Source organism: SAR202 cluster bacterium (assembly GCA_016872355.1).
GTDB lineage: Bacteria > Chloroflexota > Dehalococcoidia > Lucifugimonadales > VGZY01 > VGZY01.
This window is the reverse complement of sequence record VGZY01000017.1, coordinates 1-44,731: the sequence shown is the minus strand read 5'-3', so window position 1 is coordinate 44,731 and position 44,731 is coordinate 1. Positions and strand designations below refer to the sequence as shown.

46 protein-coding genes, 1 tRNA gene and 1 riboswitch are annotated in these 44,731 nt (G+C 62.1%); of the genes, 14 read left to right on the top strand and 33 right to left on the bottom strand.

The window, feature by feature from the left end; genetic code table 11:
* Positions 1-289 precede the first annotated feature (289 nt).
* Positions 290-1,900, top strand: a complete 1,611-nt coding sequence (locus FJ319_05790; GenBank protein MBM3933801.1) for a DUF2723 domain-containing protein — start codon at positions 290-292, stop codon at positions 1,898-1,900.
* A gap of 16 nt (positions 1,901-1,916) precedes the next feature.
* Here the strand turns inward: FJ319_05790 and FJ319_05785 are convergent, their stop codons facing one another.
* The 3 genes from FJ319_05785 to FJ319_05775 all read right to left on the bottom strand — a co-directional run bounded on the left by FJ319_05785 (position 1,917) and on the right by FJ319_05775 (position 4,681).
* On the bottom strand, positions 1,917-3,323 hold the full coding sequence (locus tag FJ319_05785) for a magnesium chelatase (GenBank protein ID MBM3933800.1): 1,407 nt from the start codon (positions 3,321-3,323) through the stop codon (positions 1,917-1,919).
* Between the two features lie 78 nt (positions 3,324-3,401).
* Positions 3,402-3,767 carry a dihydroneopterin aldolase gene (gene folB, locus FJ319_05780; protein MBM3933799.1) on the bottom strand — a complete coding sequence of 122 codons (366 nt, stop codon included), beginning with the start codon at positions 3,765-3,767 and terminating at the stop codon, positions 3,402-3,404.
* A gap of 2 nt (positions 3,768-3,769) precedes the next feature.
* Entirely contained in the window at positions 3,770-4,681 is a 912-nt protein-coding gene (locus FJ319_05775) for a CoA ester lyase (GenBank protein ID MBM3933798.1), read from the bottom strand.
* A gap of 91 nt (positions 4,682-4,772) precedes the next feature.
* On the opposite strand from FJ319_05775, the gene cofE reads away from it, so the two are divergent.
* Positions 4,773-5,543, top strand: a complete 771-nt coding sequence (cofE, locus tag FJ319_05770) for a coenzyme F420-0:L-glutamate ligase (protein ID MBM3933797.1) — start codon at positions 4,773-4,775, stop codon at positions 5,541-5,543.
* A 96-nt stretch (positions 5,544-5,639) separates the two neighbouring features.
* Here cofE and FJ319_05765 read toward each other — a convergent pair whose 3' ends face one another.
* A complete protein-coding gene (locus tag FJ319_05765; GenBank protein ID MBM3933796.1) occupies positions 5,640-5,918 on the bottom strand; it encodes a hypothetical protein in 279 nt (92 codons plus the stop codon).
* Positions 5,919-6,902: 984 nt separating this feature from the next.
* Here FJ319_05765 and FJ319_05760 point away from each other — a divergent pair.
* Positions 6,903-7,571, top strand: coding sequence for an ArsR family transcriptional regulator (locus FJ319_05760; GenBank protein MBM3933795.1), 669 nt, complete (start codon positions 6,903-6,905; stop codon positions 7,569-7,571).
* A gap of 58 nt (positions 7,572-7,629) precedes the next feature.
* Here the strand turns inward: FJ319_05760 and tenA are convergent, their stop codons facing one another.
* Genes tenA through FJ319_05745 form a run of 3 tightly spaced genes read right to left on the bottom strand, consistent with a single transcriptional unit; the run spans position 7,630 to position 9,206 of the window.
* Complete coding sequence (tenA, locus tag FJ319_05755) at positions 7,630-8,313, bottom strand: thiaminase II (GenBank protein MBM3933794.1); 684 nt, start codon at positions 8,311-8,313, stop codon at positions 7,630-7,632.
* Positions 8,313-8,693, bottom strand: a complete 381-nt coding sequence (locus FJ319_05750; GenBank protein MBM3933793.1) for a hypothetical protein — start codon at positions 8,691-8,693, stop codon at positions 8,313-8,315. The genes tenA and FJ319_05750 overlap by 1 nt, the downstream gene beginning before the upstream one ends.
* Positions 8,694-9,206: a DinB family protein gene (locus tag FJ319_05745; GenBank protein MBM3933792.1), complete on the bottom strand. Its 513-nt coding sequence runs from the start codon at positions 9,204-9,206 to the stop codon at positions 8,694-8,696.
* A 113-nt stretch (positions 9,207-9,319) separates the two neighbouring features.
* On the opposite strand from FJ319_05745, the gene FJ319_05740 reads away from it, so the two are divergent.
* Positions 9,320-9,526, top strand: coding sequence for a hypothetical protein (locus FJ319_05740; protein ID MBM3933791.1), 207 nt, complete (start codon positions 9,320-9,322; stop codon positions 9,524-9,526).
* A gap of 195 nt (positions 9,527-9,721) precedes the next feature.
* On the opposite strand, the gene FJ319_05735 is transcribed toward FJ319_05740, so the two are convergent.
* The 8 genes from FJ319_05735 to FJ319_05700 all read right to left on the bottom strand — a co-directional run bounded on the left by FJ319_05735 (position 9,722) and on the right by FJ319_05700 (position 19,514).
* Positions 9,722-10,369, bottom strand: coding sequence for an FkbM family methyltransferase (locus FJ319_05735; protein ID MBM3933790.1), 648 nt, complete (start codon positions 10,367-10,369; stop codon positions 9,722-9,724).
* 221 nt (positions 10,370-10,590) lie between these two features.
* The gene (locus FJ319_05730) at positions 10,591-13,194 is read right to left on the bottom strand and encodes an FAD-dependent oxidoreductase (GenBank protein ID MBM3933789.1); all 2,604 of its coding nucleotides are present in this window, start codon (positions 13,192-13,194) and stop codon (positions 10,591-10,593) included.
* A gap of 862 nt (positions 13,195-14,056) precedes the next feature.
* The gene (locus tag FJ319_05725) at positions 14,057-14,662 is read right to left on the bottom strand and encodes a TMEM165/GDT1 family protein (protein ID MBM3933788.1); all 606 of its coding nucleotides are present in this window, start codon (positions 14,660-14,662) and stop codon (positions 14,057-14,059) included.
* Positions 14,663-14,674: 12 nt separating this feature from the next.
* Positions 14,675-14,860 (bottom strand): DUF2283 domain-containing protein, encoded by a 186-nt coding sequence (locus tag FJ319_05720; GenBank protein MBM3933787.1) that lies wholly within the window; start codon positions 14,858-14,860, stop codon positions 14,675-14,677.
* Complete coding sequence (locus FJ319_05715) at positions 14,835-17,192, bottom strand: response regulator (GenBank protein ID MBM3933786.1); 2,358 nt, start codon at positions 17,190-17,192, stop codon at positions 14,835-14,837. Before FJ319_05715 ends, FJ319_05720 begins: the two co-directional genes overlap by 26 nt.
* A gap of 682 nt (positions 17,193-17,874) precedes the next feature.
* A complete protein-coding gene (locus FJ319_05710; GenBank protein MBM3933785.1) occupies positions 17,875-18,141 on the bottom strand; it encodes a hypothetical protein in 267 nt (88 codons plus the stop codon).
* On the bottom strand, positions 18,087-18,323 hold the full coding sequence (locus tag FJ319_05705) for a DUF433 domain-containing protein (protein ID MBM3933784.1): 237 nt from the start codon (positions 18,321-18,323) through the stop codon (positions 18,087-18,089). Before FJ319_05705 ends, FJ319_05710 begins: the two co-directional genes overlap by 55 nt.
* A gap of 21 nt (positions 18,324-18,344) precedes the next feature.
* Positions 18,345-19,514 (bottom strand): FAD-binding oxidoreductase, encoded by a 1,170-nt coding sequence (locus FJ319_05700; protein ID MBM3933783.1) that lies wholly within the window; start codon positions 19,512-19,514, stop codon positions 18,345-18,347.
* A 158-nt stretch (positions 19,515-19,672) separates the two neighbouring features.
* On the opposite strand from FJ319_05700, the gene leuB reads away from it, so the two are divergent.
* The 3 genes from leuB (at position 19,673) to FJ319_05685 (ending at position 22,738) form a co-directional block, all read left to right on the top strand.
* Entirely contained in the window at positions 19,673-20,770 is a 1,098-nt protein-coding gene (gene leuB / locus FJ319_05695; protein ID MBM3933782.1) for a 3-isopropylmalate dehydrogenase, read from the top strand.
* A 198-nt stretch (positions 20,771-20,968) separates the two neighbouring features.
* On the top strand, positions 20,969-21,748 hold the full coding sequence (locus tag FJ319_05690; GenBank protein ID MBM3933781.1) for a DUF885 domain-containing protein: 780 nt from the start codon (positions 20,969-20,971) through the stop codon (positions 21,746-21,748).
* A gap of 21 nt (positions 21,749-21,769) precedes the next feature.
* Positions 21,770-22,738, top strand: coding sequence for a DUF885 domain-containing protein (locus FJ319_05685; protein ID MBM3933780.1), 969 nt, complete (start codon positions 21,770-21,772; stop codon positions 22,736-22,738).
* A 282-nt stretch (positions 22,739-23,020) separates the two neighbouring features.
* Here the strand turns inward: FJ319_05685 and FJ319_05680 are convergent, their stop codons facing one another.
* The 6 genes from FJ319_05680 to FJ319_05655 all read right to left on the bottom strand — a co-directional run bounded on the left by FJ319_05680 (position 23,021) and on the right by FJ319_05655 (position 25,852).
* Complete coding sequence (locus FJ319_05680) at positions 23,021-23,491, bottom strand: PIN domain-containing protein (protein ID MBM3933779.1); 471 nt, start codon at positions 23,489-23,491, stop codon at positions 23,021-23,023.
* A complete protein-coding gene (locus tag FJ319_05675; protein ID MBM3933778.1) occupies positions 23,492-23,767 on the bottom strand; it encodes an AbrB/MazE/SpoVT family DNA-binding domain-containing protein in 276 nt (91 codons plus the stop codon).
* Between the two features lie 71 nt (positions 23,768-23,838).
* Positions 23,839-24,177: a nucleotide pyrophosphohydrolase gene (locus tag FJ319_05670; protein MBM3933777.1), complete on the bottom strand. Its 339-nt coding sequence runs from the start codon at positions 24,175-24,177 to the stop codon at positions 23,839-23,841.
* A gap of 497 nt (positions 24,178-24,674) precedes the next feature.
* Positions 24,675-25,151 carry an EVE domain-containing protein gene (locus FJ319_05665; GenBank protein MBM3933776.1) on the bottom strand — a complete coding sequence of 159 codons (477 nt, stop codon included), beginning with the start codon at positions 25,149-25,151 and terminating at the stop codon, positions 24,675-24,677.
* 105 nt (positions 25,152-25,256) lie between these two features.
* Positions 25,257-25,445 carry a hypothetical protein gene (locus FJ319_05660; GenBank protein ID MBM3933775.1) on the bottom strand — a complete coding sequence of 63 codons (189 nt, stop codon included), beginning with the start codon at positions 25,443-25,445 and terminating at the stop codon, positions 25,257-25,259.
* 146 nt (positions 25,446-25,591) lie between these two features.
* Positions 25,592-25,852, bottom strand: a complete 261-nt coding sequence (locus FJ319_05655) for a hypothetical protein (GenBank protein ID MBM3933774.1) — start codon at positions 25,850-25,852, stop codon at positions 25,592-25,594.
* A gap of 144 nt (positions 25,853-25,996) precedes the next feature.
* On the opposite strand from FJ319_05655, the gene FJ319_05650 reads away from it, so the two are divergent.
* Complete coding sequence (locus FJ319_05650) at positions 25,997-27,274, top strand: MFS transporter (protein ID MBM3933773.1); 1,278 nt, start codon at positions 25,997-25,999, stop codon at positions 27,272-27,274.
* Positions 27,275-27,281: 7 nt separating this feature from the next.
* On the opposite strand, the gene FJ319_05645 is transcribed toward FJ319_05650, so the two are convergent.
* The 6 genes from FJ319_05645 to FJ319_05620 all read right to left on the bottom strand — a co-directional run bounded on the left by FJ319_05645 (position 27,282) and on the right by FJ319_05620 (position 33,689).
* On the bottom strand, positions 27,282-28,154 hold the full coding sequence (locus tag FJ319_05645; protein MBM3933772.1) for a copper oxidase: 873 nt from the start codon (positions 28,152-28,154) through the stop codon (positions 27,282-27,284).
* Positions 28,155-28,465: 311 nt separating this feature from the next.
* Positions 28,466-30,247 carry a tandem-95 repeat protein gene (locus tag FJ319_05640; protein ID MBM3933771.1) on the bottom strand — a complete coding sequence of 594 codons (1,782 nt, stop codon included), beginning with the start codon at positions 30,245-30,247 and terminating at the stop codon, positions 28,466-28,468.
* A 220-nt stretch (positions 30,248-30,467) separates the two neighbouring features.
* The gene (locus FJ319_05635; GenBank protein ID MBM3933770.1) at positions 30,468-30,821 is read right to left on the bottom strand and encodes a type II toxin-antitoxin system PemK/MazF family toxin; all 354 of its coding nucleotides are present in this window, start codon (positions 30,819-30,821) and stop codon (positions 30,468-30,470) included.
* The gene (locus FJ319_05630; GenBank protein ID MBM3933769.1) at positions 30,818-31,012 is read right to left on the bottom strand and encodes a hypothetical protein; all 195 of its coding nucleotides are present in this window, start codon (positions 31,010-31,012) and stop codon (positions 30,818-30,820) included. The genes FJ319_05635 and FJ319_05630 overlap by 4 nt, the downstream gene beginning before the upstream one ends.
* An 80-nt stretch (positions 31,013-31,092) precedes the next feature.
* The gene (locus tag FJ319_05625) at positions 31,093-32,079 is read right to left on the bottom strand and encodes a Gfo/Idh/MocA family oxidoreductase (protein MBM3933768.1); all 987 of its coding nucleotides are present in this window, start codon (positions 32,077-32,079) and stop codon (positions 31,093-31,095) included.
* 98 nt (positions 32,080-32,177) lie between these two features.
* Entirely contained in the window at positions 32,178-33,689 is a 1,512-nt protein-coding gene (locus tag FJ319_05620; protein ID MBM3933767.1) for a hypothetical protein, read from the bottom strand.
* A gap of 388 nt (positions 33,690-34,077) precedes the next feature.
* Between FJ319_05620 and FJ319_05615 the strand changes: the two genes are divergently transcribed.
* Genes FJ319_05615 through FJ319_05605 form a run of 3 tightly spaced genes read left to right on the top strand, consistent with a single transcriptional unit; the run spans position 34,078 to position 34,934 of the window.
* Complete coding sequence (locus FJ319_05615; GenBank protein MBM3933766.1) at positions 34,078-34,332, top strand: hypothetical protein; 255 nt, start codon at positions 34,078-34,080, stop codon at positions 34,330-34,332.
* Positions 34,322-34,675 carry a type II toxin-antitoxin system PemK/MazF family toxin gene (locus FJ319_05610; protein MBM3933765.1) on the top strand — a complete coding sequence of 118 codons (354 nt, stop codon included), beginning with the start codon at positions 34,322-34,324 and terminating at the stop codon, positions 34,673-34,675. Before FJ319_05615 ends, FJ319_05610 begins: the two co-directional genes overlap by 11 nt.
* A gap of 46 nt (positions 34,676-34,721) precedes the next feature.
* Positions 34,722-34,934: a type II toxin-antitoxin system HicB family antitoxin gene (locus FJ319_05605; protein MBM3933764.1), complete on the top strand. Its 213-nt coding sequence runs from the start codon at positions 34,722-34,724 to the stop codon at positions 34,932-34,934.
* Between the two features lie 260 nt (positions 34,935-35,194).
* Here FJ319_05605 and FJ319_05600 read toward each other — a convergent pair whose 3' ends face one another.
* The 6 genes from FJ319_05600 to FJ319_05575 all read right to left on the bottom strand — a co-directional run bounded on the left by FJ319_05600 (position 35,195) and on the right by FJ319_05575 (position 42,418).
* Positions 35,195-37,858 carry a leucine--tRNA ligase gene (locus tag FJ319_05600; protein ID MBM3933763.1) on the bottom strand — a complete coding sequence of 888 codons (2,664 nt, stop codon included), beginning with the start codon at positions 37,856-37,858 and terminating at the stop codon, positions 35,195-35,197.
* Between the two features lie 155 nt (positions 37,859-38,013).
* Positions 38,014-38,445, bottom strand: a complete 432-nt coding sequence (locus FJ319_05595; protein ID MBM3933762.1) for an endonuclease domain-containing protein — start codon at positions 38,443-38,445, stop codon at positions 38,014-38,016.
* Positions 38,446-39,143: 698 nt separating this feature from the next.
* Positions 39,144-39,214 (bottom strand) — tRNA-Val (locus FJ319_05590).
* Between the two features lie 29 nt (positions 39,215-39,243).
* Positions 39,244-39,771, bottom strand: coding sequence for an NUDIX domain-containing protein (locus tag FJ319_05585; protein ID MBM3933761.1), 528 nt, complete (start codon positions 39,769-39,771; stop codon positions 39,244-39,246).
* A gap of 156 nt (positions 39,772-39,927) precedes the next feature.
* On the bottom strand, positions 39,928-41,556 hold the full coding sequence (locus FJ319_05580) for a DUF4349 domain-containing protein (GenBank protein MBM3933760.1): 1,629 nt from the start codon (positions 41,554-41,556) through the stop codon (positions 39,928-39,930).
* A 298-nt stretch (positions 41,557-41,854) separates the two neighbouring features.
* A complete protein-coding gene (locus FJ319_05575; protein ID MBM3933759.1) occupies positions 41,855-42,418 on the bottom strand; it encodes a hypothetical protein in 564 nt (187 codons plus the stop codon).
* Between the two features lie 109 nt (positions 42,419-42,527).
* Positions 42,528-42,642, top strand: a riboswitch (TPP riboswitch).
* Positions 42,643-42,732: 90 nt separating this feature from the next.
* On the opposite strand from FJ319_05575, the gene FJ319_05570 reads away from it, so the two are divergent.
* The 3 genes from FJ319_05570 to thiS are packed head-to-tail and all read left to right on the top strand — an operon-like array spanning position 42,733 to position 44,393.
* Positions 42,733-43,524 (top strand): thiazole synthase, encoded by a 792-nt coding sequence (locus FJ319_05570; GenBank protein MBM3933758.1) that lies wholly within the window; start codon positions 42,733-42,735, stop codon positions 43,522-43,524.
* A 3-nt stretch (positions 43,525-43,527) separates the two neighbouring features.
* Positions 43,528-44,196 carry a thiamine phosphate synthase gene (gene thiE, locus FJ319_05565; protein MBM3933757.1) on the top strand — a complete coding sequence of 223 codons (669 nt, stop codon included), beginning with the start codon at positions 43,528-43,530 and terminating at the stop codon, positions 44,194-44,196.
* A complete protein-coding gene (thiS, locus tag FJ319_05560) occupies positions 44,103-44,393 on the top strand; it encodes a sulfur carrier protein ThiS (protein MBM3933756.1) in 291 nt (96 codons plus the stop codon). Before thiE ends, thiS begins: the two co-directional genes overlap by 94 nt.
* Positions 44,394-44,731: the final 338 nt, after the last annotated feature.

Here is a 44,731-nt window from a genome sequence, read left to right as displayed (position 1 = left end):
ACGCCCCTCCAGAACAAGGTTCAGTATCTGTGCTCTCTTCGCTTCTCGCTCGGTCAAATGTAGTCCTCTCATGGACTGACATATTCACTGAGCAGTTACCTACTGACAATATCACTGAGCAAAGACACGTTTGGCTCTGAAAGTGGCGTAATTGTACCAATCGCGCTATGCTGTTTCAATTGCGGCCGGACGCGCCGCCGAATAACGTAAACAGGACCCCTCCGCGCCCGTGCGAACCCGCTTTCACCTTCCATCGATCATTACAGGCGCCGGTCTTTTCGCCGGGGCCATGGCGCTGTACCTGCTCGCAATGGCGCTCACCCTCACATGGGGGTGGGACGGTAAAGCCGTGGACGGCGGCGACCTCCTGGCGGCGGCCCAGACACTGGGCATACCGCACCCTCCCGGTTACCCCACGTACATGCTGGCGCTCAAGGGCTTCATAACCGCCGTGCCGGTGGGTGACATTGCCTATAGGGGCAACCTGTTTTCCGCTCTGTGCGCCGCACTGGCGGTCGTGCTTGTCTACGCCTCCGCGCTCAGGCTCTGCCGTTATGCGCTACCAAAATCACCGGTGAGCCTGGCAGTGGTCAGCGCGGCACTAGGGGCGTCGATGCTGGCGGCTGCGCCGCTCTTCTGGTCCCAGGCAGTCGTGACGGAAGTCTACACCCTCAACGCGCTGTTCGCCGCCGCGCTCCTGTTCATCGCGCTCCACGTAACTTTGCCGGCCCACTCCTTTTCTCAGCCTCACCCGGGAGAACCAGCTCGGGCCGACGTCGTGCCGAACGAGAGACTGCTGCTCGCCGCCTTCTGGCTTCTTTTCGGCCTCGGCCTGGGCAACCACCTCACGCTCCTCGCGGTCGGCGCGCCTCTGGCAGTGCTGCTCCTAAGAACACGCGGGATCCGCGCAATTCTTTCGCCGCGGACCGTCGCCCCATTCGTCGCCGGACTATCCGTGTACGCTTACCTGCCCATCAGGGCGGCAGCGGACCCGCCTGTGAACTGGGGGGACGCGGACTCTCCCGCCGGCTTCCTCTGGCTTGTGACCGCGCGAGCGTACGGGAACTACGCCTTCGGCGTGCCCGCGAGCCAGGTCGGCAGTCGCGTCCTGGAAACGATTGAGCTCATCTTTGTCCAGCTCAATCCGCTCGGCCTCTTTTTCGCGATTGTGGGCGGGCGTTTGGCCATTGGTATGCTCCCCAGGGTGTTCTGGGCGATGATCTTCACGATCATTGCTGTGACCGTATATTCAATCGGATACCGCAGTGTGGATCCTGAAGTGCTGATGGTGCCGGCGATTATGGCGGGGGCTGTACTGGGGGGCGTGGGCTTCGCGTGGCTGGTGGGCACGCTGGTGCTTGGCGAGTCCGGTGACGCAATGAAGGCTAACGGCGCGCACGCCGTGCTGCCGGGGCCGGCGGGGGCTGTGGCCACTGGTTGGCGGATCGCGATTCTCGGAGGACTGGCCTTCCTGTTCCTCCCCGCGGTCTCGATAGGCCTCAACTACACCGACCAGGACCTTAGCGACGACCGCTCTGCGCGCGAGCGGGCCACGGAGATCATGGCAGCACTGCCGCCTGACGCGATCGTGTTCAGCCGCACGGAGAAGGATTTCTTCTCGCTGTGGTACGTCCAGCATGCGGAGGGCGGTCGCCCTGACGTGGCGGTGGTGGCGCCGCTCCTTCTGCCGTTCGATTGGTACCGCGGCCAACTGGAGCGGCGCTACCCGGACAGGGTCCCATCCCTGCCCAACAGCGAGTCCCAGTTTCCTTCGATGGACGCTATCGTGGAGCATAACCGGGGTAATGGGACCGTGTATTTCACCTTCGGAGACGCGAACGTAGCTGACCGCTACGGCCTGGAGAGGTCCGGCAGCGTTTACGTGGCGACCGGGCGATAGCTTCTCGCAAACCTGGCTAACGGCGGTACTGGTAGCGACCGGAGACCATCTCCCGGTTGAGCTTGCGGTTCAGGTGCATCCCTTCCAGGATAAGCTCAACGGCCGAGGCGAATGTCGCAGGCTCCTCGCTCGGAACCAGCTTCTGGACGACCTTCGAGATGTCGTCCACGCCGCGGAGCTTTTCGACGTACCTGGCGGACGGAATGTCCGCGCCGGTCTCCACGATCAGCCCGCTGTCAAAGCGGGTAACGAGCCCGGAGAGATCGGCAGTGCCGACGTGCCGGTTGAAAACGTTCACTACGGCCTTCTTGATCAGGTCCTCTACAACGCGGCCTTCCTTGCCCTCCTCGGTCGTCTCCAGCTCAATCTTGCCTGTGGTGGACGCGAGAATTCCAGGAAGGTCGCTCACTCGTGGCGATGCCACCTCCCGGCGGCGAAGGCTGCGCTTGAAGGCGCTGCCGAGCAACGTCTCGTAATTGGCGATGGAGACCCGCAGGCTGACGCCGGAGCGCTGGTTAATCTCAGGGCTCTTGCGGGCCAGCCGGGTAATCTCGGCGATCACTTCCTTCATGTACTGCGGCACGATGACGCGGTCTCGCGTGTCCGCGAAGCGCGAGTGCTCCTGCTCGATGATCGCGATCTCGTGCTCGGGCAACTTTGGATAGTGCGTCCTGATCTGCGCGCCGTACCGGTCCTTGAGCGGCGTGATGATGCGGCCGCGGTTGGTGTAGTCCTCGGGGTTGGCGCTCGCGACGAGCATGACGTCCAGCGGCAGCACTATGCGATATCCCTTGATCTGGATATCGCGCTCTTCCATCAGGTTGAAGAGCGACACCTGTATGCGCTCTGCCAGGTCCGGCAGCTCGTTGATGCAGAAGATGCCGCGGTTGGTGCGCGGGACGAGGCCAAAGTGGATGGTAAGTTCGTCCGCGAGGTACCGCCCCTCCGCCACCCTGATGGGGTCTATCTCACCGATGAGGTCTGCGACGGATATGTCCGGCGTCGCCAGTTTCTCGCCGTAACGCCTGTCGCGCGGGAGCCAGGAGACCGGCGCGCCGTCGCCTTTATCCGACACAAGGTCCTTGCAACGCCTGCAAATGGGCGAAAACGGGTTGTCGTTGACCTCGCAGCCGGCGATGACCGGGATCTCGGCGTCGAGGAGGGTTACTAACTGCCGGAGGATGCGCGACTTCGCCTGGCCGCGCTCTCCCAGGAGGACGATGTCCTGCCCTGCGAGGATGGCGTTCTCAAGCTGGGGAATGACGGTGTCTTCAAAGCCGACGATGCCTGGGAAGAGCCTGTCGCCCTTCTCGATGATCGAGATCAGGTTGCGCCGTATCTCTTCCTTGATGTGGGCGGGGTGGTATCCACTCGACTTCAGATCTCCGACTGTCGACGGTCGGTTTGCTGGGGACTTTGCCAGTGACAATGCGTCCACCTCCGTGCTTCGCCCTTTGATTCCAGTCTTACACGGTGTGCAAGCCCATGCAACGGCCCAAGGTTACCGCGTGCGGTAGATTTCGACTGCTGCGAAAGAGAGGATGCTGCCCTTCATCGGCACTTCCGGCTTCCTGACGCGCACTTTGACGGCGTCAACCGGAAAGCCTGCGAGTATGCGGGCGGCGATGGTCTCGGCGACGTTTTCCAGGAGTTTCCGGCTGGGACCTTCCACGATCTCCTTCACAAGCTTGTAAAGGTGGGAGTAGCTCACGGTGTCCTCCAGCTCGTCGGACAGCCCGGCGGCACGGAGGTCTCGGTGCGCTTCAAGGTCGACAACGAACCGCTGCCCCACCTCTTGCTCGGCCGGGCTTGCGCCGTGAAATCCGTAAAAGACCATCCCTTCAAGCTGGATCTTGTCTGGTACCAACCCTATGCTCCTGCTCTTGCCCTGCTCGAAATCGCTTCCGCCGTCTCAATCAACTTCCGCGCACGCTTTACGACCGGGACATCGATGACTAGCCCGTCTAGCGACGTCGACCCGCGACCCGCGCGCTCGGCCTCTTCGAAGGCGGCTACGATCCTCCTGGCGCGCTCTAGCTCCGTCGCGGAAGGCGACATCTCCTCGTTGATGATGTCCACCTGGGCCGGATGAATAGCGAACTTCGCCTTGTATCCCAACTTCCTGACCGAGCGGATATTCGAGCGCAGGCCGTCGACGTCCCTGAATGCGAAGTACGGTGTGTCTACAGCGAGCACGCCTGCCGCTCGCGCCGCGATAGCGACCACGCTCCGGGCGTGTACCACCTCGGAATCGTCCGGCTGCCGCTGAATCTCCATATCGTTCGTGAAGTCTTCCGCCCCGAACGCCACCCCAAGAATCCTTGGGGACGCGGCGCAAATAGCATACGCGTTTACAATAGCCAGCGCCGATTCGAGCCAGAGCACCAGGCGGGTGGCGCCGGGCTCTATGCCAGATTTCCGTTCCAGCGACACCATAGCGGCCGAGATGTTCTGAACATCCTGTACAGTGCCGACCTTGCCAACGGAAACACCGACGGTATGCGGTCCGACAACGGCTTCAAGGTCAGCCTCGAAATGGCCGGAACGGAGTGCGTTCACCCTGGGAATGACAAGGGGGCCGCGCCCGGCTAGCCGGGGAAGGTATTCGGATACCGTGCGCCTCGCCCCGTCCTTCTCACCGTCCGGCACAGAGTCCTCCAAGTCGGGCACAACGGCGTCAGGGTACAGGCCGAGCGCCTTGTCCAGCATTCTCGGCTGGTTGCCCGGCACGAACAGTAGAGAGCGGACCACTTGCATCAATGGCGTCCCCGGGAAGTGCATGCGACATTGGGCCTAAAGCGGGCCCGGCCGCCGCCAAGAGTATACTATAGACACCGCAGCCACGCGCCCACTTTTCTCATCACAGGTATCCATGGCAACTCCTCGCCGCGTTGAGTTCATTGGCATAGGCGGCCTGCCCGAAATCGTCGCCGGCGACCCGATCACCGAGATGGTGGTCCGCCGCGCCGCTGCACAGGGCACTCCGCTCGCCGAGAACGACATCCTGGTGGTTACCCAGAAGGTGGTCTCCAAGTCTGAAGGGCGCATGTTTGCGCTCAGCAGCGTCACGCCGTCGCCGCAGGCCGCGGACCTCGCCGGGCGTACGCGCCGGGACCCCCGCCTGGTGGAGCTTATCCTGCGGGAAAGCGCCGCTATTGTGAGGGTGGACGAGACGCGCGGGATTATCATCACGGAAACGCGGCACGGCTTCGTGTGCGCAAACTCGGGCATCGACTCGTCGAATGTACCCGGTGAAGAGACTGTGTGCCTTTTACCCGTGGACCCGGACGCATCGGCGCGAGCGATAAGGGAAGACGTTTGCCGGCTGTCTGGGCTGGAAAGCGTGGCGGTAGTGATCACGGACACGTTCGGTCGCGCGTGGCGAGAGGGCCACGTGAACTTCGCCATTGGGGTCGCCGGCATGGACCCGTTCAACGACTACCGCGGCGCAGCGGATGCGTTGGGGAAATCCCTCAAGGTGACGCGAATTGCCGTTGCCGACGAGGTAGCGGCCGCTTCAGAGCTGGTGATGGCCAAGTCGGACGGCGTGCCGGCGGCGATAGCGCGGGGTGTCCCGTTTCGACACGCGGACGGGAGCGCCAGAGGGCTCCTTCGGGACCGCACGCACGACCTGTTCCGGTAGTAGTTAAGAAAACAAACGGGCCACTGCTCAGAAGCAGTGGCCCTGTTGTCAGGTGACTGAATGCGCCAGCACGCCGGCGCACTTGCCACACGCGGACTACTCTTCCTCAGCCAGGCTCTTCTTGGGCTTCGCTTCCCGGGAGACCGGAAGGCGCGAGCCGCCGGCGAGCTGCTCGATAGAGATATCGTAGCCCCAGGCCGAGCCCTCGATGTAGTTCATGAACTGCTTGATCTCACCGCAGCGGCGGCACCTCCCCGAGCTGGATGGGCCGGACGGCGCCTCAATCATCCACTGGTGTCGGCAAGACGGCGCCTCAACTGAAATAGGCTCTGCGACTGCGACAGCCGACCCCGAACCGAACCTCGACGATCCCACTTAATGTTCCTCCATCAGGTCTTGCGCATTTTCTGGCCGCGCTTTGTGGCCACAGTTAATCAGATGCATGATTACGAAAAACGGATCCTTTGGCTGCTTCACACAAACAGTGCATTATAACGCAAGGCTAACGCCCTTGCAATAGGCTTGAACGTCAATTTGTTGTGGACTTATCCTATCGGTGGAACGAGAGTCACAGAAGAGATGTTAGTTTTCAGATACAAAACGTTCGCTGCTGACGGACATAAGGAGGAAGTAGGACGGCCCAGGGAAATAGTTTGAGCGACGCGACGGAATTCGACTATCGAGGAAGGGATGTGGACAAAACAAGAGGGCCTGGTCCGAAGCTCGCATGCTTTTCCGGTTGCTGTAGGGAGAGCAGACTTACCGAAGTTGGGGCACCTTCACCGCCCGATCAAGAAGCTCTCACTGCAGACGCGGACTAATGGGCTTTGGGGACCAGACCCTATAGGACCTAGACGAGGACGTCCTGGCGGATGGCGTTCTTCTTGGGCCTGCCAGGCTTCAACTTACCGATGACACCGGTGAAATGCAGCTTGGGAGTAGGCGCGTCCACCACATATCCGCACTGAAGGCACTCCGTGTACTCCCCGTACATGTCACGCTTTGAGCTCACATCGCCTTGACACCTAGGACACGACTTGAATGCCACCCGCACTTCATCACCTCCGGCGACAGGCCTCAATGGCGCAACCTCGACCTGCCGCTACCCTAGATTGATTAGTGTCCCTGATTACGATGACTCAAACGAGTAGAACGATTTTGATGTCTGCCGGTAAGCTTCGGACTGTGAAACTATTTGTTTGGACTACATGTTTATCATAACTTAATTAGGCGTCTTTGTCAATTTAACATGCAATTATGCATTTTGATGCAATATGTGCCTAATTTGTTGACAACTTCGACGGGACCTACCTATACTCCGTTTGGACTACTTCTCCCGCATCCCCCAGGACCGTCTCCATGGAAGGCAGCCGACTCCAGATACTCCAGATCCTGCAACGGAACCGCACCGACACCGTGGACGGCCTTGCAAGGGCCATCGGCCTTGCGCCCGCCACGGTCCAGCGCCATCTCGACATACTCCAGCGCGACCGCCTCGTGGCCTTTACGGAAGTAAGAAAGAAGACGGGACGGCCCGAGTACGCATTTTACCTTACAGAGGGCGGCCAAGAGTCGCTTCCAAAGGACTATGATGGGATGCTTGGGGCGATCGTACAGGAACTGTCGGCCCTAACCGCTGACGAGACCAGTTCCAGGGATGGAGAAGACCTGCTCGAGCTCGTCTTTGCCCGGATGGGTGACGCCGCGGCGCGAAAGCACGAGGAAATTCTTGACGGCAAGGGCATGGGCGATCGACTTACGGCGCTCACTGCCCAGTTGAGCCAGGACAATTTCTTCCCGGAGACCGATATCGGTCCTGACGGCAGTCTGAAGATTTCGCTTTTGAACTGCCCGTTCAGAGCTGTGGCGATGCGAAATAAGGCGGTCTGCGACTTCGACCGCAACCTCATCGCCTCCCTCCTCAAAGTCCCTGTCACCCGCGAGCAGTGCATCAGCGACGGCCACAGCGGTTGTGTCTACTCGGCGAACATCGCCGCGCGGACAAAGCAAGAGGTCGCGCCTGCATAGGACGCGGAATTCCCCGCCGCTCTCCCTTGTCCCCGTTCCGCAATTCCCTATTCACTATTCACAATTCACTATTCTCCCAGACCGACCATCCTTCCAGCCTGTAAGCCGCATCCCAGAACATGTACTCGTACCGGCTGCTGGTGAGGAAGATGCCCTCCAGTCGGGCGCGGTAGTGATCGCCGCCGGCGTCCGCGCGCCTGTCCACGAACTCCCGCAGCCAATCGGCGAGAGCGGCAAACTCCGGCGAGGCATACATCTCGATCCAGCGGCGGTACAGCGGGTGCCTGGGCAGGCCGCGGGCGGCCAGAGTCTGCCCGATGACTGAGTAGCCCCATGAGCACGGGAGGATAGCCGTGGCGGTCTCGCCGGCGTCGCCGGAGTATGCGCACGCCAGCATGTGGCGCGTGTAAGCGAGGTTGGTCGGAAAAGGCTTCGTGGCGCGGAGATCGGCCTCCGTAATGCCGAAGTCCGCGCAGAAACCGACGTGGAGGGCCATCTCCGTGTTGAGGGTCTCATGGAGGAGGCGGGCGAGCCACGCCATGTCCTCCAGAACCTCGGCCTTCGCAACGGCCAATGCGATGACGCGTGAGAAGTCGATCAGGAATACGTAGTCCTGCATCATGTAGTGCCTGAACTTCTCGACGTGCAGCGTTCCGTCGCCGATGCCGGTCACGAACGGGTGGCGGTGCTCCGCCGCCCATATGGGCGCGGCCGCGTTGCGGAGGTGGTCCGTGAAGCGCATCAGGACCCCTTCTTCACGACTACCGGCTCGCCTGCGCGCACCTTCTTGAGCGCCTTCGCATCGCCGTCTATCTTGCCCATGACGTTTACCCCGCTGGCGGGGCGGATCTCGTCGCCGGCGCTCATGGGGGTGGGGCCGAAGAAGAAGCAGAGGGCATTGCCGGGGGGCCAGTAGGCGATGGCGCCCATGTCCACGGTCTCCTGGGAGTCCTTCGCCTCGCGGGTGTTGACCGCCGTCTTGAAGTAGATCTCGTCGCCCCAGACACTCGCGGACGCCTTGATGGGAAGGACGTCCCACAGCATGTTCGAGGTCTCGGAGCCGTTCAGCGTGCCGGTGAGCGTCACGCTCCCGGCGGTGATTTTGATCTTTCTGTCTGCCATCTAGATGCTCTCCTCAAGAGTTCCGGGGTAATCGCCGACCTTGTGGCCGAGGGCGTCGCGCTTGGACGCGACCTCGCCGATGTGGAAGTAGTGGTGCGATACGGCGCGGTAGAGGGCGTACCGCAGGCTCAGCGCGCCGAGCTCCCGCAGGCGGACGTGCGAGCCGGTGTACGGGACCGTCGCCTCAAGGTCCTCGTCCGACTTGTCCGCAAGGTACGCCAGAGCCCGCTCGCGCACCTCTTTGACGCCCTGCTGGATGGCCTCCCACTCGGAGGCGTCGCCGGTGCCGCCGAAGCGGAAGCGGTCCTGCGCGACGACCGGGTGCGGCGGGTGCTTGGCGAAGCGCACGTTGACCCAGACGTCCACCTGGTGGGTGACGTGCGCGAGCGTCCACGCGAAGGAGCTGCCGCCCGCGTGACGCTTTACTGCGTCCTCCGCGCTCAGCCCCGCGACGGCCCTGTCCAGGTCTTTCCACGCCTCCACGACCAGCCCTACGAGCGTGCTCCGGTGCATGCGTCCCTCCGCGCGAACAGGTGATGTATTATTGCCCAAGGAGTGAGTTGAGGCAACCGGCGCCCCTCGCAGCCTGGTATTATGCCCGCCCTATGTACGCACGGAGGCGATGAATGGACCGCAACAGGTCGCGACGACGAGACGCAACACCAGGCCGCACGCCCATCTCGCGGGAGTCGCGCAGGGCCGTGAAGCAGGCGATGGACGACATTGAGCCGGAGTGGATGAAGCGCATCGCCACGCTGATGGCGGTGAACTGCGTCACGAACCCGGTGAAGGGGCGTATCTCCGAGGGGGAGTTGGCGGCGCTCAACAAGTAGGTGGTGGACAAGCTCTACACCTTCCTCCACTACTGGCTCAAGCACCCCCTCAACGACGGATCGGCGTTCCTGGCGGCGATGAACAAGGCGTACCCGGCGGACTGGCCCGCGCCGGAGTTCGACGCGGAGTTCCTGGCGGCGGTTGGGGAGGAGAGGGAGAAGGAGCCGGAAAAGTGATTAAAGACTAATACGCGTTCAATGTCTTCTCGTTAGGATGTAGTTGATTCCATGCCTTGAGTGAACCACATATCCACTTTCCAGCAACAACCTGAGACTTTCGCCACCTGCTTTAGCTGTCCTGGAAGGCACGTACTCTAATATGACCGCCTCAGGCCATAATCCTGTGTTGGCTTCGCTGAAGAATTTATTCAGTACCCTGAATTCAAAACCCTCGATATCGATCTTCAAGGCCTTAATGTTTTTGATTCCTTCAGCTTCCACAAAGGCAAGCAGCGGCCTGCACTTTACCTCGACCTTGTTTTGCCCATCCTTTAGAAAGGAGTTTCCGCCTCTGTGGCCATGCATTGAAACGGTCAGGTTGAGGCTCTCCTCCCTGTCTGAGACGCCCAGATTCAAAGCGCGGACGTTATTAATACCATTTATGGATAGGTTCGTTTCGAGGCTTCGATGTACTACGGGGTCCGCTTCGATGGCCAGCACCTTCCCCTTAGCGCCTACGGCCTTTGCCATGATAAGGGTATAGAAGCCAATGTTGGCTCCTACATCCAGGCAAACATCTCCATCGTCCAGGATCTTCCGGAGGTAGCGTACTTCAGCGCGGTCTCGGAGATGTGGGTGAAAGAGGACATTGGCATCGACCGTCTCATGTGGATCCAATATCATATTGAAGTTGAAAACATCGACTTTAACAGGCTCTCTTTTTCTCCGCAGATAGAGCTTCTTCAGAAATCTATTGTTGATCCCAGAGGCGTGGGGAAATGGAGGGAGGCGTCTGGATACTAGGAGTAGAGCCTTAAGTTCTTTGTCTGGGTTATTCCTCTAACGACTGCAGCCCTTTCAAGGATATACCTAGAATAGTACCTAGGGAGGAAATCCTAAAGGCCCTACCCCCTCACCCTCTCGCCCTTCGGGTCGTATGGCGCTTGCAGGCTGGCCTTGGCCTTGTGGCGCTCGGACGCCGCCTCTATTTCGTATGCGCCTGTTTTGATGAACTCCGATGTTACGCCGTCGTGGTTGGTGATGTAGCCCATGGCTACGGAGCGGCCGACGGTGTGGCAGAACCAGCCGGAGGTGGTGCGGCCTACGAGGGCGCCGTCGCGGTAGATGGGCTCGTCGCCCCACAACACCGGCTCGGCGGAGTCCAGGACTAGCATGGCGAGGCGGTTGCGCAGCGGGCGCTCGCGCTGGTGGAGGAGGGCGCGCTTGCCGATGAACTCTACCGGCTTGTCCCACGCGACGGCGAAGCCGAGGCCGGCCTCAAGGGGCGTCTCCTGGTCGGTGATGTCCAGCCCCCAGGCGCGGTAGCCCTTCTCGATGCGGAGGGAGTTCATCGCGTGGTAGCCGGCGTGCTTGAGGGCGAAGTCGTCGCCGCTGGTGACGATCGCCTCGTAGACGGTCGGGAGGAACTCGGTGGGAACGTAGAGCTCCCAGCCGAGCTCGCCCACGTAGGTGACGCGGGAGGCGCGGACGGTGGCGTAGCCGAGGGGCAGCTCCTTCGAGGTCATGTACGGGAAGGCGGCGTTGGACATGTCGGCGTCCGTGAGGGTCTGGAGGAGGGCGCGGGAGTTGGGGCCCATGACGCCCAGGACGCCGTACGCGGAGGTGACATCCGTCAGGTAGGTGTGCGCGCCGTGTGGGATGTGCGACTTTATCCAGTGGAAGTCGCGGGTGGCGGTCGCGCCGCCGGTGACGATGAGGTAGCTGTCCTCTGAGAGGCGCGTGACGGTGAGGTCGGCCTCGATGCCGCCGCGCGGGTTGAGCATGGCGGTGTAGACGACGCGGCCGGGAGGGACGTCGACGTCGTTGGCGCAGAGGGTCTGCAGGAGGCGCTCTGCCTGGGTGCCCTGCAGAAGGAACTTCGCGAAGGACGACTGGTCGAAGAGGGCGACGTCCTCGCGCGCGGAGCGGTGCTCGGCGGCGGAGTACTGGAACCAGTTCTGGCGCTGGTAGGAGTACCTGTACTTGGGCTCGACGCCGTGGGGCGCGTACCAGTTGGGCCGTTCCCAGCCCGCGCCGCCGACGCCGAAGCACGCGCCGCGCGCGGCCAGCCGCTGGTGGATGGCGGAGCGTCGGACGCCCCTGGCGGTGGTCATCTGCTTGTTGGGCCAGTGCATCCCGTACATCGTCCCGACCGACTCCACCGTGCGGTCCAGGAGGAACTTCGGCGAGTTCTCGAAGCCGTGGAAGCGGCGGATATCGACGTCCGTAAGGTCCATCGGCGGGTGGCCGTCGACGATCCACTGGGCAACGAGGCTGCCGACACCCGCGCCGGCGGAGATGCCCGTGGAGTTGAGGCCGGTCGCGACGTAGAAGTTCTTGAGCTCAGGGGCCTCGCCGAGGATGTACTTGTTGTCCGGGGTAAAGCTCTCCGCGCTCACGTAGAAGCGGTTGATCCCCGCCTCCTCAATCGCCGGCACGCGGAAGATGGCGTTCTCCCAGAACACCTTGAAGTGGTCCCAGTCCGGCTCCAGCAGCCCAAAGTGGTAGTCCCCGGGGATGTCTCGGCTCTGTTCCCCTTCCCCTCCCTGCCTTTGTTCCTCTCCCTCAGGGAGAGGTGTCCCGATGCCCCATCGGGACGGAGAGGGTGTGGCTGTTCGGCTGTTTGCCTGGCCGACTGCCGACTGCTCACTGCCAATCCCCGTCCTCACCCCCCACGGCTTCGCGTCCGTCTCGAAGCCGCCCATCAGGATCGCGCCCTGCTCCTCCATGTCGCGGCGAAAGTAGATCTGCTCGTCCGGGTCGCGCAGCGAGGGAATCTCGTACGGGACGCCGCTGGGGAGCGGGTTGGTGACGAGGTACATGTGCTCTGCAGCCATCTGCGGCACATTCACCCCCGCGAGCAGGCCAAGCTCCCTCGACCACATGCCCGCCGCGAGGACGACGTACTCGCAGCCGATCTCTCCCCTACCCGTTACGACGCCCGCCACCGAGCCGTGCCTCTTGCGGAAGCCGGTCACCTGCACGTTCTCGATGATCTTCACACCCTGCAGCTCCGCGCCGCGCGCCATCGCGAGGGCCGTCAGAGCGGGGTTTGTCTGACCGTCGCGCGGGATGTGGAGCGCGCCAACCAGGTCGTCCGTGCGCATAAGCGGCCACATCTCGCCCGCGCGCTTCGGGGTAATCGGCTCGATCTCGATGCCGAAGGAGCGGCCGAGCGAGGCGATTTTGCGGATCTCGTCCATCCTCCCGGGCGTGCGGGCGACGGTGATGCTGCCTGGACGCCGGAAGCCGGTGGGCAGGCCGGTCTCAGCCTCCAGCCGCGAGTACAGGTCCACACTGATGCGTGCAATCTCGATGAGGGAGCGCGACGCCCGGAACTGCGTCACCAGCCCCGCCGCGTGCCACGTCGTCCCGCCGGACACGGTCTTGCGCTCCAGCACGGTGACATCGCGCCACCCCAGCTTCGCAAGGTAGTACGCGACTCCGCACCCCGCAATGCCGCCGCCCACGACGACGACGCGGGCGTGCCTGGGGAGATCTTTGGGCATGGGTGGACGCTCCGGGAGATGATGGCGGACATGATACTACAAGGGAGGTAGTCGGTAGTAAGTAGTCAGTCAAGCCAAAAGCCGGGGAAGTCATCCACACATTACGCTGATTTCGGGACTGCAAACGGGGGACTCCCGACGCGCCTATCTGGGCACTGATGTCTCGGGAGGCTGTAGCGGAGAAGCCTCTGCGCGCCAGACCTCGGTTGCGTTGTACATCGTCCCGAACCAGATCCCTTCTGACGTGCCGCAACTCACCGTCCAAATGAGCCCTTCAGGCGCCGGAAGTAGCGTGGCAGTCAATCTCGTCGTATCGTCAGAATTCCTGCAATGACGCCAGTCCTCCAGAGCAGCGCTGAAGGTCTTCGACGGCGGCACTCGTAGACCGGCAAGGTCCAGCACTGAATGGTCTACAGCAAAAACAGGATGGATCGTGTCATGCTGCCGCACGGACCAGTCAGAAGCCGTCGTTGATGTGCTTGAAACGGCGATGTCGAACTGCGCGGTCGCCCTGCCGTCGGTGAATCCAAAAGTCGCGACCCCAGTCCCGTAATTGATATTTATCGAACGGAGCAGTGGGAAGGACACTATCTCTTTCGCTCCCTGAGAGACCGCACCGGCAAGCTGCACAAGAACGGCAACTTCCTCGGCTTCTCGTTGCGCCACAACATCACCACTTCCCTGAGGAACACGCGTTACTTCGGGAAGTGGCGTTGCGGAAGCAGTGCCGGTTGCCGGCGGGGCCATAGGCGCTGCCGGACTGCAGGCCGCCAAGAGCAGGCCGCATGCGGAGAGTGCCAGGCGGACGCCGATGCGGTACGTCTGAAGATCCAAACTGTACCTCCGTAACGGACCTCGCCCACTACCTCATCGCGGCTATCGCGCCGACGAGGAGCACAAGGCCGACGCCAAGGAAGACCACCGCCGCGATCGTCTTGATCATCTTCGGCTTGAGGTAGCGCGAAAGCGCGGCGCCGCCGACTATGCCAAGGCCCGTGAGCGTCACCAGCGCGAGCGCCGAGCCGATGAAGCTGCCGAGGAGGTCGCCGGACTCGGCGGCAAGGCCGGTGACGGCGAGCTGGCTCTTGTCCCCCATCTCGGCGACGAAGATCATCGCGAACGTGGACGCGGCCACTCGGGCGAACGACTGCGACTTCGCGCCGCCGGCGCCTGCCTCGCCGTCATCGGCGTCGTGACCGAGGGCCGCGCGGAGGGTCAGCGCCCCGATGACCAGGAACAGGGTGCCGGCCGCAATACCCACCCACTCGGCCGGGATCAAGTCGCCGGCGATCGAGCCTATGATGGACGCCGCCAGCGCAAGGACAATGAACGCGGCGGCAGAGCCGAGGAAGACCGCCCACCGCAGCCGCGCGAGGGCGGATACGCCTACAACTGCAAACTGTGTCTTGTCACCGAACTCCGCCAGGAAGATCAGCGCGAACGCCGTACCGATGTTTCCGAGATCCAAGGATCACCAGCGTCACTTGATTAGTAGGTTCGTCATCGCAAAGCCCGCGACGGCCTCCTGCCGCGTCATGTCCACCACCTTGCCAGCGCTTTCGATGTCGATGCCGACGACGTTGCCGGCAGGGTCCACATCTATGGTAACGCCGCGCGCGACCTCACGCGTATCACGAACCCTATCCGTGCCCCACGATAGGCGTATCTAACACCTGACGGACCCTTTTTGCAAGAGTCCTGGGGGTGAATGGCTTCTGGAGCACCGCCGCGCCCTGCTCAAGCACCACGTGGCGGATAACGGTATCATCCGTGTATCCGGTCATGAAGAGGACCTTTAGGGACGGGAATCGGCGGCGTAGGCCGTCAGCCAGCTCCCTGCCGTTGGACCCGGGCATAACTACGTCGGTGACCAGCAGTGCTATGGATGGACCCTCGCCGTAGAACACAGCCAAAGCGCTTTCGCTGTCCCACGCTTCGTGCACTCGATACCCTATTTCCGAAAGCGTTCTGACGGCCACGCGCCGGACTCGATCATCGTCCTCGACCACCAGGACGGTCTCGTTTCCTCCTCCAAAGTATTCCGCCTCCACTCTGGTTGCCTGTGGCGCCCCCTGCGCCCTGGGCAAGTACACTTTGAAGGTGGTGCCGCGGCCGAGCTCGCTGTATACCCAGATTGTGCCGCCGCTCTGCCGGATGATCCCGTGGCATGTCGCCAGGCCCAGGCCAGTGCCCTTCCCGCGCTCCTTCGTGGTGAAGAACGGCTCAAAAAGGTGTCTCTTGACCTCGTCTGTCATCCCTGTACCCGTATCCGTCACCGCAAGCATAACGTGCTCACCTGCAGTCGCATCCGGATGCAGGGCCACGTATTCGTCATCAAGTACAGCATTCGATGTCTCAACGGTAATTTTTCCGCCGCTGTGCATCGCGTCCCGGGCGTTCACGACCAGGTTCATGAGGACTTGCTGTATCTGCCCGGGGTCTGCGCACACCGGCCATATCCCTTCCGCGGGCAACGAAGTCAGCTCTATGTTCTCTCCGATCACGCGCTGGAACAGCTTGTCCATGTCCAGGATGAGCTGGTTGAGGTCGAAGGTCTGAGGCTCCATCACCTGCTGCCGAGAGAAGGCAAGCAGCTGCCGAGTCAGGTTGCGCGCCTGTTCGGCGGCCCTGGATATCTCGTTGAGGTCTTCCCTGGCCCTATCGCCTGGGGGCATGGTTTCGGACACTAGCTCTGCGTAACCCATTATGGGGACGAGGAGGTTATTGAAGTCGTGCGCGACGCCCGCCGCCAGCCAGCCGATGCTCTCAACCTTCTGGGATTGAACAAGTTGATCGCGGAGCCTGTTCTTCTCGGTAACGTCCGTCATCATGACAATAGCGCCTTCGATTGATCCGCCCGGCCCTCGCAATGGCGCGGCGGACATATTGAGGTCAACCGGAGCGCCGTCTTTTCGGCGCGCTCTAATCTCTGTTCCTGCGACGGTCTTCCCATCCCGGAGGGCAGCAGCCAACCCGTTTCCGTAAACCGGCTTCTCGTCGACGGTAATAGGGAGCGGGCGCCCCACTGCATCTTCTACCGTCCACCCAGTGATGACCTGGGCGGAGCGGTTCCAGATCACAATGTTGCCTTTTGCGTCCAGAGAGGCTATCCCGATCGGCGAAGCATCAACAACAGCGTTCAGTTTCGCGTTAGCTGCCTTGATGGCCTTCGCCGAGTCCTGCACCTCTCGGTCCCTAGACTCAATGGTGTTCGCCATCTCATTGAATGATGCGGCAAGCTGGTCAAGCTCTTTCGCCGCCCCCAAAACGCGGGCGCGGCTGCTTAGATCGCCTGCCGACAGGGCGCGAGTAGCAATGGAGATCTCTCTGATAGGCCGGAGCACCAGGAAGCCTCCGGTGAACCACGCCGCGGCCGCCGTCAGCACAACGATTCCCGCCAGCGCCAGGAGGTCCCGGGCAATCTCCGCGTTTGCCCCGGCGAATACGACTGAAGCGGGTATGCCGCCGGCGAAGTAGATAGTCGTAACCTGGTAATGCGCCGCCTCAACGGAATAGAGACGGTCCGTTCCGTCAAGGCCTGTCACCGGGTTGCCGGAGGCCAGCGACTCGGCGGGCAAGCCGAAGTCGGACAGGGCCTTCCCCACTGATCCTGCGGAATCCGGGAACCGCGCCAGGATTGACCCGCGTGTATCCGCCGCGAACACCTCCGACCCGTCCGGCAGGCCGGAAGCGGCGGCGCCATCGTTGAGCCACCCGAGGTCGATTGCGGCAAAGAGCAAGGACTGCATCTCACCGGACTCGTCGTACGTCGGATAGCCCACAGTAAGCGAAGCCCTGCCGGTCACCCTGCCGATCAGGTAGTCGCCGACAGCAAAGTTTTTCGCGGTAACGGCGCGCTGGAAATAGGCCCTGTCCGAAACGTTTACGGCGGAGGCCAGGGGCGCAGCCCTGCAGTAGAGATTCCCATCGGGAGTAGCCACGCCGATATTGCCGAATTGCGGGCTCTGGACGAGTATGCGCGTGCAAGGCTGGAGCACTCTGACTCGTGGCCGGGCAACGTCTGGGGCACTTGCGCCAATAGCATGAGGAGCCGCTGGGCCTGATCGATGAGCGCCGCCTGGTTGCGGGCAGCCGCGGCTACAGCCCTGGCTGCGTCTTCGCGTGCTTCGCGCGCGGCCTGGTCCCGGGCGTTAGCTGCGGACCAGGCAAGCAGAATGAAAGCGGGGACTGCGGCGAAGAGTACGAGGGCTACTAACCTCGCCCGTAGGCTGGATATGGGAAGCAGCTTCACGACACTCCCTCTCCGTCCATGTAGTTTTAGCAAAACGAATGGCCGGGTTATATAATACTTACAGGGAGTGAACGTTTCTATAGGTGAATATAACCGAACTTATGGGGAACGGTCCCCCCTATGCTATCACCTTGAACTTGTAAGTCATTGGTACCTGGTCGATGATCGGGTACAGGTCAGACGTAGAGGCGTAGCGCCGCTCGTGACCTCCCGTGCGCGGACGGGCCCGCTGCTGGAGAGGTCTCTGGAGAGGGTGTCGGTATATGCGGAGTACTGGAGTTTCACTTAACGATCCGTCTAATTCGCACACCGCGGTTAGAGATAACCGTCAGACTGTTGAAAATGCGGTCGTGGAAATTGCGGACGGCCTGGGCCACGATGGAAGTCTTCTCCGTTTCTGTTTCGCCGAATAGGCGTACCAGAATTACTCAGTGTGTTGGCAGGTAGCTGCCGAATACCATTTGGCCGAATCCTTTGTCTAGTGTCACGACTATTCGACCTTCTGCGACGGCCATCTCCAGAATCGCATCGTCGGAAACTCCCCGGTCGGTTTCGGCAATGTAGAGTACGTCGTGGCCTTCTAGACGCAACCGGTCCACAATCGCCTTGTTGAGTCCTTCGTCCGCCACGAATCTCAGGCCTAGACCTCCTCGTGCGGGTACACGACATCTGCGCTGAGGGCCTTGGCCGCAAATGCCAGAGCAGCCCTTATCCCCTCGATGGTCAGTCTGGGGTACGCCTCCAAAAGCTGATCGGTAGTCTCACCGGCGGCCAGAGCCTCCAGTATCTGCTCGACCGTGATCCGCGTACCAGAAACCACCGGCTTCCCCATCATGACCGACGGGTTAGAATCGATAAGTGCAGACTGGTTAGCCATCATTCCCTCCCTTCTTCTCCCCTAAGCTATCACCTTGAACTTGTAGGTAGTCTTGTTGAGGTTGCCTTCCTTGAAGCGGTCCATGCGCAGGGGCGTGAAGTCCACGAGCTTCGACTTTCCGTCAAGGACCATCTCCGCTACGCACACGCCGATGGCCGGGGCGAGCTTGAAGCCGTGGCCGCTGAAGCCTGTGCAGATGTAAAGCCCCTCGACGCCGGTCACCTTGTCGATGATCGGGTGAAGGTCAGGAGTGGACGTGTACAGTCCCGCGTAGCCGGTGAAGATCTCGGCGTCCGCAATCGCCGGCAGCCGCTTCGAAAGGCGCAGCCATACGTCTTCCAGGTGCTCAGTACCGTACTTCGGGTTGTAGTTGTCCGGGTTGGCCACGTCCTCGGCATTGCCGTTGCCGACAAGCGTAAGATCGGAGCCCTCCGGGCGGAAGTAGACCAGGTTGGCCATGTCGCCGCCGCCGGGGTGGAACGGTAGCTGGTCCAGCTTGCGCCGCAGGAGAAAAACTTCGTGGCGCGTCGCCTCCAGCGGCAGGTCGAAGCCGAGCTTGCGCATGAAGCGGCCGGACCACGGCCCTGTGGCAATCACCGCCGTGTTCGTCTCATAGCGCTCTGTGGCCGTCTCTACGGCTACCACCTTGCCGTTCTTGATCTCCACGTTTGTCGCAGGCGATTGCAGTACTATCTGCGCGCCCATCTCGCGGGCGCGCGTAGCGTACGAGAGACCGGTGCCACTCGGGTCGGCGTGTCCGGACTGCGCCTCCCACGCGAACGCCTCGTCGTCCTGGTACTCGAACATCGGCGCAAGCTCGCGCGCCTCTTCCTTGGAGACGATGCGCGTATCAATGCCCACCGCCTGCTGGATGCCGATGTTGTACTTCAGCCCGTCGCGGGAATCGCCCGGCACAAAGACCATGTAGCCGGTCTGCACGAAGCCGCAGTCCCCGCCGACGATCTCGCCGAAGTTCTGGAAGATTTTGAGGCTCTTCCATGCCAGGTCCGCGTTGACGGTTGTGGAGTAGTGCATGCGCACCGCGCCGGAGGAGCGGCCCGTAGAACCGGAGCCGAGGGTGTCCCGCTCCAGCAAAACGGTGTTCCTGACGCCGCGCGTCGCCAGGTTGAATATGATCGCAGTGCCCATGACACCGCCGCCAACGATAACGGCGTCCTTGGTGATAGCCATTGAGAGGTCCTTTCAGCTGTGCGGCACGCACGTTGAGCGCGGCTTCGCAGATATATTCTTCAATTTGGCATATAATACTTCACGGCTTGGTTCTGACACCATAGCGAGAACTTACGAAGGGGCTTCCCGGTCCGTGCATCGGGGCCTCTGGAGTCACAATGAAGATAACTATCGCAGCGCTGCCTGGGGACGGCATCGGCCCGGACGTAATCCGCGAGGCCATCAAGGTTGTGGACGCCGTCGGCGGCAAGTTCGGCCACAAGGTGGAGGCGAACTGGGGGAAGATCGGCGGCATCGCCATCGACGAGAGCGGCACCGCCCTCCCCGACGCAACCGTCGAGGTCATCGACAACAGCGACGCCATCCTCTTCGGCGCCGTGGGCGGGCCGAAGTGGGACAAGGTGGACGCGAAGGTGCGGCCGGAGGCGGGCATCCTGGCGCTGCGGAAGAACCTCGGCCTCTACGCCAACCTGAGGCCGGTGAAGGTCTACCCGCAGCTAATCAACTCCAGCCCAATCAAGCCGAGCTACCTCAAGGGCGTGGACATGATCATCCTGCGCGAGCTCACGGGCGGGCTGTACTTTTCAAAGCCGAAGAAGCGCTGGACCACCTCCCGCGGCCGCCGCGGCGTGGACACGATGTACTATACGGAGCAAGAGGTGCGCCGCATCCTCAAGGTGGGCTTCGAGCTCGCTCGCGGCCGCAAGAAGCTGCTCACGTCCGCCGACAAGTTCAACGTTCTGGAGTCCTCCCGCATGTGGCGCGAGATCGCCATCGAGATGTCCGCGGACTACCCGGACGTGAAGTTGGAGCACATCCTCGCGGACAACCTGGCGATGCAGCTCATCCGCAACCCGGCGCACTTCGACGTGGTTGTGTCCGAGAACATGTTCGGCGACATCCTCTCCGACGAGGCGTCCGTCCTGGCGGGCTCGATGGGCATGCTTCCGTCCGCCAGCCTGGCGGGCCTGCCGAACCCGAACGGGCGCGGCAAGCGGCCGATGAGCCTTTACGAGCCTATCCACGGCAGCGCCCCGGACATCGCCGGCCAGGGTATCGCCAACCCCATCGCCGCGATCCTCAGCGGCGCGATGATGCTCCGCTACTCCTTCGGCCTGGAGAAGGAGGCCGACGCCATAGAAAAGTCCGTCGAGGGCGTCCTGGCCGAAGGCTACCGCACGAAGGACATCGCCTCAGACGGCGGCCAGCTTGTCACGACGAGCAAGATGGGGGACATCATAGCCGGTCGGGTCTAACATCAGTTATGAATTATGAAGTAGTCGGTAGTTAGTAGTAGGTAGTAGGCCAGACATAAAGCCGGCTGTTGGATTGGCCAACTACTTACTACCCACTACTGACTACTGCTCCCTGCTCTCCCTTTCATCCTTCATAATTTGCCTCCACTCTCTTCCCCATGCCTTACACTAGACATATCCCCCTCGCTGGAAGCAGGTATGTCCTCGAAGTCCCCGGTCTATGCCGTCGCCGACGCATACGTCGCGAAGTACGCGGAGCTCGACCCCGTCTCCGCCACGATGCTCGGCATCGAAGGCTACAACGACAGGATGACCGACTACTCGCAGGAAGGCGTCGAAGCGCAGTACATGCTCACGATGTCCACGCTCACCCAGCTCTCGGCGGCGGAGAACAAAGGTGAGCGGGACCGCATAGCCAAGGAGCTTATCCGCGAGCGGCTGGGAGTCACCGCTGAGCTGCACCGGGCCAAAGAGCACTTCCGCGGGCTCAACATCCTGACCAGCCCGCTGCAGATGGTGCGCATGTGTTTCGACCTCATGCCACGCAAGACGCGCGACGAGTGGTCGGACATCGCTCAGCGGTCGTCGCTAGTCCCTGCCGGCATCGAGTCCTACCGCCGTCTCCTCCACGATGGCGTGCAGCAGAATCTCACTTCAGCGCGCCGGCAGGCGCTTAGCTGCGCCGCGCAGGCGGAGGCGTGGGCAGGCGCCGGGGGCAAGCCCTCGTTCTTCATCAAGCTGCTGGACTCCTACGACGCAACCAGGATCTCAGACCCCGCCCTGCGCGGCAGGCTGGAGGGGGGCGCTGCCGCCGCGAGCGATGCGTACGCAGAGATGGCGAAGTACCTTCGCGACACCTACGCGCCCGCCTCCCCGGAGCAGGACGGTATCGGCCCGGAGCGGTACCGGCTGTACTCGCTGGGGTACAACGGCACGGAGCTGGACTTCGAGGACACCTACGCCTGGGGCTGGGAGTAGCTGGCGTGGGTGGAGCAGGAGATGATCGACACGGCGGACAGGATCCTCCCCGGAGCGACGGTCGAGGAGGCGAAGAAGGTGCTGGAGGCCGACCCGGCGCGGGCGATAGAGGGCGTGGAGGAGTTCCGCCGCTGGATGCAGGAGCTGCAGGACCGCACCATCGCCGAGCTCAACGGCGCCCACTTCGACATTCCGGCGGACGTCCGGCGCATCGAGGCGATGATCGCCCCGCCCGGCGGCGCGCTGGCGATGTACTATACACCGCCTTCGGAAGACTTCTCCCGCCCCGGCCGCACCTGGTACCCCACGAACGGCAAGACGCGTTTCCCCCTTTGGGGCGAAGTATCGATTGCGTATCACGAAGGGGTCCCCGGACACCACTTCCAGCTCGGCATGGCCAAGCACATGCGCGAGGACCTGTCGCGCTTCCAGCGCAACCTGGGGCTCGTCTCCGGCTACAGCGAGGGGTGGGCACTCTACGCAGAGCGGCTGATGGGCGAGATGGGGTACCTCGAAAACCCCGACTACTACCTGGGTATGCTCCGCGCACAGGCGCTGCGCTCCGTCCGCGTGATCGTGGACATCGGCATGCACCTCCAGCTCAAGATACCCCGCGCCCAGAAGTTCCACCCCGGCGCGACGTGGACGCCGGAGCTCGGCCACGAGTTCCTCCTGGCGAACGCGCACTTCCCGCCGAACTTCCTCGCGAGCGAGCTCACGCGCTACCTCGGCGTCCCCGCGCAGGCGATCAGCTACAAGATGGGCGAGCGCGCCTGGCTGCAGGCGCGAGACAAGGCGAAGGTCACCCTTGGGTCAAAGTTCGACCTGCGGGCATGGCACAACAAGGCGCTCAACCTGGGCCCAATGGGCCTGGCGCAGATGCGGGAAGAGATGGGGGGCGTGAGGGGTGTTACTTTGTTTTTCCCCCCGACAAGTTATGAGAGGACGGGCAGATCCCTCGAATTAGGTCCTCGATCTCCTCTTTTGTAAGGGGTCTACCGTTGGACTGTTTGATGACGATATCTTCGCCATGCTTTTTGCAGGAACTTGTGGTAGCCTGCGATGAAATCGCACTCCCAAAGAGTATCGTTGTCACCCGATTCATTCGGAATCCGATTGGCAGTGACCTTCGCCATAGAAACCTCCTGTTTTGGGAGCCATTCTCGCTTATGAAATGGGAAAGTCAACCCCTTTTCGCGACTTCATCCCAGCATACAGGGCTGCATAGACGGCCTGGAGGCAATCGTATCGGTATCCCGTTTTGTTCTGTTTCTACCCTCTCCCGTCGACCGCAACCTGCAAGAAGTCGCCAGGGGTCATGATCTTCACTGATAGGCCGGCGGCGGCGACTTTGGGGCTCAGGAGGTGGCGGCGATCGAGGGTGAGGAGGTACGCGGCCTTGCCGGCGATGGCGGCGGCGAGGACGCGGGCGTCCTTGGGTGAGGTGATGGCCGCGCACGCCTTGAGCAGCTCGGGATCAGGGCGGGCGACTATTTCGGGCTCAAGGAGCGCGATCTGCTTATAGTACCGGACGAGGTCCGGATCGTCGAATTTGCGGACGATGCTCATACGGGCTTCCAGCAGCACGGCCTCTGAGACGAGCCCTCGGAACCTGTTACTCGCGCAGACCCGCAGCACACGAGCCGATCCGCCGTAAACCGACCTGGACGCCGCAACGATCACGCTGGCGTCCAGGAATACCGGCACTCTTGGCGACGCTTTGGCCTCGCCTGCCGAGGCCACCTAGAGCTCGCCCTTCGCAAGCATCTCATCCACCTTCTTCGCCAGCTCCGGGTCGATCTTGTCCTCTTCCAGGAAGCGGGCGATATCCTCGTCCGTGTACCGGCGGAGCGAGTCCTCGTAGCCAAGCGGCGTAATTTCTAGGTGGTCACCTACGAGGTAGATGCTTAAAAGCGTCTCGGCCTCTATCCCAAGCGCCTCGCGAAACTCGTTAGGAATCGTCACCTGACCCTTCGATTGGGCCTTTACGATCTTGCGTCGTCCTTTTGTCTGCGTCACTTCCCTTTCTCCGCTTTTCCGAAATTCCGGATCTCAGAACCTCTTCATCATGTCATGACACGCATGACATGTCAAACTCCGCCCTGCCCCACCGGGTACTTCCTCGCGTTCTTCTTTACCTTTGCCGATATTGTTTCGGAGAGGTCTATGCCGTTGCGGTTGGCGAAGGACATACAGAGGATCATGACGTCCGCGATCTCTTCCGTGGCGGCCTGCCGGGTCTTTAGCTCGGCCATGCGGTCTTCGCACTCTTCGGGTGTGTACCAGCGGAACAGCTCCATCAGATCAGCGGCCTCGACGGAGATGGCCATGGCCAGGTTCTTGGGCGTGTGGTAGCGATCCCAGTTGCGCTCGTCGACGAAGTCGGCGACGAGCTGCTTGAGCACGGATACTGTTGTTGTTTCGTCCATTGGTTGGGCTCCTGTTTTGGAGTAGACAAGGGCAACTGTGGGCCCGGCCTTCGGAGACCTCTCTCCCCGGCCCTCTCTCCGATTTCAGAGAGAGGGGGTTAGATCCAACAGCCGTAGCCCTCACCCTTCGGTTAAGGCCCCGAAGGCCCCTCCCTCGGGGAGAGGAGGGAGACGCCCCCCATCGTTCCATCCTCCCCGGTCACCCTCTCTCTCGGCCAGAGGGCCGACTTCTCCCCATCGAATGGAAGAAGAGGGGGACCACGAAGAATGAGGATCGAATCTGAGCCTTTGGCTCAGACGGGAGTCTGAGGGCGAAGCCCTCAGGGATCAGTCCCCCTCTCTCCGTGCACGGAGAGAGGGGGCCAGGGGGAGAGAGGTCAGGCGGGGCCAGGCCCTACAGGCGCGCGCCTCGATCCAGCAGCCTTAGCCGTCATCCGCCGCGGCGGACCCAGAGCGGCAAAGGCCTTTCCCTCGGGGAGAGGAGTAGACACTCCCCGTCACGCCCCTTTCTTCGACATCTCCATAATCGTGTCCCACTCGTCTTTCGTCACCGGGTGCACGGAGAGACGAGGGCGGGTGAATAACGACATTTTCGCCAGGGCCGGCGTCGCCTTGATCTGCGTAAGGGTGACGGGGTGCTTGAGCGCGGCCTCGCCCTTGATATCCACCATGTACCAGAGCGGCTTGTCAGGCGTGCTCTTGGGGTCCGGGTGGTCGGATTTCGGGTCCCACGCCGTGTGGTCGGGGTAGCCGGCCTTCACGATGCTCGCAGTGCCCACAACCGCCGGGACGGCCGTGCTGGAGTGGTAGAAGAGCACGCCGTCGCCCTTCTGCATCTCGTCGCGAATGAAGTTGCGCGCCTGGTAGTTCCGCACGCCGTCCCAGTGCGCAGTACGGTTCGGCTCCTTCATCAGGTGCTCGAAAGAGAACGACTCGGGCTCGGACTTCAACAGCCAGTAACGCTTCTCGGCCATGGGGTCCTCCGAAGGTTGCGGTGGACGTGTAGTCTACCACGCGCAAACAAAAAGGGGTCCCGATTGCTCGGGACCCCAGCAAAGGCGCCTGGTGTTCGACCGCCGTTACGGCTTCGCGGCCTCCGACTCTTCGAACGAGTAGTACTTCACCCCTGCCATCGGCATCGTATAGTACATGACCGGCCTGGCAGTGCGCTTCTTCTCGGCGCGCTCCATGATCTCAAGGATCGCGCGCTCAACGTTCCGGCGAAGCTTCTCCTGTACTCTCACATCCTCGCGGACCGATACTACCATGACATCACCTCCCTGGATGAGCACCCTCCGGTGCTGCAGCTTTGGAACGGATATCACCGTAATTCCCGCACTACGTTGTTGATGTGCGATTACATTTTACTACTTTTGGCGCGCGGACGGCCATCATCCGAACGGCGTGCTACAGCCTAGCTGATCCTCGCGCGCCGGTTGCGGGCCTGTATCTCCTGGATGACCGCAGCCTTCTCCACATCGGAGGTGAACGGAGACGGCAGCTCGTTGGTGCCGAACGTCTTGATCATGTGCGCGTCCGGCTTGCCGTCGATGAAGTGCTGGGTGTACCACCGGCCATCCTTGACCGTAAGTTTGATCTCGCGGTTCTCGCCGCCCCATCCAAAGCTGATGTAACCAATCATCTTGCCCTCGATCTTACCTGGTGTTTGAAGCATCCTGCTCCCCTGTAATCCGGCTTTGATTAGAAATATAAGACTGCCGGTTTTGCTTGTCAATCGGGTGAGCGGCGATTGACAACCGCACGCGCGGGGTCTAGCTTAATCACGCAATTCTGTCGCTCCCAGGCTGTCCTGCCACAGATGTCCTCTCCACAACCCACTCCCCAGGGCTCCCACGTCACTTCCACCTCCAGCCTGTGGAAGATATTCGCCTACCGCGACTTCACGCTCCTGTGGGCCAGCGGCCTCTTTATGAACCTGGCCATGTCGCTCCGCACGCTCGTGAGCGCCCAGTGGCTATACGACACAACCGGCAGCGCCGTCCAGCTTGGCATACTGGGCTTCATCCAGCTTCTCCAGATGCCTCTCGCCCTGTACGGAGGGACGCTAGCCGACAAGATAGACCGCAAGAAGCTGATGGCCGGCACGCAGATCGTCTCTTTCGGTTCGTTGCTCTGGCTGACGATTCTCGCGGCGGCGGGCTCGCTCGCGCCGTGGCACATCTTCGCCGTGACCGGCATCGCCGGCATCGTGCAGATGCTGGGCTCGGCCGCCCGCCCTGCCATGGTTCCGCGCGTCGTCCCGCGCGGCCTGCTGGTCCACGCGGTAAGCGTGCAGACGGCGACGATGCAGATCGCCAGCATCGTCGCGCCCATCATCTTCTGGTGGATGTTCGAGTCTTTCGGCGTCGCCGCGTCGTTCGGCGTCTCGACCGCCATCGCCGCCCTCAGCGTCGTGTCGCCCGTCATCATCTCCGCCTCCGGCCGGCCGGAAGGCACGATGCTGAAGCGCACGACCGTAAGCGCGCTGAAGGAGGGATTCGGCTTCGTGATGGGACACCAGCTGCTGCCGGGCCTGTACCTGCTGGATATCGGCGTGACGGTCGTCAGCTTCTACCGCCAGCTATTCCCGATCTTCGCGGACCAGCTATACGGCATGGGCGCCAGCGGCACGGGCATGCTGAACACCGCCAACTCCGTCGGCGCTATCCTGGGGACGATGCTCGTCTTCTATACCGGCCGCTTCGCCCGCAAGGGGCTGCTGGTGATCGTCTGTTCGGGCGTCTACGCCGTGCTCCTGATCGCCTTCGGACTCGTCCACTACCTGCCTCTGGGATTGCTGATCGTCGCTGGGCTGGGCCTGACCGACGCCGTGAGCATGACAATGCGCCAGGCAATTGTGCAGCTCACGACGCCGGACAAGTTATTAGGACGCACGAGCAGCGCCCACACCTTCGCGGCCCAGGGGGCCAACAACGTTGGCCAGGTGGAGGTGGGGTTCCTGAGCGCGATCATCGGCGCGGGCGCCACCATGGTCATCGGCGGCTTCGTGTCCATCGGCGTCGTGGGCGCGATATGGTTCCTCATGCCCGGCCTGCGCAAATACCGTTACGAGCCGACGACGGGGCCGCCGGAGTGAGGAAGGCCTACTCCGTCACGACGAATGCCGTGACCATGCCGAACATGCCGTGCTGGCCCTCCGCGTGCGAGAGGATGTGGCAGTGGTACGCCCACACGCCCGGCTCCGTCGCCTTGACGATCACATCGAACGTCTCGCCAGGGGCCACCAGCAGCGTATTGACCTCATAAGGGTCCTTCAGCAGAATACCGTCCTTCGCGATGACCGTCTGGTTCATGCCGTGCAGGTGCATCGGGTGGATCTGCAGACCCTCGTTCATGTAGCGGATGCGGACCTCTGAGCCCAGTTTCGCGACGATCGGCTGGGTGGCGGGGAACCCCTTGCCGTTCAACGTGTAGCCCAGCGGGCCGTCGTTCACGACCATCAGCTCCTCGTGCGCCGCAAGCGGGTCCTGGTCAGAAGAGATGATGAACGCGCCCATGAGCCCGCCCGAGATCTGGTTCGCGCCGTTCATGTGCGAGTGGTACATGTGAGTGCCGGTGTGAGTCACGGTGAACTCGTATGTGAACGACTCCCCGGGCTTGACGAGCGGCTGCGTGATGCCCGGCACGCCGTCCATGCTGTTCGGGACCTTCACACCATGGAAGTGTATTGGTGTGGACTCTTCCAGCTTGTTGTGGAGGAAAATGCGGACACGGTCGCCCTGGTTCACGCGTATCTGGGGCCCGGGTATCTGCCCGTTGTAGGCCGTGCCGTCGCGGAACTTCCCGGGCTCAACCTCCCAGCGTATCTCGTCCGCCGTAATATCGTAGACCTTCACGTCGCCGTCCATAACCGGCACCATGAGCTGGTTACCCAGGGCCTCCGTCTTCGCAGGGAAGGCGTTCACGCCGGCCATGTACTCGGCGTCCATCATGTCGGACATTTGCTGGGACGTCATTGTGGGGCTGGCGGCGGGGACCGCCGTGTGCGCCGCCGGGTGAGTCGTGGCGGTAGCCGCTGGCTGCGTTGGCTGTTGCGCCGCGGGCTTGTCGTTACATGCAGCGGCAATCAGAAGCGAGGTCAGTCCGACAGCGCCAATCAGCTGGGGACCATATCGTACTGGGTGTGGTGTCTTCACGGTCCATTTCTCCGGTTGAAAATTCCTCCGCCCTTGGGGAGCAGATTTGAAACCAGTCTATGGATGAGGGATAAAGCGGGCGTGAAGAAGGACCAACGAGTGGTGAAGAACACGTGAAAGAGGCCTCCGGGTTACCCCAGAGGCCTCTTCATTTCCTGATCTTGCCGCCAAGCGGAGCTGTCTATTATCTCGACTTGATGTTCGCCCGCCGGCGGACGAAGAACGCCCCACCCCAAGGGCCATCGCAAGACCGATGAGGCCCGCGCGGTTGCGCCGGGGACGGAAGGAAGAGCATCGAACCCGCCCGCCGGGATTACCTGTATTGTTGTGGTGGCCGGCTCGGAATGGATCGTGCTGCCAGGGCGCTTCGCCCGGTATGTGAAGGTGTCGTTGCCGGTAAACCCGGCGTCCGGCTCGTAATCGAACGTCCCGTTGCTCCTGAAGGTCAGCTCGCCGTGCTGCGTGCCCGAGATCAGCTCTGCGAAAAGCGGGATGCCGTACACGTCGTCGTCGTTCAGCAGCACGCCGTTGGGATTGGCAAACAGGACGTCGCCTTCGCCCACGCTGAAGAAGTCCTCGGACGCGCGAGGCGCGGGGTTCGGAAGGATTTCGATTGTGACAACGGCCGGGTCGGACGCATCCTCACCGTTGGTCACACTATAGGTGAATGAGTCGTAGGTGGTGGTGACGTTGCCGGCTTCTGCGCTCTGATAGGTGAAGCTGCCGTCCGTGTTCAGGGTCAGGCTGCCGGACGGGGGGGCCAACGGGATTACAGTGAGCGGGAGGCCGGACGGCTCGTCGTCGTTGAATAGCACGCCGTTCGCCGCCGTCCTCACGAGCGGTTCACCGGCAAGCACGACGTACCGGTCGTCCGCGGCGGTCAGCGGTCCCAGCACCTTGATGGTCACGACGCCCCAGCCCGGGTCCGTCTCAAAGGTCTCCAGGCCCGGGTAGTATGTATTTGAGGCCGCATAGGCGAACGTATCCACCCGGGTGAAGCCGGAGTCAGGGTAGTAAGTGAAGCTGCCGTCGGGCTCCAGGGTCACATCCCCGTTTGCCGGCATTGTTCTCAGCAGCGCGGTCACACCAAGCTCCGCGGCTACCGGGTCATTGCCCAGCACGCCCGGCGCCAGCACCTCAAGTGGGGACCTGCTGCCGGTAAGGGCGAACTCGTCGTCCACAGCCAGGGGAGCGCTGGAGGGTGAGACATCAAATATGATCCGGCCTTCACACAACACATCACCGTCCTGCATGATCAGGTACCGGAAATTGTCGAAGCCTATGAACCCGGGGGCCGGAGTGTAAGTGAAGGCGCCGTCCGACCAGAGGTCCAGATCGCCGATCCCTGCATAAGTGCCGTCAATGGCGACATCGTAATCGAGAATGCCAGAGATCCTGTCGTTGGAGGTTACACCCTCTGCCGCGGACCGGGAAAAAGCCTCCCCTTGGACCACGCTGTATCTATCGCGGACGGCGCGCACCGGCGGGAGCGAGTCGCCGGCTTCGATGTCCACCCACGCTGTGGAGCCGCCCCCGCAAAATTTGCCTGCATCGTCGTCGGCATGGACGATCTCATATTCGATAAAGGCGACATAGTGGCCGATGGGCCCGACCCTGCTCGGAGCGGTGTAAACGAGCTCATTGCCATTTTGGGTGAGGTTACCGATATCGGGCATAGAGGTGACGGATATTGAGTACCCTTCCGGCGAGCATGGGAAGAGAAGATTACCTTCGTTCAGCATGTCGTTCCACAGGGGGTTGATGGTGACGGAGCCGCCGACCTCGACGATGTAGCTATCGTCTTCGGCGATAGTCGGAACGCACCCTGCCGCCATGCTGAAGAAAGCGCAGAGAGCAAGGACGGCGATGAGGATGGGGGAACGGAAGCCGAGCAGACGCCGGAGCTGTGACATTTTGGGGAACCCTCCCGTGTGTTGGAGACGCACGGGAGCCCGTACAGTAACCCGCCGCGCGACGACCGCGAAACTTCCGGCAGGCTCTCCCACCGCGCAGCACATCAGCCCCGGCATGCCGGATGCGGCCCATTGTAGCCGAGCGAACGGATATTCTCAATGCCTGTGTATATGCGGGGTATAAATGGGATTTGCGGTGCGAAAGGCGGGGAAGGCCGGTTTATTGTTTGCGGTCCATACCTGTTGTAAAGAGAATGCACTCATCGATGGCGGTAAGTGTGTTCTGCGTGACCACGCCCAACCGGGTTGTCAGCCGAGATGAGTCAATCGCCCGTATCTGGTTACAAAGAGCCACCGAGTCACTTCTCAACCCGGCCTCGCCGATGGGAATCATGACCGAGGAGGGCAATGGAGCACATCGCAAGTTTGTCGTCAGCGGTACTGCAATTACTGTGGTCGTATGCCTGCTGATCAGGTTGTTCTGTATTATCAAGACTGGCCGAGTTCCCGCCTGTTCAGAGCCTCGAATCGGGTCGAGGTCCGGCACCCAAACCTCCCCGCGTTTGGCGGTCAATTAGCGTCCTCTCGCCTGAGTCTCTTGGAATAGTCACTCAAACCCGCCTCCGCCAGCTCGGAATCCTCTTTGGAGAACTCTGCGTAAAGGGAGGCCAGCTGCGCCGGGTCCATCGGCTCGGCACCGCGCCGCGCCTGGTGCTTCACGTAGGCAACGTACTCCGAGACCATTTCGAGCTCGGCATCGGTCATCGATCCGATTTGCTCCGAAAGTTTTTCCTTGATGTTCGTGGCGCAGTTCTCCGTCTTTGGACCTACATCGTCATTTTACTCTAAACCGTCACCCTCACCGGCTTGCCGGTCTTGGCGGACTCGTCCAGGGCGTTGCAGATGGCTACGGTGCGGACGCCGTCGCGGACGTTGCAGACGGTGTCGCCGTTGGTCTTAATGGCTTTGAGGAGGTTGGTGAGGATTATGGACTCTTTGACCTTCTCCGCGGGCAGCACCTTGTTGTCCAGGTGCGTGATCTCGCAGCCGCCGAGCTCGGCGCGGCCCATGTGGGCGTGGATGGAGGCGCTGCGCGTGCCGTCGTAGAGAGTTACGAACCACTTTGAGAGAAAGTCGTTCTGGCCCTGGTCGGCGCTGATGAAGGTGGAGATGCCGCCGCTCTTCCAGAGGATGGTGCCCACTACCCCGTCCGGATAGCCGTGCGTGCCCTTGCCTTCCGGCTCAAAAAGTCGCCCCTCTGCGTAGACGCGCTCGGCGTCCGAGTCCATCAGGTATGACAGGATGTCCACGGTGTGCGCCGCCGTGCTGATAAGCAGCCCGCCTCCGTCGTCGCCGTGCCAGATCCAGCGGCTTGCGCCTGGGCGGCTGTCGGACATCGCGAGCTGGCCGTGGCTGACGCGCGGGCTCTTGATGAGCTCCTTCACCTTGAGCACCGCCGGGGACAGCCTGAACTTGTAATTGATCGCGAGCTTCACTCCCGCCTTCTTGACGGCCTCGGCGACCTCTATCGCGTCTCGTTTGGTTACGGTCATCGGCTTCTCAAGCAAGATGTGCTTGCCCGCCCTGGCGGCGGCCAGCGCCATAGGCTTATGCGCGTCGTGGTGCGTGGCGATGAAGACGATGTCTATCGACTTGTCCTTCATGACCTTTTCGGGGTCTGTGGTGGCGTACTTTCCGCCGTAATCGGCGCATAGCTTCTCCGCCGAAGCCTCAATAATGTCGCAGAAGCCGACGATCTCCAAGGCCGCGCGCTTCGCGTCCTCCGCGTGTCCCCTGCCCGCGTGCCCGCAACCAATGATAGCCGCTCTCATGTAAGTCTCCGGGAAAGAAAATTATGAATTATGAATTATGAAGTGAAGGCCTCGGATCGGACCTTCATCATTCATACTTCATAATTCATAATTTGCCTTCAGGTTCCGCTCTCCACGACTTGCTGGCGCTTGCACCACGATGCCCACGGCTCTTCCACCTTCGCGCAGAAATCCCAGAAGTCCGCCTGGCGCGAATACAGCTCTTTTGCACGCAGCACGATCATCGTGTAACACCCGCGCTTCTCGTCCAGCACATCCGCGATGTGGCACATCTCGAGCGCCTCAGGCGCGCGCTCCACCTCCCAGAAGCGGGCCTGCACCGCGCCCTGCACGCAGTACACCGTGCTCGTTTGGTCCTCCACCGTGTCCTGGCACATCTTGAGCGCCTTCGCCGGCTCTCCAAGCGTAACAGCTGCGATGTCCCGCCCGTAGCTCTCGAAGCACTCGTGGTGGACGATGTTGGGTGTCTCCGCGCAGGCCTCGGCAACCTTGCCATAGTTGTATTTGAATAGGCCCAGCATGCGCGTTGTCTGGTACAGGTAGCAGGGGCCCAGGTACTGCTCGCCGACGGCGTCGCACGGGAAGTGCGGGTCGTCCGAGATGTAATCCGATGTGTGACCCATATTCGCCGCAAGGCCGCCCACGACGTTTTCCATGAAAATGCCGGAATAGCACGCCCGCCGGTCCCGGTCCTCGCCGAGCTGGTCGCACAGGCCCAGCGCGTCGTAAAGCTCGTAGCTTGTCCACGCCATCAGGCCGTGTCCCACACCGTGCAGGCAGTTGAGCTTGTTGAAGTACGAGGTCGCCGAGTTGCAGAGCGTCTCCACGTCCGCCTTCAGGTTCACCGTTCCCCTGTCCCGGAACAGCGCCTCGGTCGCGCCGTGGTACGCCCCCGCCTCGCACTCGTGGCCGGTAAGCGCGAAGGCGGACGCGCCGTACATCGCGTACGCTATGTGGCCAAGCTGGTGGGCACGGTCGTGACAGAGCACGTTGCGCTCCGAGGCGTACTCGAACAGCATCGTCGTCACCTGCGCGGGGCCGTACTTTTCCAGGTAGTTATGGAGCAGCACGTCGTCCTTGAACAGCGCAACATAGTCTTTGAGCGAGATGTTGCCGGCCGGCTCGAAGTTAAGGTTTGCGGAATTGATCACCAGCGGCTCGGGCGCAAACTCCTCGCCGCCAGTGACGACAACCAGCGCGCCCTTCTCCGGGGCCATGTGGTTGTGGTAGCGCCAGAACCCGGGCTTGTCGAACGTGAACGACCACGCGCTGCCGGGCGGCACCGTGTCCTTCGCATCGAACTCCGGGTATATCTGGTGAGTGGGATGGATGCTCGATGCAGGCCAGAGCTTCTTCGAGGAATCGTTCACAAACCAGACCGCCTGCCCGGCGGTCACATCCAGCCGCTTCGGCTCAAAGCCTGCGTCGGTGAACCTGACCACCGGCGCTCCCGCCTCCACCTGCCCGGCGGAGATATGCGCGACCATGGCGGTTCCGTTCGGCGCGGCCGGCGACTCGTCGCCGGAGCAGGCCACGATTGAGAGCACAAGAATTGCGGCCGGAAGCAGGAGCGCCCTGGCTACGCGACCGGACCGAAAGGCAAATCGCATGGGCGGAGTCCACTCAACGGGGATGCGTCCGGATACCGGACAGTTCCCCATTATCTGCCGTGGACATCACAGGCGCAAGTTTGGAGGAAGGCGTGGCGGCACGCAGGCCGGTCCGGCGGCAAAAAAGAGAGGGGCCCCGACGGCGGGGCCCTTCTAAAAGCAAGTGTCCCAAGAGACCTTGCGATCATCTCACCTACTTCAGATGCTCTCGGTTTCCCAATACGCTTCTGCTGTAACTGTGATGTCCGCTCAGTTCCTTGGGACAACTTTAATATCGCATACCTGGAAGCGCTGCGCTACCTGCGGACGGACTAGGCCGACGTGCAGAGACTTGTAATTTGCCCGCGATTGGGCTATCAATTAAACATCGAGCTCCGGGAGACCCAGGATGAAGTCCTCAGTCCGCGCAGTTGAAGCGTCTGGAACGGTTGACCAAAACGGCAACCTCCACCTGGACGAGCCGATTACCGAGCTCGGCGAAGGCCGCGTGCGGGTCATAGTGCTGCCTGCGGGGTACGAAGATATATCCGAATTAGAGTGGCTACAGGCCGTCACTAACAACCCCGCCTTCGAGTTCCTCAACGATCCCGAGGAAGACATCTACTCTCTGGCTGACGGCAAACTTGTATCACATGAAGGGTAAGATCGTCCTGCTGCCGTTCCCGTTCGATGACCTTGCCGCAAACAAGGTCCGACCCGCACTATGCCTTACCCGGCCTATCGGCGCCAACTCTCACATCGTCGTGGCGTTCATCACCAGCAAAGCCCCGCCAGACCCACAGCCATCCGATATATTTATCGACCCTCACATGCCAGGCAACGAAGTCTCCGGGCTGAAAGTGCCGTCTACGGTTCGCCTGCACCGCCTTATGACGATCTCCACATCCGGTGTCCAGCGCGAGCTTGGCTTAATTCCTGTGAGCAACGAGGCCGAGGTTAACGCGAAGTTGAGGAAGCTGTTCGGGCTAGCGGCCAAGAGCCGCTAAGCGCGATACCGAATAGACGCAAAGTGGCCTAAAAGGAACACCAGGAATGCATCGTTTCCTTATCGTCACTGAGAAAGCAGATAAATACTTCTCCTCATACTCGCCTGACCTTCCAGGCTGTGTCGCCACTGGGAGGACCCGCCGCGAGGCTGAGCGAAATATGCATAGGGCCATTGAGATGCATGTCAAAGGGCTGCAGGACGACGGCCTGCCAATCCCGCCTTCACAGTCCTCCGCAACCTTCGTCTCAGTATCCTGAAGCGGCAGACTCCCAGCAAACACAGTGAGGGGGCAGTCAAATGTGACTGCCCCCTCACTGCATCAAAAACAGGTGTCCCAAGGGACCTTGCCCTCGTTCCAGTTGCCTCAGTGAATACTCCAGTTTCCCGGATCTTGCGCTGCTGCGTCTGAATCGTGTGGCTCAATTCCTTGGGACAACTTTAATATCGCATAACGATAAGGCTTGCGCTACCTGCGAATGGACTAGGCAGAGGACACTCCAAGAATGACGCCCACCCCCTACCTCACCACAATGTTCACCAGCTTGCCTGGCACGTAAATGAACTTGGCTACCTGCTTGCCTTCCAGGTGCGCCTGGATGCGCGTGCTCTCCAGCGCGATCTTGCGCGCCTCCGCCTCCGTCACGCCCACCGGCACGTCGAGCCTGTCGCGCACCTTGCCGTTGACCTGGACGACCAGCGTGATCACGTCGTCCGCCGCCAGCGCGGCGTCCGACACCGGCTGCGGCTGGTTGTGGATGCTGTAGGCGTGGCCGGTGCGCTCCCACATCTCCTCCGCCATATGCGGCGCCATCGGCGCAAGCAGCACCAGCAGCTTCTCCACCGAGTCCCGCCAGGCGGCAGACCCTACCGAGCCCCCGCCTGAGGCCCCGGCGCTCCGTACCCCCTTTGCCCCTTCGCCGCCTTCCCCCGTCCTCCGTACCCCGTCCCCCGTACCCTTCTCCCACGCCGCGTTCATCGTGTTCGTGAGCGACATCAGCGCGGCCAGCGACGTGTTGAACTTGAACTTCGCCAGGTCGTCCGTGACATGCCTTACCGTCTTGTGCGTTGAGCGCTGCAGCTCGCGCACTGCCGTCTCGTCCACCGGCGCGGCGTCCAGCTCCGCCGGGTCGCGCGAGGCAATCTCCCACACGCGGTTCATCCAACGCGCCATGCCGTTGACGCCCCCCTCGTTCCACTCGCCGCCCATGTCCCACGGGCCAAGGAACATAAGGTAGCAGCGGACGACGTCCGCACCGTAGACGTTCACGAACTCGTCCGGCGCGACGACGTTCCCGCGCGACTTGCTCATCTTCTCGCCCTTGGAGAGGATGTGGCCCTGGTTGAAGAGGCGGACGAACGGCTCGTCGAAGTCGATCAGCCCAAGGTCCCGCATCGCCTTGTTGAAGAAGCGCGCGTAGAGCAGGTGCATCACTGCGTGCTCGGCGCCTCCCGTGTACTGGTCCACGGGATTCCACTTCTTGATCGCCTTCGGATCGAACGGGCCGCCTGCGAAGTGCGGACTCGTGTAGCGCATCTGGTACCACGACGAGTCAACGAACGTGTCCATCGTGTCCGTCTCGCGCCTGGCGGCCTTGCCGCATTTCGGGCACTTCGTGTTGACGAAGCCCTGGTGCAGCGCGAGCGGTGATTCCCCCGTCGGCCTGAACTCCGCGTCCTGGGGCAGCACGACGGGCAGGTCCCTGTCCGGCACGGGCTGCTCGCCGCAGTCCGGGCAATAGATGATTGGGATGGGCGTGCCCCAGTAGCGCTGGCGCGAAATGAGCCAGTCGCGCATGCGGTATTGCACGGTGCGCTTGCCCCAGCCCTTCGACTCCACGTACTCGGCGATCTGCTCTTTCGCAACGTCGCTCTTCAGGCCGTTGAACTGGCCAGAGGCGACCATTGTGCCGACGCCGGTGAACGCCTCCGTCAGCTCAATTTTTTCCTCTCCCTCGACGGGAGAGGATGTCGCGTTAGCGACAGGTGAGGGTGAGGCTTCCGGCGGGGCGATGACGACCTTCACCGGCAACCCGTACTTCTTCGCGAACTGGAAGTCGCGCTGGTCGTGCGCCGGCACGGCCATGACCACGCCCGTGCCATACGTCAGCAGGACGTAGTCGCCGACGAGGATCGGAACGCGCTCGCCGGTGAGCTTGTTGACGGCGAACGAGCCGGTGGGGACGCCCGTCTTCTCCTTCTCAGTGGACATGCGGTCCACCTCCGTCTGTCGCCGCGCCTGCTCGATGTAAGCCTCCACCGCGGCGCGGTTCTCGGCGGTCGTCAGCTTCGGCACCAGCGGGTGCTCCGGGGCAATGACGACAAACGTGACTCCGTAGATCGTGTCTATGCGCGTCGTGAAGGTCGTCAGCTTCGTCTGGATTTCACCGTCCCCCGTACCCTGTACTTTGCTCTGAACCCCGTAGGAGCCCGGCGAATCGGGGCCGTACCCCTTCTCCAGATCGAAATCGATCCTGACGCCCGTACTGCGGCCAATCCAGTTCGTCTGCATCAGGTTGATCTTCTCGGGCCACTCTATTTTTGAGTGGTCGAGCAGCTCTTCGGCGTACTTCGTGATGCGGAAGAACCACTGGTTCAGCTCGCGGCGCGTGACAACGGTGCCGCAGCGCTCGCACTTGCCGTCGTCCGTCACCTGCTCGTTGGCGAGGACGGTGTTGCACGAAGGGCACCAGTTGGCGGGCGCGAAAGCGCGGTAAGCCAGCCCGGCCTTGTAGAACTGCAGGAAGAGCCACTGGTTCCAGCGGTAATACTCCGGGGTGCAGGTCACTACCTCGCGGTCCCAGTCGTAGATGGTGCCCATGGTCTTTAGCTGGCCGCGCATCTTCTCGATGTTCGCCATCGTCCAGGTGAACGGGTGGACGCCGCGCTTGATCGCGGCGTTCTCCGCCGGCAGGCCGAACGCATCGAAGCCCATGGGGTGCAGCACGTTGTAGCCCTGCATCCGGCGAAACCGTGCATGCGCGTCCGAAGGGGCCATGGCGTACCAGTGGCCCATGTGAATATCGCCGGAGGGGTACGGGAACATCGTCATCTCGTACCACTTGGGGCGCGGATCGTCGTCGCGCACCGCGTAGAGCCTGTCCTTCGCCCACCGCTCGCGCCACTTGGCCTCAATCTCCGCGGGGCTGTAGCGTAGCTCTGTGCTGCGTGATGTGGTTGTCATGGATGCTCCGATCGTGTGTTGAGTGACCGCGACTGTGGGCGAGGGCGGAAGAGACCTCTCTCACCCCAGCCCTCTCTCTCCGACTTCAGAGAGAGAGGGGGTAAATCCCTGAGGGCTTCGCCCTCAGACTCCCGCGTCGGGCCTTTGGCCCGACGTCAGGGCTTTTCGGACAATAAATCTTGGGCGGCCTCGCTTATCTTTTTGAGAACTGCGTCTATGTTTTCGAGAACGTCCTCGTTGGTGAACCTCAGGATGGTGAAGCCGAGGCTTTCGAGTATGTCTTGCCTGATCTCGTCTTGCTCTTGCTGTGTGTCGTGAATAGGGCCGTCTATCTCCAGGACCAGTTTCGCCTCTGGGCTGTAGAAGTCCACTATGAACCGGTCGATGGAGTGCTGTCTCCGGAAGCGGAGGCCATCGAGGCGGCGGTTGCGTAGCCGCTGCCAGAGGGCGTCTTCCGCGGCCGTCGAGGCCGAGCGCATTCCCAGGGCGACGGGCCGGAGCTTGTCCCACAGGCTAGGAGCAGTGCGCCATTCCGCGTTCTTTTCAGGCTGCTGTCTCACGAGATCCCCTAAGACCAAAAACTCCATTAAGCCGACTGTGGGCCAGCCTTAAGAGACCTCTCTCCCCATCCCTCTCTCCGATTTCAGAGAGAGGGGGTAAGGCACCCAACCCGGCGCCTCCCCGGAGTCAAATTGAGCATAGGCTCGGCAATGCCCGAAGCGGGCCGCAGGCCCGAAGAGAGTCTGAGGGCGGTAGCCCTCAGGGATCGGTCCCCCCTCTCTCTGAAGTCGGAGAGAGGGGGTTAGGGGGAGAGAGGTCGGCGCCGGCCCTACAGGCCAGCACGCCACCGCCATGGTTTTCTCCTATCCCCAAAAACAAAAAGTCCCGCCCCACAAAGGGACGGGACCGTATTTCGTTGTGTCCCGCGGTACCACCCTGATTGCCTTCCCGATAAACACCGGGAGCGGCCCGCTCAACGGCGTTAACGGCGCCATGCCGTCCTGCCTTGAAGCGGTAGTCGGTAGTAAGTAGTTGGTAGTCGGTGAAGACCCAACAGCCGACGGCCACGTTCGGGCAAGATGCTCGGGGGCGAGTTCGCGGTTGAGGTGCGCCGGGATTCCACCATCCCCGGCTCTCTATGGCCCTGCAGACCGCTACTACTCCCCGTCAACGCAAATTACTGAATTCGTAACTGTGATGAGACAAGCTAGCACACCGCAACAACGGAGGTCAAGCCGTAAAAAGAGAGGGACGACATGGAAAATGCATGTCGTCCCTCGAGAACTTTCGCGAGTGGGATTCGAACCCACGTAAACCGCTTGTAAGGCGGCTGTCCTACCACTAGACGATCACGCTATGGAAAAGCCATCAACTATGGGTTTATATCAAATGTTCGAATTCTTGTCAAATCCCCCACCCCACCCCTGCACCCCCGCCAATCGCTCCGCCAGCTCTATCGCGTACGGCGCGATGACGCGTATCTCCTCGGTGGGCGCGATGCGGACGCCGTCCTCGCGGAGGAGCTCGGCGCCGCTGGTCAGCTGCTCCTTGGTTATCCACTGCCAGCCGGGGGCGAGGGGGCCGGGCTCGCCGAGGGGGCGGCAGACGTAGATGAGGTCTATGTGCTGGTGGAAGCCGCGCACGGGGTCGTGGATGTCCTCGACCATGATGGTGAAAGGCGCGGTGACCTGCGTTGGGTAGGAGATTTTGAACTGGGGGCTGTACGGCAGGACCTCCGCCTCGATGCCGGTCTCCTCATGTATCTCGCGCCGGACGGCCTGTACGGGGTCTTCGTTCTCCTCAATGTGGCCGCCTGCCGGCAGCCACGTCTTGACCTTCTTGTGCCAGTGAAGCGCCACCCGGCCGTTGTGGACCATGTAGCCGGTGGCGGTGAAGTGACGGGTAACGGTCATCAGGAGAGAGCTCCTTGGGCGGGATGAAGAGAATTATGAATTATGAAGGATGAATTATGAAGTGGGAGACCGGGAGCAGCATGTGGTTGTCAGTCAGTCGGCCCTTTTGTCTGGCCAACTACTTACTACCTACTACCAACTACTCCCGTCCTTCTCCTACGCCTGCGGCGGTACAGGTGGGGGAAGGTTTCCCCGCGGCTTCGTCCGGCCCAGCCCCTTCAGGCGCGAGCGGAAGATCACTACTGCCAGGACTACCGGCACCCAGATCAGGCTGAATACCGCAACCCAGATGAGCAGCGACGCGATTACCTGGCCGAAGCCGGACAGCGCCTGCACGGCCAGTTTGAGCTGGTTCTCCGCATCCCACCCGCCGATCACCCAGCCCTGCGGCTCCAGCACGCGCACATTGACTATCCCGGATGTCTCAATCGGCCCGGCGTCGCTCTCCGCTGAAACCGTCACGGTGGCCGTGTACGGCACCGGCCGGTGGTTCAGATATACATGGGTCGTGACCATGCTCGTGACGCCGTCCGCCAGGTCCCCTGTCGCGGGAGCGGAGCCGTCCCCAAACTCCCAGCGGTGCCGGACGCTGCGCAGTCCGTCCGGACGCGTGAACGACCATGTAAACTGCACTTCATCGCCGGCCTCGACGTTCTTCCCCTCGCCCGGGAACACTTCGATCTTCGGCACGCGCGTGACGGTGACGATGATCGTGTCCTCGCCCTCGACGATGCCTGCTTCGCCGGTGCCGGTGATCTTGATGGTCGCGATGAACGGCGAATCGCGCTCGTCGTTGTAGTTGTGCGTCATCGTCGCGGTCGCCCGCTGCCCCTCAAACTCCGTCGGCGTGGTCCGGTCGGAGATCGCCTCGGGCGTGCCGTCGCCGAAGTCCCAGGTAACGCGATAGCTGTCGATGCCCGGGGGCGGTGTGAACGTGGCGCGGAAGCGGATGCCGTCGCCGACTCCCGCCGTCCGGTCTGTGCCGGCGTCTACGGGCATCGTCGCCGCTTCAAGCTCCAGCCGCAGGTTGATAAGCGAAAACGCCGCGGTCGTCTCCAGGAACTGGATTCGACCCTGCAGGCTCTCAACCTCGCCCTGGATCTGCGTGAGCGTCTGCTGCACCCTGAGCGCGTCTTCCACGTCCGCAGCCCGGGCGAGCAGGTCTCGCAGGGCCTGCTCGGTCGCCTGGAGGTTCTTGAGGCGCGCCGTCAGGTCCACGTACTCGTCGGTGACGTCTTTGCTCGTGGACTGCTCCGACTTGACCTCAACGGCGAGATGGCGAAGGCGGAGCACGGCAGCATCCAGCCTGTCCGCCGGGACGCGTATAGAGATTGTGGCCTGGTGCTCCTCCGCACGGTTGGATGAGACCACCCATCCACCATTCTCTACGGCGACGCGGCTGACAGCGTCCACGCTTGCAGCCACATTTTCCACCACGCTGGTCATGTCCACGGTGCGGACGATAATGCGCTGCTGCGCAACCAGGCTGGCAATCGCCTCTTCCGTGCCGGTGTCCGCCGGCGTCTCCGCCTGCTCCCCGCCTGGACCGCCCGAAGGAGGGGCGGGCTGCTGCGGCGAAGTCGGGGCAGACGGCTGAGGGACCGGAACACGGTCCATACCTGATGACCCAGCTGAGCCCGGGTTGCCCGCGTTACCGGGCAAAGCGGGCGCCGGCATCTGCCGCTCTTCCGTCTCGGTCCCGGCACACGCAGCCAATGCGAAGGCCAGGACCACTATGGCGGCAATCAAGGCAGTTCGCAGAGCTGTGACAGTCATGGTGAACATACCTCCGCGACCAGAGTTGCACTATGTAGTACGTAAATAACCCTACCGCAGATTACACTGAATCACAGTGAGACCGTTTGAAGCCCATGCAATAGCGCTGCAAATCTCATCCGGGCGACAAAGGAGGCCGCACAACACAATCTGCGAAATCTGCGTAATCTGCTCCGATGGAATACGGAGCCCCTGCCTACTAGTTGGAAGGAGCCCTCCGACCGGAAGTACCGGAGCCCCTGCCTACTGACTGGCAAGAGCCCCGTTTCCATCGGGGCCGAGTCCTATCGGGGCGGACAACTTCTCTCTATTGGCCTATGAGCTTCGGCTCATTGTAGTGGCTCCGGTGCATCAGCGTCCCGTTCTTCGCGTCCAAAGCGACTGATGCGTACCGGTAGGTGGTCCGCGACCCCTGCGGCACTATGCCGCCGGAGCGCCACTCGCCCTCCGCCTCCACGAACCATACCATCTGGTCGTACGGCGCAGCCTCCGGGCCGAAGTTCACGTCCGACGCGTAACGCCGAGCGAAGTCGCCCCAGTACGTCAGCTCGGCGACCGCGTTCCTGGGTCCCTGCACAACGTTGACCTCATGGGCGGCCACGGACAGGAGCTCGACCGCGCGCGACTTCGCCTGCTCAGGGGACATTACGCCCTTAGGCGTGAGGTCCGGCGGGAGCGTCGTCGCATCCGGCCCTGGAGTGAACGGCATGGAAACGGCCGTGGGGCTAGCTGTCGGTTGGGCTGCGGCGGCCGTCGGCGTGGGCGTCGCGGGCGTAATCGCCGCGGTCGGCGTCGCGCCCGCCCCTTCGGAGCATCCTGCGGCAATGGCCGCCACGGACGCCGCAGCGATCGCAAGCCTTTTGAGCATCATAAGTCCCACCTGCGATTAGATTTGCAGTTACACCTGAGTAGACGCCCTATCAGGCAAAATTGTTCCGCGCCGCGCGGGCGTGTTATGCTATGCAAAAGCGAATAAGTACTAGGATTAGGCTGGGAGCTTGGGCAATGGCCAGGCTGAGAGGCCCCGACCGCTCGGGGCGACCGCCAGAACCTGACCCGGGTAATGCCGGCGCAGGGACACGCCAGTCCGGAACTTCCGAAAGCCGCCGGCCCTGGCCGTGCGGCTTTATTGTTTCGTCCGGCGCCGCGGCGTGCGTATTAAAAGAGTGACGACAGGGAGCAAGAATGAACGACCCTCTGGTCATCGCAGGGAAGCAATTCAAATCGAGGCTTATGGTCGGCACAGGCCGCCACCGCAGCATGGAGGAGATGGTCGCATCCGTTGAGGCCTCCGGCGCGGAGATCATTACCGTCGCCATCCGGCGACTGAACCTCGATAAACCGAACGAGAAGAGCATCCTGGACTACTTCGACTGGAAGAAGTACACCATCCTGCCGAACACGGCGCTCTGCAAGACTGCCGACGAGGCCGTCTTCACTGCGAAGCTGGCCAGGGAGCTCACAGCCTCAAACTGGATCAAGCTCGAAGTCCAGCCGTTCTTCCCGAAATCGCTCCTGCCTGACCCCGTCGGAACGTTCGAGGCGGCAAAGCGGCTCGTCGCCGACGGCTTCGTCGTGCTGCCATATATTCATGCTGACCCGATACTCGCACTGCGCCTGGAAGAGATAGGCTGTGCAACAGTCATGCCCCTCGGCTCGCCCATCGGGTCCGGCCAGGGCGTGCTCACGCTTGATGAGATCAAGGTGATTATCGCCGAGTCAAAAGTGCCCGTAGTGGTGGACGCCGGCCTGGCAGTCCCCTCCGAGGCCGCTCAGGTGATGGAGCTTGGGGCCTCAGCCGTGCTGGTGAATACAGCCATCGCCCAGGCCAAGGACCCGGCGCTCATGGGCGAAGCGTTTAAAATGGGCGTCGAGGCCGGGCGAAAGGCGTTCATCGCGGGCCGCATAGTGCGGCGCACCGAGGCCGTGGCCAGCAGCCCGACGACGGGAGTGGCCGCAAACGCAACACGGAGCTGATACTTGACGAGCCAGATCGCACTTCCCGCCTTGTGCCTTGTTACAGACCGCCTCCGCAGCCTCGGGAGGCCTATTGAAGACGTTGTGGCGGCGGCGGTGGAAGGCGGCGTGAACATGGTGCAGCTCAGGGAGAAGGACCTCCCATCCCGAAAGCTCTACGACCTTGCCGTCAGGCTGCGGCAGTTGACCCAGGGCAGAGCCCTGCTCATGGTCAACGACAGGCTTGATGTTGCCCTCGCCGCAGGCGCGGACGGCGTGCAGCTCGGCGAGGAGGGCCTGCCCGTCCAGGCGGCGCGGGCGATTGCCGGCCGCCTGCTCATCGGCAAGTCGGTCCACAGCCTGCGCAGCGCTCAAACGGCGCAGAGCGAAGGCGCGGACTTCCTCGTCGCCGGGACGATATTCGAGTCAGGCACGCACCCGGATGGCCCCACGCAGGGCCTCGGGCTGCTGGCGCAGCTCCGGGCCGGCGTCGCCACTTCCTTCCTGGCCATCGGCGGCATCACCGCCCAGAACGTCGCCGATGTCATCGCGGCGGGCGCGTCCGGCGCGGCCGTCATCACCGCCATCACCCAGAGTCCATCCCCGAAGGACTCCGCACGCGAGATCGCCTATCGCATCCAGGCCGCCTACCTTGCTTCCACGAGAGGCCATGTGAGGGGGCAAAAGCCGTGACCGTCACCGTCAACGGCAAACAGCGCGACCTCCCGCGCGAGACGCCCCTGCTCGAGTACCTGGCCGCCCTGGACATCAACATGAAGCTCGTGGCCATAGCCCACAACGGCGCCGTCCTGCGTCGCGACGAGCTCCCAACCGTGACAGTGCGCGACGGCGACTCGCTGGAGATCGTCCATGCCGTCGGAGGAGGATGAGGTGGAGAGGGGAGTAGTGAGTGGTGAGTTGAGAGTAGTGAGTTGGGAGTTGGGAGTTGGGCGTGCGGGACAGAGAGGGTGATCCTTCTTCCTTTCTCCCCCTCACGGGGAGATGTCGCCGCTCTGGGCGACAGAGAGGGTGTTGCCTTTTGATCGAAGGCTGTTCCTCCTCTCCATTAGGAGACCTTTGCGTTACCTCGGGAGGAGAGGATTTTGGACGAGCCTCTTCAAATTGATGTCATGTTCGGGCGAATTTTTAGCCCCGGCATCCGCCGTCAGGCATGTTTCGAAGCCGGAGCGTAAGCGCCAGGCTGCCTAATGGCAGCCTGGCGCCACTT

What these genes read in the sequence shown, in the direction of transcription:
- FJ319_05740 (MBM3933791.1), top strand. Translation starts at nt 9,320, where the DNA reads ATGGACCGCAACAGGTCGCGACGACGAGACGCAACACCAGGCCGCACG.
- FJ319_05760 (MBM3933795.1), top strand. Translation starts at nt 6,903, where the DNA reads ATGGAAGGCAGCCGACTCCAGATACTCCAGATCCTGCAACGGAACCGC.
- FJ319_05775 (MBM3933798.1), bottom strand. Translation starts at nt 4,681, where the DNA reads ATGCACTTCCCGGGGACGCCATTGATGCAAGTGGTCCGCTCTCTACTG.
- FJ319_05655 (MBM3933774.1), bottom strand. Translation starts at nt 25,852, where the DNA reads ATGCTTCAAACACCAGGTAAGATCGAGGGCAAGATGATTGGTTACATC.
- FJ319_05580 (MBM3933760.1), bottom strand. Translation starts at nt 41,556, where the DNA reads ATGTTCACCATGACTGTCACAGCTCTGCGAACTGCCTTGATTGCCGCC.
- FJ319_05625 (MBM3933768.1), bottom strand. Translation starts at nt 32,079, where the DNA reads ATGAGAGCGGCTATCATTGGTTGCGGGCACGCGGGCAGGGGACACGCG.
- FJ319_05790 (MBM3933801.1), top strand. Translation starts at nt 290, where the DNA reads ATGGCGCTGTACCTGCTCGCAATGGCGCTCACCCTCACATGGGGGTGG.
- FJ319_05600 (MBM3933763.1), bottom strand. Translation starts at nt 37,858, where the DNA reads ATGACAACCACATCACGCAGCACAGAGCTACGCTACAGCCCCGCGGAG.
- FJ319_05685 (MBM3933780.1), top strand. Translation starts at nt 21,770, where the DNA reads ATGATCGACACGGCGGACAGGATCCTCCCCGGAGCGACGGTCGAGGAG.
- FJ319_05730 (MBM3933789.1), bottom strand. Translation starts at nt 13,194, where the DNA reads ATGCCCAAAGATCTCCCCAGGCACGCCCGCGTCGTCGTCGTGGGCGGC.
- FJ319_05585 (MBM3933761.1), bottom strand. Translation starts at nt 39,771, where the DNA reads ATGACCGTTACCCGTCACTTCACCGCCACCGGCTACATGGTCCACAAC.
- FJ319_05575 (MBM3933759.1), bottom strand. Translation starts at nt 42,418, where the DNA reads ATGATGCTCAAAAGGCTTGCGATCGCTGCGGCGTCCGTGGCGGCCATT.
- cofE (MBM3933797.1), top strand. Translation starts at nt 4,773, where the DNA reads ATGGCAACTCCTCGCCGCGTTGAGTTCATTGGCATAGGCGGCCTGCCC.
- FJ319_05660 (MBM3933775.1), bottom strand. Translation starts at nt 25,445, where the DNA reads ATGGTAGTATCGGTCCGCGAGGATGTGAGAGTACAGGAGAAGCTTCGC.
- FJ319_05650 (MBM3933773.1), top strand. Translation starts at nt 25,997, where the DNA reads ATGTCCTCTCCACAACCCACTCCCCAGGGCTCCCACGTCACTTCCACC.
- FJ319_05645 (MBM3933772.1), bottom strand. Translation starts at nt 28,154, where the DNA reads ATGACGTCCCAGCAAATGTCCGACATGATGGACGCCGAGTACATGGCC.
- FJ319_05640 (MBM3933771.1), bottom strand. Translation starts at nt 30,247, where the DNA reads ATGTCACAGCTCCGGCGTCTGCTCGGCTTCCGTTCCCCCATCCTCATC.
- tenA (MBM3933794.1), bottom strand. Translation starts at nt 8,313, where the DNA reads ATGCGCTTCACGGACCACCTCCGCAACGCGGCCGCGCCCATATGGGCG.
- FJ319_05700 (MBM3933783.1), bottom strand. Translation starts at nt 19,514, where the DNA reads ATGGCTATCACCAAGGACGCCGTTATCGTTGGCGGCGGTGTCATGGGC.
- FJ319_05690 (MBM3933781.1), top strand. Translation starts at nt 20,969, where the DNA reads ATGTCCTCGAAGTCCCCGGTCTATGCCGTCGCCGACGCATACGTCGCG.
- FJ319_05705 (MBM3933784.1), bottom strand. Translation starts at nt 18,323, where the DNA reads ATGGCTAACCAGTCTGCACTTATCGATTCTAACCCGTCGGTCATGATG.
- FJ319_05615 (MBM3933766.1), top strand. Translation starts at nt 34,078, where the DNA reads ATGAAGTCCTCAGTCCGCGCAGTTGAAGCGTCTGGAACGGTTGACCAA.
- FJ319_05620 (MBM3933767.1), bottom strand. Translation starts at nt 33,689, where the DNA reads ATGCGATTTGCCTTTCGGTCCGGTCGCGTAGCCAGGGCGCTCCTGCTT.
- FJ319_05670 (MBM3933777.1), bottom strand. Translation starts at nt 24,177, where the DNA reads ATGGACGAAACAACAACAGTATCCGTGCTCAAGCAGCTCGTCGCCGAC.
- FJ319_05605 (MBM3933764.1), top strand. Translation starts at nt 34,722, where the DNA reads ATGCATCGTTTCCTTATCGTCACTGAGAAAGCAGATAAATACTTCTCC.
- leuB (MBM3933782.1), top strand. Translation starts at nt 19,673, where the DNA reads ATGAAGATAACTATCGCAGCGCTGCCTGGGGACGGCATCGGCCCGGAC.
- FJ319_05750 (MBM3933793.1), bottom strand. Translation starts at nt 8,693, where the DNA reads ATGGCAGACAGAAAGATCAAAATCACCGCCGGGAGCGTGACGCTCACC.
- FJ319_05630 (MBM3933769.1), bottom strand. Translation starts at nt 31,012, where the DNA reads ATGACCGATGCCGAGCTCGAAATGGTCTCGGAGTACGTTGCCTACGTG.
- FJ319_05665 (MBM3933776.1), bottom strand. Translation starts at nt 25,151, where the DNA reads ATGGCCGAGAAGCGTTACTGGCTGTTGAAGTCCGAGCCCGAGTCGTTC.
- FJ319_05735 (MBM3933790.1), bottom strand. Translation starts at nt 10,369, where the DNA reads ATGATATTGGATCCACATGAGACGGTCGATGCCAATGTCCTCTTTCAC.
- FJ319_05595 (MBM3933762.1), bottom strand. Translation starts at nt 38,445, where the DNA reads ATGGAGTTTTTGGTCTTAGGGGATCTCGTGAGACAGCAGCCTGAAAAG.
- FJ319_05610 (MBM3933765.1), top strand. Translation starts at nt 34,322, where the DNA reads ATGAAGGGTAAGATCGTCCTGCTGCCGTTCCCGTTCGATGACCTTGCC.
- FJ319_05745 (MBM3933792.1), bottom strand. Translation starts at nt 9,206, where the DNA reads ATGCACCGGAGCACGCTCGTAGGGCTGGTCGTGGAGGCGTGGAAAGAC.
- FJ319_05570 (MBM3933758.1), top strand. Translation starts at nt 42,733, where the DNA reads ATGAACGACCCTCTGGTCATCGCAGGGAAGCAATTCAAATCGAGGCTT.